Here is a 56499-nt window from a genome sequence, read left to right on the forward strand (position 1 = left end):
ACATGGCCTCCCCAGCAACGGCTCCCCCGGCACCCGCGCACCTGCGGCGCATCGTCGCCGCCAGTCTCATCGGCACCACCATCGAGTGGTACGACTTCTTCCTCTACGGTTCGGCTGCCGCCCTGGTCTTCAACAAGCTGTTCTTCCCCGGCTCCGACCCGCTCGTCGGCACGCTCCTGTCCTTCCTCACCTACGCCGTCGGGTTCGCGGCCCGGCCCCTGGGAGCGCTCGTCTTCGGGCACTACGGCGACCGGCTCGGCCGCAAGAAACTGCTGGTGCTGAGCCTGCTGTTGATGGGCGGGGCGACCTTCGCGATCGGTCTGCTGCCCACCCACGCGACCGTCGGCTCGGCGGCCCCCGTACTGCTGACCTCGCTGCGCCTGGTGCAGGGATTCGCGCTGGGCGGCGAATGGGGCGGCGCCGTCCTGCTGGTGTCCGAGCACGGCGACGCCAAGCGACGGGGATTCTGGGCCTCGTGGCCGCAGACCGGCGCGCCCGCCGGCCAACTCCTGGCGACCGGCGTCCTGTCGTTGCTCACCGCCACCCTGTCGGACGACGCCTTCACCTCCTGGGGCTGGCGCGTCCCGTTCCTGCTCTCCGGCGTCCTGGTCGTCGTCGGTTTGTGGATACGTCTGTCTGTCGACGAATCGCCCGTGTTCAAGCAGGCGCTGGCCCGGGCGGAGGCCCGCCGGACGGCCGGGACGGACAAGCCGGAGAAGCTTCCGCTGGTCTCCGTCCTGACCCACCACTGGCGTGACGTGCTCGTCGCGATGGGCGCGCGCATGGCCGAGAACATCAGCTACTACGTGATCACCGCCTTCATCCTCGTCTACGCCACCACCTCCGCCGGCGTCTCCAAGCAGACCGCGCTCAACGCCGTCCTCATCGCCTCGGCCGTGCACTTCGCCGTCATCCCCGCCTGGGGCGCCCTCTCCGACCGCGTGGGCCGCCGTCCGGTCTACCTGCTCGGCGCCGCGGGCGTCGGCCTCTGGATGTTCCCGTTCTTCTCCCTGATCGACACCGGCGGCTTCGGGAACCTGGTCCTCGCCGTCACCGTCGGCCTGGTCCTGCACGGCGCCATGTACGCACCCCAGGCGGCCTTCTTCTCCGAGATGTTCGCGACCCGGATGCGCTACTCGGGTGCCTCGATCGGCGCCCAGTTCGCCTCCGTCGCGGCGGGCGCTCCCGCGCCGCTCATCGCGACGGCGCTGCTCTCCTCCTACGGCAGCTCGACTCCCATCTCCCTGTACGTGATCGGGGCGGTCGTCCTGACCCTGATCGCCGTGGGCTTCGCGAAGGAGACCCGCGAACGGGACCTGTCCGATGTCGAGGCCACGACCGACGAGCGGCCCGCTGCCGCTGCGCCGGTCGACGCCCGTTCCCGCTGAGCGACCGCACCTTCCGGTCCCCGCACGCGTTGCCGCGTGCGGGGATCAGCGCTGTCCGTCCGACGACAACCGGTGCAGTCTCAGAGCGAGTTGGATCTCCAGCGCGCGAGCCGGACTCTGCCAGTCGTCGCCCAGCAGGCGGCCCACCCGCTCCAGTCGCTGCGCGACGGTGTTCACGTGCACGTGCAGGGCGTCCTTCGTGCGCGCCGGGCTCATACCGCTCGCGAAGTAGGCGTCGAGGGTGTGCAGCAGTTCGGTCCCGCGCCGTTCGTCGTAGGTGACGACTCCGCCGATCGTGCGGTCGACGAACCCGGAGATGTCCCGGTCCCCCGCGAGCAGCAGTCCCAGGAACCCGAAGTCCTCGGCGGCCGCGCCGTCGCCGGTCCGGCCGAGCAGGCGCAGCGCCTCCAGGCAGCGCCGCCCCTCCCCGTACGCCCGCACCACCTCCTCGGGGCGGGCCGCCAGCCGGTCGACGGGCGAGGAGGCACCGACGCTGACGTCCTCGTGGACGGCGGTGCCGAGTTGCCTGGCCGTCCGGCGGGCCAGCGCCGTCGCCGTGTCGCCGGGGCCGAGCGGGAGCAGCAGGACGGTGCCGCCGTCGCGGGCGACCGCCAGTCCGTGGCGGGTGGTGGCGAGATGCGACGCGGCCGACCACAAGCGTCGGCGCGCGCCCGCCGCCTCGTCGGTTTCCCCGGCCGTCGTGTCGAGTCGGGCCGCCAACACCACATGCGGGCCGTCGAGGTCGGCGTGCAGTCGGGCCGCCCGCTCGCGCAGCAGCGTCGGATCGCGGTCCCGGGCGTCGAGCAGATCGTCCAACAGCTCGCCGCGCACCCGCTGTTCGGCCTCGGAGGCCGATCGTCTGGCGAGCAGGAGCAACGACGTGACCATGGCGGCGCGTTCCAGGGTGCGCTGGTCGACGGGATCGAGGCCCGGATGCCCGCGCAGCACCAGCGCGCCGAGCAGTTCACCCCCGGCCGCCACCGCGGTGACCCAGTCGTCCCCGTGCCGTACCGCGTGGCCGTCGGCACGGGCCGCCTCCACGGCGATGGCCGGTGTGGCCTCGGGTTCCGTGAACTCGACCGTTCCGTCGAGGACTTCGGACACGGCGGCGGCCACGTCCTGGACGCCGCCGCCGTGCAGCACCAGTTCGGCGAGGCGGTCGTGGACGTCCGAGGCCCGCTCGATCACTCCGCTGCGGTCCCGGATGATCTCGTTGGCGCGGCCCAGGCGGTCGAGGGCGGACCGGGTCTCCGCCAGTGAGTTCGCCGTGTCGATGGCCGCCGCGGCCAGGGCCGCGAAGGAGCCGAGCAACGCGATCTGTTCCCGCTCGAAGACCCGCGCCCTGCGGTCCGCCGCGAACAGCACGCCGATGACCTGGGGCCCGATCATCAACGGCACGCCGAGAATCGCGACGAGTCCCTCGTCATGGACGCCCGCGTCGATGGTCCGGGTGTGCTGGAAACGCTCGTCCTTGAAGTAGTCGTCGGTGACGTACGGACGGGCGGTCTGCGCGACGAGGCCGCCCAGCCCCTCGCCCATGCCCAGGCGCAGTTGCTGGAAGCGCGCCGCGACCGAGCCTTCGGTGACCCGCATGTACGTGTCGCCCCTGGCCGCGTCGTGCAGGCTGAGGTACGCGACGTCCGTGCTCAGCAGGGACCGGGCCCGCTGCACGATCGCCCGCAGCACGGCGTCGAGGTCGCGCAGTCCCGCGAGGTCGTGCGCGGTCTCGAAGAGCGCGGAGAGCTCGGCCTCACGGCGGCGCCGGCCCTCTATCTCCGTGCGCACGCGCAGGGCGAGCAGTTTGGCCTGTTCGAGCGCGGCGACGCGCCCGTCGGGCAGGCCCTCGGCGCGGGCGAGCAGCACCGGCCGCTCGTACGCCTCGGCGGTCGCTCCTCTGGCCAGGAGTTCCAGGAACGGCGCTTCCACGCTGTCGGTGGAGCGGTCGGCTGATGGCAGGTGATCGCGGGACATGGCAACAGGATCGCGCATCCGCGGTGCGGCGCCGCGGCCCTGTGGACAACTCACGACGGGCCCGACGCGACGGGAGGCGAGCGGGGCGGGCCCCGGCTCAGTGCGCGGTCCAGCCCCCGTCCAGCAGCAGTGACGTTCCGGTCATGAAGGCCGCGTGCGGACCGCAGAGGTAGGCCACCGCCTCGGCCACCTCCTCGGGCTCGACGAGCCGCTTGACCGCGCTGTCCCGCAGCAGGACCTCGGTGAGGACCCGCTCCCGCGGGATCCCGTGCGACCGGGCCTGGCCGGCCAGTTGTCCCTCGACCAGCGCGGTGCGCACATAGCCGGGGTTCACGCAGTTCGAGGTGACACCGTGCGGCGCGCCCTCGAGGGCCGCCGTCTTCGAGAGACCCTCCAGACCGTGTTTCGCGGCGACGTAGGCCGACTTGAAGGGCGAGGCCCGCAGCCCGTGGACGGAGGAGATGTTGACGACCCGGCCCCAGCCCTGCCCGTACATGTGGGGCAGGGCGCCGCGGATCAACCGGAACGGCGCCTCCAGCATCACGGCCAGCACCGTGCGGAAGACGTCGGGCGGGAAGTCCTCGATGGGGCTCACCAACTGCAGCCCGGCGTTGTTCACGAGGACGTCGGTGCCCGCGGCGGCCCGCTCCGCCGCGTCGAGGTCGGTGAGGTCGAGGACGTGCGGCTCGACGGTCCCGGCGAGGCCGTACGCCTCCCCGGCCAGGGTGTCCAGGCCCCCGGCGTCCCGGTCGACCGCTCTCACCTCGGCTCCGGCGGCGGCGAGCCGCAGCGCGCAGGCGCGGCCGATGCCGCCGGCGGCGCCGGTGACGAGGGCGGTGCGGCCGGCGAGGTCGAGTGCGGGAGCTTGGGGGCCCCGGAGGGCGCTGAGCGCGGTCATGCCTCGACCCTAGGCAGCACCCACGCCCCGACCGATGTGGTCAGCGCACACACTTCGCCCCGCTGTCATGGGCTCGAACCATGTGGGTTCGTCAAGCAGTGCCTGCTTGATCCGGAAGAGGGCGTGCTCGCTCATCTCCGGCAGCGCGTCCACGTCGAACCAGCCCACCTGGAGCGACTCGTCGTCGTTGACCCGGGCCTCGCCGCCGACGGCACGGCACCGGAGCGTCGTGTCCATGAACTGGCAGACGTCCCCGTTGGCGAAGGTCACCTGCCCCCCGGCCCGGACCAGGACGACGCGCTCGACCTCGATGTGCACGGCGGTCTCCTCGTACACCTCGCGCACCGCGCAGGCCGCCGGTTGCTCGCCCGGTTCCGGAATGCCGGAGATGAGAGCCCACTCGTGGTTGTCCGAACGCTGTCCGAGCAGAATCCTGCCCTCGTCGTCGAAGACCACGGCGCTCACACCGGGGAGCCAGAGGAGCTGGTGGCCCGCTGCGGCACGGATCGCCTGGATGAATTCGGGGGTAGCCATTCCCCGACCCTAGCCGCGGGATCCGGCCGCCCCGACGCGGCCCCGGGGCGACGTCCGACCGCGTACTGGGCGTACTCGGGCGAACCCGGCGACGCGGCGTGGGGCACCTCCTGCTCGCAGAGCTCGGGGGAGCGCGCAGGGCGTCGCAGGGCAGGCGGGAACGTGACGACAGGGCCTAGGCGTCGGTGTTCCGCCGCGTCCGCACGGCGGTCGTCACGGCCCAGCCGAGGCCGCCCGCCGCGACCAGCACGAGGATGATCTCCGGGATGACGCCGAGCCTGGTCGCCGGGGTCTCGGAGGAGCGCAGCGGCACCTTCTGGACCAGCGAGTCCGCGACGAACATCCCGGTCTTCTGGGTGATCCTTCCGTCCGGCATGATCACGGCGCTGACACCGCTCGTGACGGGCACGGTGACGGTGCGGCTGTGCTCGACGGCCCGGACGCGCGACATGGCGAGCTGCTGGTAGGTCATCTCGCTGCGGTCGAAGGTCGCGTTGTTGCTGGGCACCGAGATGATCTGCGCGCCATCGGTGACGGTGCTGCGCACGGCCCAGTCGAACGCGGCCTCGTAGCACGTGGCGAGGCCGACCTCGGTGCCGTTCATGGTGAAGACACCCGGCTGGGTGCCGCGGCTGAAGTCCTGGCGCACCATCGACGTCCAGTCCCCGTTGATGGCCCCGAGCAGCGAGCGCAGCGGGAGGTACTCGCCGAACGGCTGGACCTGCCTCTTGTCGTACGTGTCCACCGGGCCCTTCTCCGGGTCCCACAGGATCTGCTCGTTGAAGAGCTTGCCGTCGCGCTCGACGACTCCGCCGACCGAGACGGGGGCGCCGATGGCCTTGGCCGCCCCGCCGATCACGAAGCGCGCGTCGGCGTTGGCGAACGGGTCGATGTCCGAGGAGTTCTCCGGCCACAGCACCAGGTCGGGCTGGGCGACCTTGCCCGCCTTGACCTCGGCGGCCAGTCGCTCGGTCTCCTTCACGTGGTGGTCGAGTACGGCACGGCGCTGGGCGTTGAAGTCGAGTCCCGCACGCGGGACGTTGCCCTGGATGAGCGCGACGGTCGCGGTGCCTTCCTCGGCCTTGTCGCTGACCAGGGTCCGCGAGGCCAGCGCACCCGCGACCGGGACACCGACGGCGAGCAGCGCCACCGCGGCCGCGCCCCGGCGGAGGACACCGGTACCGCGCGCCTCGACGGCCAGCCGGACGATCTCGTAGAGACCGAAGCCGCACAGCACGACCGCGAAGCCGAGCACCGGAGTGCCTCCGAGCGCGGCGAGCGGCAGGAAGACGCCGTCTGCCTGTCCGAACGCGATCTTCCCCCAGGGGAAGCCCCCGAAGGGCGTGCGCGCGCGTGCCGCCTCTCCCGCGATCCAGATCGCCGCCGCCCAGAGCGGCCACCCGGGCAGTCGGGAGACGACCGTGACGCCCGCGCCGACGAGCGCGACGCAGAGTGCCTCCACCGCGACGAGCGCGAGCCAGGGTCCCGGACCGACCTCGACGCCGGTCCACACCAGCAGCGGCAGCAGGAACCCGAGGCCGAAGAGATAGCCGAGGCCGAGACCCGCCTTCCAGGTGCGACCGCGCAGGGTCCAGCCGAAGACCGCGAAGGCGGGCAGCGCCAGCCACCACAAGGTCCGTGGCGGGAAACTGATGTACAGCAGCACTCCGGAGAGCGCCGCGGCGGCGGCCGGAACGAGGCGACGTACCAGGGCTGACCAGCGCGGAGCCGGCCTGGCCTGGGGTTCGAGCTGTTCCGGCTCGTCTACGGTTGTTGCGGTGGCGGTCACTCGGGGAGTGTACGGCGCCTGACCTGGGCGCCGACAGGTCGGCCCGGGCCGTCCCGGTGGCTGGACCACCCCTCGGCCGCCGTTCTCCGTACGCGCGTGCCGCAACGTTCCTGCACAAGCTGTCCCCAAACCGGCGCATCTCCCGTTACCGTGTGCCCGAGCCTCTGACGTGCGGCCTGATGCGGTGACGGCGCCCGGGGTCCGGCGAAGTCGGGGGCGACGGGGTGGGTTGTACGGGGATGGTGTCCACGGTCGACACGGCGGCCACGGGCGAGAGACGCAGCGCCGCGGATGCCGTGGGCGTGATCGTGCTCACGGCCTGCGCCGCCTGGTCGCTGATCACGGCGGCCGCGCACGACGGCAGGCCCGAGGGCATGCTGCTGGCGGCGCTCGCCGTGGCGGCGGGCTACGCCTCGGGCCGGATCCTCGGAACACTCCTGCCGGTGGCCGCCCCCTGTGCCGGCGCGCTGGCCGGACTCGGCCTCGCGATCGCCACACCCGGCCCGCAGATCAGCCTGCAGCTCGGCCACACCGGCGCCACCGCCGCCCTCCTGACCCTCTCCTCCGGCGCCGCGTGCGTCGCGGCCTGGGCCGCCCGCCCACCCGCGCTGCGGCTCGCGCTGCACCTGCTGGCCGCCGGGATCGCCGTGACGGCCGCGTTCCTGGGGTCGACCACCGGGTTCGTGACCTGTGTGGGGGTCCTGCTGTGTTCGCTCGCCGCCGCCCGCGTGCGACGCCGCGCCCTCGGCCTCACCTGTCTCGCGTCCGCCGCGCTGCTGGTGACCGGGGCGACCTGGGCGATCGCCGAGGACGCGCTGCCGGGCGGGCTGACCGCTTCGCTGGAGGGCCAGCTGACCGAGCACCGGATGCTGTTGTGGCACGACGCCCTGCGGATGGCGGGCACCCATCCGGCTCTGGGTGTCGGCCCCGGACGCTACGGGGACCTCAGTCCGACGGTGGCCCAGTCGGTGCTGCCCGACGGCAAGCCCCATTCCGCGCCGCTTCAGCAGGCCGCCGAGCAGGGTCTGACGGGGGTGGCCCTGCTCGCGGCGGCGTTCTGCTGGGTCCTGTACGCGCTGTCGCGCTCACCGCGTTCCACGCCGATCGTGCTCACGGCGGGCGCGGCCCTGACGGCGTTGGCCGCGATCGCCTCGATCGGCAACGCGCTGAGCTTCATGACGGTGACCGCGGGCGCGGGGCTGCTGGCGGGGCTGGCGACCGCACGCCCCTTCGCCACGGGCGATCCGCACGAGGTCCCGGCGGCGCCCCGGCTCCGCGACGGTCACCCGGAGTCGTGAGCGACGGCCGGGACGGAGGTCAGCGCACCACGCCGGACGCCTTCGGGTCCAGGTGACCGCGGATGACCCGTACCGCCGCCTCGGCGTTGTCCACGGTGATGGTGAACGTATGGCCGTCGCCCAGCCGCAGCACCATGCCCTCGCCTCGCCGGACGATGACGGCGGTGCCCTGCTCGGGCCGCCAGCGGTACCCCCAGCCGCCCCACTGACGCGGAGTGACCTGGGGTGCGAAATCGGCTCCGACGACCGTCGAGAGGGGAATGCGGCGGCGGGGCAGTCCCATGTGACCGCAGCGCACCTCGAGACACTCCTCGTCCACCCGCACGGCGACGTTCACGAACGCGAGCGTGCCGAAGAGGATGAGCAGTCCGGCCGCGATGCAGCCGACGACGGACATGATCAGCGGAGCCGTTCCCGACGTCCAGCCGGAGTCGACGGCCAGCTCGATGCCGAGAGCCATACAGGCCAGGCCGCCTATGGCGGGAAGCAGTTGAACCCGGTTCCGCGCGCGCCCGGTCCAGAGATCCGGGCGCGGGGCGGTTTCGCCGTGGGGGTGGTCCCTCATGCTCATGAGACTACTCAGGTTCCGCTGTGCGGGCACCGGGTCGCGGAGCGTCACTCCGCCGGGTGGAGGAGCATTCCCCGCGGGCGCCGGGACCGTGAGCGCCATGACAGACGGCGGGTGTCCGCTCGGTGACCACCGGTGTCCGCGGGCGGACGTCCGTGATGCCGGGCGGGGTGGGGCCAGCCAAGAGCGTACGGCGGCGGTCGTTCAGCGCGCGGGGCTGACGGCCGACAGGATGCGGCCTTCCTCATAGGTGAGGGCGGGATCGGGCAGTGTTCCCTCGAGCCCGCCCAGCAGCACGGTGACCTTGGAGTCGGCGGGGGCCCCCGGCTCCGGACGCTCCCCGATCCGGCGCAGCGCCTGAGCGGCGACGGCCTCGGCCGATCCGTGCAGGACGATCGCCGGGCCGCCGGGGCGCTGCACGGCCGCGCGAATGCGTTCGGCGACCAGCTCGTAATGGGTGCAGCCCAGGACGACGGCCCTTACGTCTTCGGGGGTGCGGGCCGCGGCGGCGGCGATCGCGGCGTCGATGGCCGCCTGGTCCGCGTGCTCCACGGCGTCCGCGAGCCCGGGGCAGGCCACCTCGGTGACCTCCACTCCGCCGGCGAATTCCTCGATGAGTCCCCGCTGGTAGGGGCTTCCAGTCGTGGCGGGTGTGGCCCAGATCGCGACCGGTCCGCCGCCCGCGGCGGCCGGCTTGATCGCCGGGACGGTGCCGATGACGGGCACCTGCGGCTCCAGGCGGGCCCGCAGGGCGGGCAGGGCGCGTACGGAGGCGGTGTTGCAGGCCACGATCAGGGCGGCGGGCCCGTGCAGTGCGGCGGCTTCGGCGACGGCGAGGGCGCGCGCCGTGACGTCCTCGGGCGTACGCGGCCCCCACGGCATGCTGCCGGGGTCGGAGGAGAGGACGAGATCGGCGTCGGGCCGCAGTCGGCGTACCACGGCGGCGGCGGCGAGCAGTCCGATTCCGGAGTCCATGAGCGCGATCTTCACCCGATCACCTTAGACGATGCCTCTCGGCCGACGACCGTGGTGGGGCAGACTTCGGCAGGTGAGCGCCCTCGTGTGGATCGCTGTCGTATCGCTGGCCGCCTGGCTGTGGCTGCTGCTCGGCCAGGGCTTTTTCTGGCGTACGGACGTGCGGCTGCCCGTGCGTCACGAACCTGCGGAGTGGCCTTCGGTCGGCGTCGTCGTACCGGCTCGGGACGAGGCCGCCGTCCTTCCGGAGAGCCTGCCCTCGCTCCTCGCCCAGGACTATCCGGGGCGGGCCGAGATCTTCCTCGTCGACGACGGCAGTTCGGACGGCACCGGGGAACTGGCCCGCGAGCTGGCGCGGCTGCACGGCGGGCTGCCGCTCACCGTCGGCTCACCGGGAGAACCTCCGGCGGGCTGGACGGGCAAGCTGTGGGCCGTGCGCCACGGCATCGGCCTCACCCGCGCGCAGGATCCCGAGTACCTGCTGCTGACCGACGCCGACATCGCGCACGCGCCGGACAGCCTGCGGGAACTGGTGGCGGCGGCCCGCACGGGTGATTTCGACCTCGTCTCGCTGATGGCACGGCTGCGGGTCGAGAGCCGGTGGGAGCGGCTCGTCGTGCCGGCGTTCGTCTACTTCTTCGCGCAGCTCTACCCCTTCCGCCGGATCGCGGTGCCGGGCTCACGGACGGCGGCCGCCGCGGGGGGCTGTGTCCTGCTGCGCGCGGACACCGCCGAGCGGGCGCGGATCCCCGACGCGATCCGGCACGCCGTCATCGACGACGTGGCGCTCGCCCGTGCGGTCAAGCGGACCGGTGGCCGCGTCTGGCTCGGTCTGGCCGAGCGGGTCGACAGCGTGCGCCCGTATCCCCGGCTCCACGATCTGTGGAGCATGGTCGCGCGCAGCGCGTACGCCCAGCTGCGGCACAGCCCGGTGCTGCTCGCCGGAACGGTCACCGGGCTCGTGGTCGTGTACCTGGTGCCGCCGGTCGCCCTCCTGGCCGGCCTCGCCACGGGAAGTACGGGAGCGGCGGCGGCCGGAGGGCTCGCGTGGCTGGTGATGGCGGCGACGTACGCGCCGATGCTCCGCTACTACCGGCAGCCCCTGTGGCTCGCCCCCCTCCTGCCGGTGACGGCGTTCCTCTATCTCCTCATGACGGTCGACTCCGCGGTGCAGCACTACCGGGGGCGCGGTGCGTCCTGGAAGGGCCGCACCTACGCGCGCCCGGACACCGCTCTCGACGAGAACTGAGGGACGGGAGCGCGGCGGTCACTTCCTGCCGGGTGTCCAGTTCATGCCCCAGCCATAGGCGTAGTCGACCGTGCGCTGCGGACTCACTCCGCGCTCGGGGATCAGGTAGCGGGCCTCGCGCTGGACCATGAGGTCGCCGCCGTTGCCGGTGATGAGGGCGAGTGCGCAGACCGTCGAGGGAACCGTGCACTCGTCGAGCGAGAAGTCGATCGGCGCGCCGTTCAACGGCTGGAGGGTGACCGTGGCGTGCAGGTCGGCGAAGGAACGCGCGCCTTCGTAGATGGTCACGAAGATGAGAACGCGCCGGAAGCTCTGCTTGTGGTCCAGGTTGATGGTGAGGTTCTCGCCGGAGGCCGAGGCTCCGGTGCGGTCGTCCCCGTCGAGGTGGATGAACGGCGGCTGGTGCAGCGCCCCGAAGGCGTTGCCGAGCGCCTGGACGACTCCCTTGCGGCCGTCGGACAGCTCGTACAGCGCGCACAGGTCGAGGTCGAGGTCGGCGTGCATGGCGACGGCCCGGCCGCGCTTGCTGCCCCATCCCTTGAACTGTTTGCGCACCTCCCAGTTCAGGTTCACGCGCATCGCGCCGGAGGTGCCGCCCTGTTTGCTGAGCGAGACGGAGGGCGCCTCCTTGGTGAGCGTCACCTTGGTCAGCCGGACCGGCTGCGGCGGTGCGGCGGGCGGAAGCGGAGCCACGGGAGGAGCGACCGGCGGCATGGTGACCGGCGGAGCCACGGGCGGTGGCGGCCCCTGCACGAGCGTGGCGGGTCCCTGGGGGGCGGGAGCGGCCGGGGTCGCCGCTCCCTGCGGCTCGTCCACCGTGATTCCGTAGTCGGTGGCCAGCCCTTCGAGACCGCTTCCGTAGCCCTGCCCGACGGCCCGGAACTTCCAGGAACCCTGACGCCGGTAGAACTCGCCCAGCACGAAGGCGGTCTCCACGGTCGCGTCGGCGCTGTCGAACCGGGCGATCTCCGTACCGCTTCCCGGGTCGAGCACACGTATGTACAGACCGGGGACGCGTCCGAAGGAGCCGCCGTCCGAGGAGGCGGCCAGGACGACGGTCTCGATCACGGGCTCCACGCGCGCGAGGTCGACGAGCAGCGCGTCGCCCACCTGGCCGCCTTCGTTCCGCTTCCCCTCGTGCCGTACGGCGCCCGAGGAGTGCGCCGGCTGGTTGTAGAAGACGAAGTCGGCGTCCGAACGGACCTTCCCCGACACCAGCAGCAGGGCGGAGGCGTCCACGTCGGGGACCCCCGGTCCTGAACGCCACCCCAATTCCACCCGCAGCGCGGTCGTCGGGACAGGAACATTCGATCCCTTAGGCATTGACATGTACGCCCCCATCGCGTGTCTTCGTACCGATGCGCGGTCCGAGCGGACCGCCTGCTCCGTTCTTCGCCAAACCTAATCCCCCGGCCCATCGAACTCCCATGACTCTCACCGGAAGATCCTGGTCAACCGCCGGTAACCCGTCCGCAGCTCGGCCTTTACACGATCTCAACCATCTTCGACGTCCCTTTTTGCCGAGTTCGCTCGTATTGAGGATCCCGCGTCACCCCCGACACGGAAAACAACCCTCTTATCGGTCTCCCCAACCAGCACATCGTGGGCTTAACTTATGTGCCATGACCTCCCCCCGCTCCACCTATGGCGGCGGTTACTACTCCGCCTTCCAGGACACCCCGATCTACGACTCCCTCGTCGCCGAACGGGGTACACCGCAGATCGCTCCGATCCGGGTCCCTTCCGCCTACGACTCGGGCAGCAACCTCCCCGCCCTGCCGTCCGCGCTCCCCGCGCTGCCGGCCGGCCCTTCCTCCTACGGCTACCAGCAGGCCCAGCAGCCCTCGCCGCTGCAACAGGCCCCCGCGCCGTACATCCCGCAGCAGGCCGCCGCGCCTCGGGGCTATCCCGGCCCCCAGCCGCAGCAGCCCCGCCCCATGTCGAGCGGCACGGGCTTCGAGGCGATGCGCCCCGCGGCGCCCCGCCCCGCCCCGGCTCCCTACCAGGACCCCTACAACGGGCAGCAGTACCGCGGGTACTGACCCCTTCGAACCGGATTGTCGGTGCTTCCTGGCACCATGGCGGTCATGGGGAACGCGCAGCTGCACTCGATCCACGTCCATCCGGTCAAGGCGTTCAGGGGTCACTCACCCCGGGAGGCCGAGGTCGAGCCCTGGGGGCTGGCCGGAGACCGACGCTGGGTCCTGATCGACGACGGGGGAAAGGTCGTCACGCAACGCGAGCAGCCGCGTCTGGCGCTGGCCGCCGCCGGGACACTCCCCGGTGGCGGCCTTCGTCTGTCCGCCGAGGGCCACGAGCCGGTGACCGTCCCCGTGCCCGAGCCCATCGGCACGGCGATCGTGGAGATCTTCGGCGACAAGGTGGAAGCGGTCCTCGCCGGACCGGCCGCGCACCGCTGGTGCAGCGCGTACCTGGGCGCCGATGTGCGCCTCGTCCACATGGACGACCCCGCCACGCGCCGACCGGTCGACCCGGACTTCGCCCTGCCGGGCGAGACGGTCAGCTTCGCCGACGGCTATCCCCTGCTCGTCACCACACTCGGCTCACTGGACGCGCTCAACGCCCTGATCGCCGAGGGCGACCGCGCCGACGAGGGGCCCCTGCCGATGAACCGCTTCCGGCCGAACGTCGTCGTCTCCGGCACCGACGCCTGGGCCGAGGACGGCTGGTCGCGGATCGCCATCGGAGAGGTCACCTTCCGGGTGGCCAAGATGTCGGGACGGTGCGTCGTCACCACGACCGACCAGGAAACCGCCGGGCGCGGCAAGGAGCCGCTGCGCACGCTGGCCCGCCACCGACGCTTCGCCGGCAAGCTGGTCTTCGGCCAGAACCTGGTGCCCGAGTCCCGCGGCACGCTACGCGTCGGCGACCCCGTCACGGTCCTCGCCTAGCCCGCGGGCGGGCTCCTCGACAACTCTCGTCGCACGGTCCCCGCGGAGGCCGCGCGCTCACATTCCGCCATGGTCCGGTCCGGGGGAACCCTCGCCCCCGGCAGGATCGTTGAGTCGGTGTGAGCTGTCCAGAAGGGCCCGGGGAGGGGGTTCGCCCTCCTCCGTCCGGCTCCTGGCGTGAACGGCTCCGCTGCGGGGTGCGACGGACGCGGAAGGGGGTGCGGGACGGTGCGCGCGATCATCGGGCTCTGGCGCTGGCGGCACAATCCACTGCGCCGTACGACGGATCTCGTGGAGGCCTGGCTCGCGCTGGCCGTTCTTCTGCTGGTCCTCGTCGCCGCGCCCCTCGTCGGAGCGGCCGTCGGGGTCTCGGCGCAGGACGCCCTCCAGCGGTCCGTACGGGATCAGCGCAAGTACCGGCACCAGGTGACGGCCACCGTCGTCAGGAAGCTGCACCGCGGCCCGTTGGCACCCGACCCCGAGACCCCCTCGTCCGAGGACACCCGAAGTCGCGTCCTGGCCGACTGGACGGCGCCGGACGGCACCCCGCGGCACGGCAGGGTGCTCGCCGCCCTCAAGTCCCCTCACCCGGGGGACCACTTCTCGATATGGACCGACCGGCACGGCCGCATGGTCGGCCGCCCCCTGGACAGCGCCACCGCGACCACCCACGCCGTTCTGGCCGGCTTCGGCGCGGCCGTTCTGTCGGCGGGACTCCTGGAGAGCGTCAGACGACTGATCGTGTGGCACCTGGTCCGCCGCCGTCACGCCCGTTGGGACCGGGCGTGGGACAAGGCGGGTCCCGACTGGGGCAAGGCAGGCACCGGCATCTGACGGCCTTCCGGCTCCGGTCAACCGGGCGCCCCCGCGCACGCTACGGTGGACCGGCCGAACTCTTCGGCACCGACGTGAGAGGCTGTCCGGCAGGGACCGGATCCCGACCGACGGGACATCAGCACGACCTCGCAGGACCCGCGTACGACGAGGTGGGGGCACGACAGCGCCATGGCACAGGGCACGGTCCAGGTGACGCACACCGGAACCTCGCGGTGGCGGCGCCGCACAGGTGAGTACGCATCGCTGGCCGCCGCCCTGGAGGCCGCGGCGGAAGGCGACGTCCTCACCGTCGCCCCGGGTACCTACCGGGAGAACCTGGTGGTGGACCGCGCGGTGACACTCCGCGGACCCGAGGGTTCCCCCGGGTCCGTGCGCATCGCACCGGTCGACGGCGTGCCGTTGACCGTGCGCGCCTCCGCCGTGATCCAGGACCTGCATCTGGAGGGCCAGGACTCCGCCGCACCCGCGCTGCTCGTCGAGGACGGCACACCGGAGCTGCTGGACGTGCGGATCGTCACCCGGTCCGCCGCCGGGATAGAGGTGCGCGGCGGCGCCCGTCCCACCGTGCGCCGTTGCACCGTCGACAACCCGGCGGGCGTCGGCATCGCCGTACTGGACGGCGGCGGCGGGGTGTTCGAGGAGTGCGAGGTCGTCGCGGCCGGCCAGTCGGGCGTCGTGGTCCGGGGGGGCGCCCATCCGCGTCTCGAGCGCTGCCGGGTGCACCACACCTCCGGTGCGGGCCTCTCGGCGACCGGCGAGAACTCGTCGCTGGAGGCGGTGGGTTGCGAGGTGTACGAGGTGAAGGGCTCCGGGGTGCAGATCACCGGCCGGGCCACGGCTCAGCTCACCGACTGCGACGTCCACCGGACGACCGCCGACGGCGTCACCCTCGACACGGACGCGGTGCTCACGCTCGCCGACTGCCGCATCCACGACATCCCGGAGAACGCGTTCGACCTGCGCTCGCGCTCGGTGCTGACACTGACACGTACCACCGTGCGGCAGTTCGGCCGCAACGGCCTCTCGGTCTGGGACCCGGGCACGCGCGTGGACGCCAATCAGTGCGAGATCTTCGACAGCACGGGCGACTACCCGGCCGTGTGGGTGAGCGACGGCGCGACCGTGGTGCTGGACTCGTGCAGGGTGCACGACGTACCGGACGCGCTCTTCGTCCTCGACCGGGGTTCGCGCGCGGACGTCGTCGACTGCGACATCTCCCAGGTGCGCAACACCGCGGTGTCGGTGAGCGACGGCGCCACCGTGCAACTCGACGACTGCCGTATCCGGGACGCCGCGACGGGTGCCTGGTTCCGTGACCACGGCAGCGGCGGCAACCTGTCCGGCTGCATCGTGGACGGCACGCAGACCGGCATGATCGTCACCAAGGGCGCCGATCCCACCATCGAGCGCTGCACGGTCACCTCGCCCGCCGAGGCGGGCTTCTACGTGTCGGCAGACGGCCGCGGCAGTTTCCTGAACTGCCGGGTGGCGGACAGCGGGGGCTACGGCTTCCATGTCATCGACGGCTGTCGGGCGACGCTGCGCAAGTGCCGCACCGAGCGGTGCGCGCGCGGGGGTTACGAATTCGCCGACGCGGGCGGCGCGCCCGGCGGGGGCCCTGTCGTCGAGGACTGCGCGAGCGACGAGAGCACCGGCCTGCGCGCTCCGGCGCACGAGACGGCGGCCGAGACGGCGGGGTCGTCCACGAGTCTGCTGGGCGCGATCCCCGGTCAGCGCAGCACCGAGCGGGAGCCGCTCGTCGCCGGGGTGGAGACCGAGCCGCCGGCCCGTGGCTCGAAGGTCGTCCTCGGTGAACTCGACACGCTGGTGGGCCTGGAGAGCGTCAAGCGTGAGGTCCGGGCGCTCACCGACATGATCGAGGTGGGCCGCCGCAGGCAGCAGGCGGGCCTCAAGGCGGCGTCCGCCCGGCGCCATCTCGTCTTCACCGGCTCCCCCGGCACCGGAAAGACGACCGTCGCCCGGCTGTACGGCGAGATCCTCGCCTCGCTGGGTGTCCTGGAGAAGGGGCACCTGGTCGAGGTGTCCCGGGTGGACCTGGTCGGTGAGCACATCGGGTCGACAGCGATCCGCACCCAGGAGGCCTTCGACCGGGCGCGCGGCGGCGTCCTGTTCATCGACGAGGCGTACGCGCTGTCGCCGGAGGACTCGGGCCGCGACTTCGGGCGCGAGGCCATCGACACCCTGGTGAAGCTGATGGAGGACCACCGGGAGGCGGTGGTGGTGATCGTCGCCGGGTACACCGCCGAGATGGAGCGGTTCCTGACGGTCAACCCCGGTGTGGCCTCCCGTTTCTCACGGACCATCACCTTCGACGACTACCTCCCCGACGAACTGTTGCGGATCGTGGAACAGCAGGCCGAGGAACACGAGTACCGCTTGGGCCCCGGCGCGGCCGAGGCGCTCCTGAAGTACTTCACGGCGATCCCCAAGGGGCCGGCGTTCGGCAACGGCCGCACGGCGCGGCAGACGTTCGAGGCGATGGTGGAGCGGCACGCGGGCCGGGTGGCCCAGTTGGACGAGCCGAGCAAGGACGATCTGACCCTGCTCTACTCGGAGGACCTGCCGGACCTGCCGTGAGCCTCCCGCCGCGGGCGCTGGTCCGGCACCTCGGGGAGCAGCCGCGCCAGCAGCCGTTCCCGCTCGTCGGCGAAGGCCGGGTCGGCCTGGTAGTCGGAGTGGCCGAGGACCGGTGCCGGCAGGGGCTGCCGCTCGGTGCGGCCGTAGGCGAGCGGGTCCTTCAGGGGTTCGTGGTCGACGTCGGGACCGCAGTCGCCGGGCAGCCTGACGGGTCCGCCGATGGGGTCGGTCGGGCGGTACAGATTGCGCCAGCAGGCGACCTCCCGGTGCAGCGCGGCCAGGGCGGCCGGGCCGAAGTGCGCCGGGAACCAGCGTCCGTACAGCCGCTCGAGCGGTGAGCCGTAGGTGAGCAGCGCGATCCGCCTGCGTTCCGAGGGTTTGAGCTGCCAGGCCGCGGCGGCCGCCAGCACACTGCCCTGGGAGTGGCCCGAGAGGACGAGCCGTCCCCCGGTGGCCTGGGTCCAGGTGGCCATGCGCCAGGTGAGGTCGGGAACGGCGCGCTCGGCGTAGCAGGGCGGCGCGAAGGGGTGGGCCGCGCGCGGCCAGAACGTGCCGACGTCCCAGAGGATGCCGATGGTGCGGCGGGCGGCCGGGTCCTTGTAGGCGCGGCGGCCCCAGGTGACGAACAGGATGAAGCCGAGCCCTATCAGCCAGGAGCCGAGTGCCTGCGCGGTCTCCGCCGCGCCCCGGACGACGCCGTACGTCCCCCGCGCGGCCTCGCTCGGGACGTCACCGGTGGCGAAGGACCCGGCCAGGGCGGCGGCCCCGAGGAGCAGCGTCACGGAGGAGAGGACGCCGACCATGAGGGGCGCCCGGTCCGTGAGGGAAGCCATGGCGCGGGTGCTCGCGACGCGGCGGGTCCGGGTGATGTCCTTGGCCTCGCCCGGGTAGTCGCTGTCGACGGCGTCCATCTCGCGGCGGCGCAGGTGCCAGGTGCGCCGCGCGAGCCAGCCGACGAGGATGAGCAGGACGACGAGCAGCGGCGGGATCGCGGAGGCCTGCCAGGTCAGCAGGACGGGCGGGCCGGGGATCGAGTGGCGGGTGCCGTCGAGCCAGTCGGCGACCCGCTGGGACACTCCCCCGGACATCACGCTGCCGAGCGCGCAGGCGAGCATGGCGACGGCGGGACCCGCGAGACCACGCATCGCGGTGCGCGAGCCGACGGTGCCGTCCGCACTCCCGGCGGCGCCCGTGACCCGGGCGTTCGTGCGGTACAGGAGGCCGGCGACCGCACCGAGCGCGATCACGAGCAGGCCCTGCGCGAGGGCGAGGCCGCCGAACGTGGCGTCGCCGGGCAGGCGCCCCGTCGCGTGCCACCGGGGGCGTGACCAGCCGGCGTACACCAGGGTGAGGGCGAGGAGGGCGACGGAGCCCAGCGGCAGTCCGCGGACGAGCATCCGGTCGCGTCCGTGGTCGATCCGGTTCTCGCTGCGGCCGCGACGGCCGACCACCCAGAGCACAACGGCCCCGCCCGCCACGAGTGTTGCGTTCAGCAGGGTGCCCAGCGCTTCCAGTGCGGCGGGTCCACCGCTCCCGCGGTCGTAGCGGGCGGCCGAGGAACCGACGGCCGCGGCGACGGTCAGCAGGCCCGCGGCGGTGTGCGCGGCGCGCAGCCGGGCCACCAGACGGCGCCCGTACCAGAAGCCGGGGCGGCCGAGTCCGGTGCCGTCGGTGTCCTCGTCGGGCTCGGCCGCGCGGGACATGGGCTGCTGCGACTCGTAGGCGCTCCAGGTGCGGTGCGACAGGTACCACAGGAGGGTGGTGAGTGCGGTGGGCACCAGAGCGGCCAGGGCGAGGCGGCGGCCCGGCTGGCTCCACCAGCCGGCGTCGGGCCGGGTCGGGGAGAGGAAGCCGAGCCAGGAGTGGTTGCGCACGCACGCGCGGGTGCCCGCGCACTGCCAGGCGGCCAGGTCGAGCGCCACCTCGCAGGCGGCGGCGACCAGCAGCACCGTGAGGGTGAGCCCGGCGAGCCGGACCAGCAGGCCGTAGAGGCGCACGGCCCGCCCACGACCGTGCGAGGCGGGGCGCATCCAGTGCGCGAGGTTGACCACCATGAAGGGCAGTAAGAGGAGCCAGAGGGCGCGGGCGCCGTTCCCGGACGTGAGGTTGCACCATACGTACGCCTCGCGCACCGGCCCGCCGCGGTGCTCGCCCGGGCGGTCCTCGGCGTCGACGTCGTCGGCGCGCCGGAAGACGGCCGCCGTCGCGTCACCGGTGATCCGGACGGTCCGCGGATCGGCCAGCATGTCCTCCGGTGTGGCGCCCCCGACCCCGTGGACCAGGAGTTCCAGCGCCGCTCCGGCCGCTTCGGACCGCTGTCCGGGGCTGCCGGACCGCCTGTCGGCGGCCTGTTCCGCTGCACGTTCCACTGTTCCGCACTTTCCCGTGCCCCGCGTGTCACATGTGTCATGTCCCGACACAAGGATCGCGCGCGCCGGGGAACGCGCACACCCGAACTCACGGAATCTCCCCGATACGTGTGAAAGTGGCGGCACGGAAGGGACACCGCGGGCGTGCGGGCAGTGGCGCGACTGTGGGTGCGCCGTGCGAGGATGGGTCGTCCTCCAGACCTCGGACAAGGAGAATGTCCACGTGGGAGTGGGTTCGGACGGAGTGTCGGGCAGGCAGCGACGAAAGGACCGATGCGGTCGTGAGTGAGAATCAGAACCTCCTCGCGGAGCAGCGTCGCGCTCTGATCCTCGACGAGGTGCGTCGCCGCGGTGGTGTCCGCGTGAACGAGCTGACGCGAAGACTCGGCGTCTCCGACATGACGGTCCGCCGTGACCTCGACGCGCTGGCCCGTCAGGGTGTCGTCGAGAAGGTGCACGGCGGCGCGGTGCCGGTGGTCGAGGCGAGTACGCACGAGCCCGGTTTCGAGGCCAAGTCGGGTCTGGAGCTGACAGCCAAGGAGGACATCGCGCGGGCCGCCGCGGAGCTGGTCTCGCCGGGTTCGGCGATCGCCCTCTCCGGTGGTACGACGACGTACGCGCTGGCCCAGCACCTCCTGGACGTCCCGGACCTGACCGTGGTGACCAACTCGGTGCGGGTGGCGGACGTGTTCCACTCGGCGCAGCGCACCTCCGGCCAGCGGCCGGGTGCCGCGACCGTCGTCCTCACCGGCGGTGTGCGCACGCCGTCCGACTCCCTGGTCGGGCCGGTGGCCGATCAGGCCATCGCGGCCCTGCACTTCGACGTCCTCTTCCTCGGTGTGCACGGCATATCGGCGGAGGCGGGGCTGTCGACGCCGAACCTCGCGGAGGCGGAGACCAACCGGCGCCTCGTGCAGTCCGCGCGCCGCGTCATCGTGGTCGCCGACCACACCAAGTGGGGGACGGTGGGCCTCAGTTCGTTCGCCGCGCTGGAGCAGGTCGACACGCTGGTGACCGACGGGGGGATGCCCGCCGGGGCTCGCGCCGAGATCACGGAGCATCTGCGGCGTCTGGTCGTGGCCGGTGAACCCGAGGACGACACAGACATCTGACGGTCCGCCAGGTAGGGTGACGCTGCCTCGCCGGCGGCGGCACCGTCCTCGGCGCGGGTACGCCCGGGTCGCCGTCGGCCGCCGGACCGGGTATGGCTCCGCGAGGCGGCCGGGGGCCCGGTAGGGCTCTCCGCACACGCACGGGAGCCGGACTCCGGTTCCCCGCAAGGGGGTTCGGTGATGGCACGTCGCCTGCGTCCGGTGGGACCCGAGTTCGTCGAGACGGCTCCGGTGCGGCTGGTGTTCGCGCGGGAGGTGAGCGCCCCTCCCGAGGCGGTCTTCGCCGCGCTCGCCGAGGACGTGTCCGGCTGGAGCGAGTGGTTCTCGGCGGTGACCCTCGCCCGGCCCTCCGCGGACGGCACCGGACGCGAGGTGCGGCTCCGCGGCGGGACCCGTTTCGAGGAGACCGTCCTGCTCCGCGAGGCCCCCGAGGTGTACGCCTACCGGGTGGACGTCACGAACGCGCCGGGGATCCGCGCCCTGGCCGAGGAGTGGCGGCTGACGCCCGCGGGCGAGGGGACGCTCATCCGATGGACGTTCGCCACCGACGGAACAGCCTTCCTCCGGGCGGCACTCACCGTGGGGCGCGGCGGTCTGGGCCGCGCCTTCCGCGGCGCGACCCTGGCACTGGACCGGCGCCTGACGTCGGCACCCGCCTGATCCACCGATCCCCCACGCGCGGCCTCAGGCCTGACCGACACACCTGGTCCGACACCCGCCTGAGTCGAGACCCGGGCCTGCCCCATCGGGCCACCACCTCGGAACTCCGGTGCCAGGCTTCCGACTTCCGGCTCCCGGCGGAAGGTGTCCCGCGCCGGCATCCGGCACGGGATGCCGGGACAACCGGCCTCCTCCGGGCGTCAGTCGGGCAGCCCCGCGCACTCCTGCCCGACCTGGCACCGCCGTCGGGTCAGGCGGACCAGACGCCCGTCTCCAGGAGGGAGTCGATGGCCGTCGTGTACGGCGCGATGTCCAGCCCCTGTTCGGCCAGCCACGCGTCCGAGTAGTACTTGTCGAGATAACGGTCCCCCGGGTCGCACAGCAGCGTCACCACGCTCCCCGTACGCCCCTCGGCCACCATCTCGGCGACGATCTTCAAAGCGCTCCACAGGCCGGTGCCGGTCGAGCCGCCCGCCTTGCGGCCGATGGCCTGCTCCAGGGCGCGTACGGCCGCGACGCTCGCCGCGTCCGGCACCTTCATCATGCGGTCGATCGCACCCGGCACGAAGCTCGGTTCCATGCGCGGTCTGCCGATGCCCTCGATGCGGGAGCCGCAGTCACGGGTGACGTCCGGATCACCGGTGGTCCAGCCCTCGAAGAAGCAGGAGTTCTCCGGGTCGGCGACACAGATCCGGGTGTCGGCCTGCGTGTAGTGGACGTAGCGCGCCAGGGTCGCCGAGGTACCGCCGGTGCCGGCCGTGGCGACGATCCAGGCGGGTTCCGGGAATCGCTCCAACGCCAGCTGACGGAAGATGGATTCGGCGATGTTGTTGTTCCCGCGCCAGTCCGTGGCCCGTTCCGCGTAAGTGAATTGGTCCATGTAATGGCCGCCGGTCTCGACGGCGAGAGCCGCGGACTCCTCATAGATCTTGCGGGCGTCGTCCACGAAATGGCATTGCCCGCCGTGGAATTCGATCAGCCGGCATTTCTCGGCGCTCGTGGTGCGGGGCATGACCGCGATGAAAGGCACGCCGATCAGCGCCGCGAAATAGGCCTCGGACACGGCGGTCGAACCGCTGGACGCCTCGATCACCGGACGGCCCGGCCGGACCCAGCCGTTGCACAGCCCGTACAGGAAGAGGGAGCGGGCGAGACGGTGCTTGAGGCTGCCGGTGGGGTGGGTCGACTCGTCCTTGAGGTACAGGTCGATGCCCCACTCCTCGGGCAGCGGGAAGCGCAGGAGATGGGTGTCGGCCGAGCGGTTGGCGTCGGCCTGGACCTTGCGGACGGCTTCTTTCAGCCACCTCCGGTACTCCGCGTCACTGTGGTCGACATCGAGGGTCTCACCGGTCCGGATCTGCTGGGGAGTGTTCACGGGAAGGCTCCTTACGCATGGCGCCGACACCGCTTCGACTGGTCGGACACCTCGATCATAGGCACCTTCCACACGCTTCTCACCTGCATAAACACACCTTTGAGCAGCCCAAAGGCACCCCTGGGGCGGGCACCGGAAGCCATGCGCGAGGGGGCGCATCCGGCCTTTGCTCCCGTCGCCCGCACCACCTCGTCATACGTACTGGTGCTCGACGTCGCCTGCGGGCAGACTGCACCGCAGGGGGGCGATCGCCCCCAGCGGGGAAGCACACTGGGTCACGACAGGACACGGCCGGAGCGCACGAGGGGCGGGGCATCATGGCGGAGCCGGAGTTCACGGCCACAGGCGTCCGGATCGGGAAGCGGCTGCGCTCGCTCACCCGGGCCGGACAGATCCGCATCAGCGACGGCAGGCTGGAACTGCTCACCAGCTACGGCAGCGAGATCGACAGCGCGCCGGTGCAGGCGGTACGCGCGTCGAGGCCCTGGTTCGCGCACGAGGACCGGGCGTTGGCGGACGTCAACGGCACGCGCTACTCCCTGACGCTCGGCGAGCACGATCCGGCGCCCGGCAGGCCGGGACCGCCGTCGGCGCGCGGCTTCATCGAGGCGGTCCGCAGGGCGGCGGGACGCAAGGGCTGAGGCGCGCCCGCCGGCCCGCTACGGGTCGCGGGGCGCCGCGAGTTGCGGGACCGCGCCCCCTGCGTCACTCTGATGTCACATCACTCTGGGTTTACCGGCGATAACGCTGCGAACCAGCCCGCCGGCCATCACAGCAGGCGGCCGTCCCACTCAGCCACTCTGCTGGATCCGATCTCCGCCTTCTTCCGGACCTCAATTCGGGGAGTCGCAGCCGTGATCAGCCAGCCAAGCAGGCATTGCACGGTGGAGCTCCAAGCCCTGCCGTCGCGGATCGGCCAGGTCCGCAGAATCGTCTCTGCGCAGTTGCGCTACTGGCATCTGGACCCCTTGATAGACCGGGCCGCACTCGGAGTGACCGAGCTGCTGAGCAACGTCCACCGGCACGCCCAGCCGGACAAACTCTGCACCGTGAAGATCGAGCTGCTGCTCGACCGGCTCACGGTCTCGGTGCACGACCACGACCCCCGGCTTCCCGTGATCCGGGAGGCGGACCCCGGCTCCACCTGCGGACGCGGCCTCGCCATGGTCGCGGCGGTGAGCGAGAGCTGGGGCGTCCGGCCCGACGGCGAGTCGGGCAAGGTCGTGTGGTTCACGCTTCCGGCGTCGTCACCCGTGGTGGCGGCCACCCTCCGCTCGCCGTACGAGGTCGCCTGCGAGGCCACTCTGAGGCACACCGTCGACGTGCGCAGGCCGGAACACGCTCCCGCCCGGTCAGCCGTTGTCGGCTGACCGGGCGGTGACCGTTCCCGGGCGGTGCGCGGGAACGGAGCCGTGGCCGTACGCCGCTCGTTCTCGGGCGTCGCACGTCCCCGGGCGCCCCGGGTGGTTCACTCGGTGGCGATGGCCCGCAGCACGTCCAGACGGGCCGCCCGGCGAGCCGGGCGCAGACCCGCTAGGGCTCCCGCGGCGAGGCCCACCAGTGCCACCACCGCGAGCCGCAACGGCGGCACGGCGAAGGCGAAGGCACTGTCCGACGCTCCGTCGGAGGCCTCGACCAGCACCCAGCCGAGGAAGGCACCGAGGGCGAGCCCGCCCGCCGTGCCGAAGGCCGCGACGAGGATCGACTCCCAGCGGACCATGGCGCGCAGTTGCGCCCGTGTCTGTCCGACGGCCCGCAGCAGACCCAGTTCCCGGGTGCGCTCGTGGATCGCCAGCGTCAGGGTGTTGGCGATGCCGAGCAGGGCGATCAGCACGGCGAGCGCGAGCAGGGCGTAGACCAGGGTCAGCATCATGTCGATGCCGCCCGCCGAGGACTGCGCGTACTCGTCGCGGGTCTGCACCTCGGGACCGCCGTACCGCTCGGCCACCTTCTGCACCGCGGCCTTGCCCTCCGCCGTGCTCACGCCGTCCTTGAAGGAGACGGCCACGACCGTGTCGGAGTCCTGGGCGCGGTGCGGGGCCCAGGCGGCGCGGGTGATGACGTAGTCGCCCGCGAGTTCCGACCGGCCGTAGACGGCGCGGACGGTGAAGTCGGCCTTCCGTCCGTCGGCGAAGGCGAGCCGGGCGGTGTCCCCCGTGGCCAGGTGCTGCTTGTCGGCCTCCGTACGGGTGATGGCGATGCCGTCGGCGCCGAGGCCGCTCAGCGAGCCGTGGACGTCGCCGAGGTCGAAGACCTTGCCGAGCGCGACCGGGTCGGTGACCGTCAACGCGCGCCCCTTTCCGTTGACTTCGGCCACCCCCTTGCCCAGTCCGACGGCGTTCTCGACCAGCGGCTGACGTGCGATGGCCGGGGCGAGTCGCGGGCTGAGTCCGCTGCCTCCCGCGCCGAACGACGGGGTGCTGACGGCGACGTCACCCGCGAAGGAGCGGGAGACCGTCTGGTCCATCGTGGCCTTCAGCGAGGCGCCGAAGACCGTGAACAGCGAGACGACGGCGACGCCGATCATGAGGGCGCCGGCGGTGGCGGCGGTCCGCTTGGGACTGCGCAGCGCGTTGCGCCGGGCCAGTCCGCCGGTGACGCCGCGCAGTCCGGCGACCGGTGCGCCGAGGACGCGTACGGCGGTCGAGGACGCGACCGGACCGAGGACCACGAACGCGGCGAGGGCCAGTACGGCGCCGAGGCCCGCGAGCCACAGCGACGGGGTCAGCAGGACACCGGTCAGGGTGACGGCGAGCGCCAGCGCGGCCAGCGACCAGCCGACGGCCGCCCGTGGGCGCGAGGCACCGGACTCGTCGACCGCCGTCTCCCGCAGCGCGGCGAGCGGAGCGGTGCGTCCGGCCCGCGCGGCGGGAAGCAGCGCGGAACCGAGGCAGACCACGACGCCGACGGCGAGCGGCAGCAGCATGGACAGACCGCCGATGACCAGGTCGCCCTCGGGGAACGGGAATCCGATGGCCGGGAACAGCTCCTGGAGCCCGGCCGCGATACCGACGCCGCCGAGGAGGCCCGCGGCGGAGGCGGTCACGGCGACGACGCTCGCCTCGGCCAGGGTCGAGGCGGTGACCTGCCGACGCGAGGCGCCCAGGGCGCGCAGAAGGGCGTTCTCACGGGTCCGCTGGGCGACCACGATCGCGAAGGTGTTGTGGATGGAGAAGGTCGCGACGAGGAGCGCGATGCCGGAGAAGACGAGCAGCAGCGTGGTGAACACGGTCAGGAACTGGCTGGAGATCATGTCGGTGTTCTCCTGCGCGGACGCCTGGCCGGTGATGGCCTCGACCCCTTCGGGGAGTGCGGGAGCCAGGGCGGAGACGAGCTCGTGCTGGCCGACTCCCGGGCCCGCGCGCACGCGGATGCTCGCCGCCTCGCCGGGCTTGGCGGTCAGGTACTTCTCCGCGTCGGCCTGGGTCATGCCGGTGAACGTCACCTGGGCCATGCCGTCGCCGCCGCCGAAGGTCGCGAGACCCACGATCGTCACGTGGACGGGGTCGGGCGTGCGCAGGACCGTGGTGTCGCCGATCCGCAGGCCGCCCTTCTCCGCGGCGCCCCGGTTGACCACGACCTCGCCGGACTTCTCCGGGGCGCGGCCTTCGGCGATCCGGTACGCGTTGAGCTTCGGGTCGCCGATCCAGTTGCCCGCGAGGGTGGGCGGGCCCTGGCCGCCGATGGGTTCGCCGTCGGAGCCGACGAGCTGGCCGGCGCCCTGGATGTCGGGCGCCGCGGCCGCGACGCCGGGGATCCGTTCGATCGTCCGCACCAGGTCGGTGCCGACCGGCCGGCGGACGCCCTGGCTCTCCCCCGGCGTGGTGATGGTGTCGGCGCTGCGGACGACCGCGTCGGTGCCCTGGGTCGCGTTGCCGAACATCGTGTCGAACCCGGCGCGCAGGGTGTCGCCCATGACGAGCGTGCCGGCCAGGAAGGCGACCCCGAGGAAGACCGCGAAGAACGTACCGGCGAAGCGGCGCTTGTGGGCCCGCAGGGACGAGACGCTCAGGCGCAGGGCGGCGTTCATACCCGTGCCCCCTTGCTGTCGAAGGCCTTCATGCGGTCGAGGACCTTGTCGGCCGTCGGGTCCTCCATCCGGTCCACGAGGCGGCCGTCGGCGAGGAAGACCACCTCGTCGGCGTGGGCCGCGGCGACCGGGTCGTGGGTGACCATGACGACCGTCCGGTCCATCCGGCGCACCGCCCGTCCGAGCAGGTTCAGGACCTCCTCGCCGGAACGGGAGTCGAGGTTGCCGGTGGGTTCGTCGGCGAAGACGACGTCGGGCTGTCCGGCGAACGCCCTTGCCACGGCGACGCGTTGCTGCTGTCCGCCGGACAGTTCACTGGGCCGGTGGTGCAGCCGGTCGCGCAGACCGACGACGTCGACGAGGGCGTCCGTCCACCCGCGGTCGCCCTTGGTGCCCGCGAGGTCCATGGGCAGGGCGATGTTCTCGGCGACGGTGAGCGTCGGGATCAGGTTGAACGCCTGGAAGACGAAGCCGATCCGGTCGCGGCGCAGCAGGGTCAGACGCCGGTCGTCGAGGGTGCCGAGTTCGGTGTCGCCGAGGTACGCGGCCCCCGAGGTGAGGGTGTCCAGGCCGGCGGCGCAGTGCATGAGGGTGGACTTGCCGGAGCCCGAGGGCCCCATGATGGCGGTGAAGCGGCCGGCCGGGAAGCCGACGCTCACCCCGTCCAGGGCCCTCACCGCGGTGTCGCCGGAGCCGTACACCTTCACGGCCTCGGTGACGCGGGCCGCGTCCGGGCGTCGGGTGGGGGTCGTCATGCCGCACCGCCCTTGCCCGTACGGCCGAACTGCTCGTCGAGCACGGAGAGCCGGCGCCAGTACTCGTCCTCGTCGATCTCCCCGGAGGCGAAACGGCGGCCGAGCACGGCGATCGGCGAGTCGCCCGCGGGGAGGGAGCCGCCGGGTCCGAAGGCTCCCGTCGCACGCCACGGGCCACGGCGGCCGCGCCCGACGGTGCGCCGCAGCACCGTCACGACGCCGATCACCACGGCCGCCCAGATCAGCGGAAGGAACAGGATCCACGGGCCGGGGCCGCCGTCCCAGTTCGCCAGGGTCTGCATCTCGAGTCATCTCCTCGGTGGGGATCCCGCGTCGCCGCGGGATCTCTTCGGATGCTTCGAGACTCGCCCCTGCGGGGGGTCCGAGTCGTCGTACGGCCAGCGGCAGTGCGGGTACCTCCGGGGGAGTACTCCGGGCGCCGCGGGCTGCTTCGCACGACGGCTCCCGGGGCGCGCGCGGGGATCCGGACTCGGCGCCTGGGACGGCCTCGGGTCCTCGCCCTCGACGGCCCTTCCCGCGCCCACCACGCCACGGACTGGCGCATGCCGGACGCCGTGCGGGCCCTCGCCGACGCCGGGTTCGGCCACCGGCTGCTCCTCGGCGGCGACACGACGACGGCGTACGCGCGCTCGGTCAACGGCGGCCCGGGGATGCCGTATCTGCTGCGCCGGGTCCGCCCGAGGCTCGAACTCGCCCTGGGCAAGGACCTGGTGGACCGGATCCTGACCGAGAACCCCGGGCTGGCCTTCGCCGTCGCCTGGCGCTCGTAGGGGTCAGACGGGCAGTGCCGTCAACGGGTCGTCCAGCACCGGCTGCCATGCCAGTTCGGCCGCCCCGACGAGGCTGTTGTGGTCCAGGGTGCAGGCCAGGATGGGTACGCCGCCACTGCGGCCCCACAGGCTGCGGTCGGCGACGACGGCGCGCAGCCGGTCCGGGTCGGCGTCCAGCAGGGCGCGGTGCAGTCCGCCGAGGATGATGCGGTCCGGGTTGAGGATGTTGACGAGGCCCGCGAGGCCGAGGCCGAGGCGGTCGATCAGCGCCTCGATGGCCATGCGGACGGACGGATCGGCGTGCTCGTCGCGGATCAGCTCGTTGGCCTGCTGGAGCAGCGACATCTCGGGACCCGGGGCTCGGCCCGCCGCGGTGAGGAAGGCCAGCGGGTCCGCCTCGACGTCGAGGCAGCCGCGGCTTCCGCAGTGGCAGGGGCGGCCCTCGGGATTGACGGTGAGGTGACCCACTTCGAGGGCGAGCCCCGAACTGCCCGTGTGCAGGCGCCCGTCGAGCACCAGGGCACCGCCGACGCCACGGTGACCGGTGGCCACGCAGAGCAGGTCACGGGCGCCGCGGCCCGCGCCGTGCCGGTGTTCGGCCAGAGCGGCGAGGTTGACGTCGTTGCCGGCGAACGCGGGCCCCCCGATCCCGGCCGCGCGCACCCGCTCGGCGAAGATCTGCTGGACGGCGGCACCCGCGGGCCACGCCAGGTGCAGCGGGTTGAGGGCGAGCCCCTCGGGTTCGGCCACGGCGGAGGGTACGGCGAGTCCGGCGCCCACACAGCGGCGCCCGGTCGCGCGGAGCAGTTCGGCGCCGGCGTCGACGACGGAGCCGAGCACCTTCGCCGGATCGGCGTCGACGGTCTCGCAGCCGGGCGCGGTCGCGACGATCCGGCCGCCGATGCCGACCAGCGCGGCCCGGAAACCATCGGCGTGCACCTGCGCGGCCAGCGCGACGGGCCCGTCCTCGGCGACCTCCAGCCGGTGCGAGGGCCGCCCCTGGGAACCGGCGGCCGATCCCGGCCGCGCGTCGACCCGGATCAGCCCGAGCGCCTCCAGCTCGGCCGCCACCGCGCCCGCGGTCGCGCGGGTGACCCCCAACTCGGCGGTGAGCACGGCACGCGTCGGGGCGCGCCCGGTGTGCACGAGCTCCAACGCCGGTCCGAGCGCTCCGCGCCCCCGGTCGAGCCGTGTCCGCGTGTTCCCATCCCCCGCCGTCCGGGGGCCCGCCTTGCCGTTCATGAGGGCGAGTCTCCCATGATCCGCTCCCGCCGGGCCCGTCCGGTCGGGGCCGCTCCCGCCGGGAGAACCGGCAGGCTCCGGGCCCGTGCTCCCCTTGGCGCGTCAGCCGGGCGGTACCGGCGCGCTCCGGTCAGAAGCCGCTGACCCGCAAGGTGACGTTCAGCCGCCCCGTCAGCCCCAACTCGGGGGGCGCCGTGCCCGCGTACACCCTCGGCACGCCGTGGTACGCGAGCCGCGACGCGCCGCCGAACACGAAGAGGTCGCCGCTGCGCAGCTCGATGTCGGTGTACGGCCGTGCCCGGGTCCGGGTGTTCCCGAAGCGGAAGACGCAGGTGTCACCCAGGCTCAGCGACACGACCGGGGCGTCGGACGCTTCGTCGCTGTCCCGGTGCATGCCCATATGGGCTTCGGCGTCGTAGAAATTGATCAGGGCGATGTCGTACGCGACGGGCTCGTCCGTGCCGAGCGCCTCGGCGCCGAGGGCGTCCGTGACCGCCTCGCGGGCCAATGTGCCGAGCCCGGCGGGGAAGGGCTTCACCGGAGAGCCGTCGCCGTCGACCACCGTGCGGGCGTATCCGTACGGGTACCAGTGGCGGCCCAGACAGACCTGGCGGGAGGTCATCGTGCCGCCGCCGGGTGTACGGACCGTGCGCAGCCCCGCCGGCGGGCGTGCCCAGCCCCGGCAGGCCTCCAGGAGCCGGCGCTGCCGATCCGCCTCCAGCCAGTCCGGAAGGTGCGCCGCGCCGGGCGCGATCTCCGTCCGGCCGCGCGGGAACAGTTCCGCTTCCCTCGACATACCCCCATCCTCGCGCACTCGGGCCGCCTCGCGTCGCATAGCCTTGCCCCACGATGAACGACCGTATGACCACACCCTGGGGCGATTACGAGCTCGCCCGTTTTCCCGAGGACTCCCGCGACCGACTGCGCGCCTGGGACGCGGCCGACACCTATCTGCTGCGGCACCTCGCGGAGAGCGGTACCCCGCTGACGGGTTCGATCGTGATCGTCGGCGACCGCTGGGGGGCGCTCACCACGGCGCTCTCGTCGCGACGGCCGACGCAGATCACCGACTCGCTCCTGGCGCAGGAGGCGACGCGCGCGAATCTGGCGCGGGCCGATGCCGGGGAGTCGGCGGTCCGGCTGCTCACGACCCAGGACCCACCGCCCGAGCGGATCGACGTGCTGCTCGTGCGGGTGCCGAAGAGCCTCGCCCTCCTGGAGGACCAGCTGCACCGGCTGGCTCCCGGCGTGCACGAGGGGACGGTCGTGGTCGGCACCGGGATGGTCAAGGAGATCCACACCTCGACGCTGCACCTCTTCGAGCGGATCCTCGGTCCGACCCGCACCTCGCTGGCCGAGAAGAAGGCCCGGCTGATCTTCTGCACCCCGCTCCAGGGGATCGCCCGCAAGGCGAACCCCTGGCCGTACAGCTACGTGCTTCCCGACGACATCGGCCCGGTCTCCGGCCGTACCGTCGTCAACCACGCGGGGGTCTTCTGTGCCGACCGCCTGGACATCGGCACGCGCTTCTTCCTCCAGCACCTGCCGCGCAGCCGGGGCGCCGAGCGCGTCGTGGACCTGGGCTGCGGCAACGGCGTGGTCGGCACGGCGATCGCGCTGGCCAATCCCGACGCCGAGGTGCTGTTCGCCGACGAGTCGTACCAGGCGGTCGCCTCCGCGGAGGCGACCTACCGGGCGAACGCCGGCGGAAGTGCCGAGTTCCGGGTCGCGGACGGGCTCGAGGGCGTCCCCGCCGGGAGCGTCGACCTCGTCCTGAACAATCCGCCCTTCCACTCCCACCAGGCGACGACGGACACGACCGCCTGGCGGATGTTCTCGGACGCCCGGCGGGCCCTGCGGCCGGGCGGCGAGCTGTGGGTGATCGGGAACCGCCATCTGGGCTACCACCTGAAGCTGCGCCGGCTCTTCGGCAACAGTGAGCTGGTGGCGGGCGACGCCAAGTTCGTGATCCTGCGCGCCGTTCGCAAGGACGCCGACCAGTAGCCCCGAGCGGCACACGGGCCGCCCCCGCCCCGGCGGGGGCGGCGGACGCTCTGTTCGTCGTCGGCGGACGGAATCGGCTCACTTTCCGATCTTCCGTATGCGTGAATGTGTTCGAACATAGAGTGTGGGCGCCTGCCCATGACACCTGGGAGAACCATGTCGCGCCGTGCTGTCGTCATCGGTGGAAGCGTGGCCGGCCTGCTCGCCGCCTCGGCCCTGTCCCGGTACGTGGACGAGGTGACCGTCCTGGAGCGCGACGAGCTCCGCGACGGGCCGTGGGCTCGCAGGCGGCTTCCGCAGGCCCGGCACGCTCACGTCCTCCTGCCCAGCGGACGCGACGCCATCCAGGAACTGGTTTCGGGGGTCGACCTCCGCGAACGCCTGCTCGCGTCGGGAGCTCTCGAACAGTCCCTCTCCGACGTACTGGATCTCGGCCCGCAGGGCTGGTTCCGGCGTTGGCCGCCCGTGACCGACGAGCTGCTGCTCACCCTCTGCAGCCGCGACCTGCTCGACTGGACCGTCCGTGACGCCGTCCTCGGGACCACCTCGGTCACGGTCCACCGTGCCGAGGCGGTGGCCCTGCTGGGAACGGCCGGGCGCGTCACCGGTGTACGGGTCCTCGCCGACGGCGTCGAGCAGGACCTGACGGCCGATCTCGTCGTCGACGCCGGCGGACGGGGATCGCGCGTCGAGCACTGGCTCGAAGCGCTCGGGGTGCCGGAGATACCCACCGCCGAGGTCGACACGGGGCTCGTCTGCGCCAGCCGCCTGTTCCGCGTCCCGGTCGGCGCGGAGAACTTCCCGCTGACGCGGGTCGAGGCGGACCCCGCCGACTCCCTGCCGGGGCGGTCCGGAGTCCTGGTGCCGATCGAGGGCGGCCGCTGGATGGTCAGCCTCGCGGGCTCCCACGACGGCGAGCCCGGCACCGACCCGGAGGGCTTCACCCGCTTCGCCCTCGGCCTGCGCGACCCGATCATCGGCCGGCTCGTCTCCGGTGCCGAGCCACTGAGCGAGGTGTTCCTCAGCCGGAGCACCCGGAACAGGCGCCGCGACTTCGAGAAGGCAGCCGTGCCCGAGGGGCTGGTGGTGCTCGGCGACGCCGTCGCGACCTACAACCCCGTCCACGGGCAGGGTGTGTCCGTCGCGGCCCAGGGGGCTCTGGCCCTGCGCCGGCGGTTGCGGCAGGAGGACGTCACCACACCCGGATTCGCCCGCGCGGTCCAGCGCGCGGTCGCACAGTCGGTCTCGGCCGCGTACACGCTGAGCACTGCCCGGGACCAGTGGTTCCCCGAGGTCATCGGCAGGGCTCCGACGCTCGTGGACCGGCTGCTCAGGCGCTACACGAGCCGGATGGAACGCGTGGCCACCACGTCCTACCCCGTGTTCGCGGCCAGGTGCGCGGTCAGCACCCTCCAGGCCGAACCGCGCCGGCTCGCGCATCCCAGGCTGCTGATGGCCACGCTGCGGGGGCCCGTCATGGAACCCCTCTCCGGTCCGCCCCTGACCCCCGTGGAGAGCGCCTACCTCGACGCCGTGAGCCCGGTTTTTGTCTGACGACGCCCACGAACGGGCGCGGGCCTGACGGTCCGCGCCCGGGGAGTCCCGTCGCTCCGTACGAGACCCGAGGTCCGAGTCCGACGCCCGAGCGGGAGACGTGCGCCGCCGTGGACCGGTGGCGCCCCCGGTGTACACGCTTCGGGGTGCCGTCGGCAGGGCGTGCGGCCCGCACCGGTCGCCGAGGTCGTACCGGCGCGTCAGGAGAGCTGCCGTACCACGCTTCCCCCCGACTGGATCGCGGCGTCCACGATGGGGGTCCGCACCGCCCGGGACAGGCTCAGCAGGGACGGCTGGCCCGTGTCCAGCGAGCGCGGACCGGCGACGGGGCGGCGGACCCGCGCGCTGACGGAGACGACCACGTCGACGTCCCCGACCGACAGGCCGATGGTGCCGGTCCGCGCGACGGGGGACGGAGCCTCGGCGAGAGCGGCGACGGCGACCATGGCGGCCAGCCCGATCACCTCGGCGTCCGCGGCCGAGGACCCGGCGGCCAGCGCCTCCCGGGCGGCACGCTGCCGGACCTGGTCGTCGAGTTGTCCGGCCAGCCGCTTGAGGCCGTCGCGAATGGCCGTCTCCCGCGTGGTGAGCCGCAGTTCGACGTCGCCGATCGTCCGCCACGAGAGCGCCGCGACCCCGCGACGCCGGCCGCTCTGTCCCGACAGCAGGCAGAACAGCGGACGCAGGCGGACGAACGTGATGGCGGAATCGACGCGTGGACCGACGAGGGGCAGGATGTATCCGGCCGAGGCGAGGCAGGAGCCGACGGCCACGAGCGGTGCGACGCTGGTGCTGAGGCCGTCCCATTGGTGACCGAGCCAGTGGGCGGTCAGCGCGACGGACTTGACGACGCCATAGGCGCTGGTGAACAGCCAGCCCACCACGAGCAGCGCCAACGACCCACGGGTCCAGCGCTTCACCTTCCGGGTCCAGCGCCAGCACAGCAGCGTCGTCGTCACCGCGGCCACCGTGTGCGCCGTCAGGTACAGCACGATCATCTCGCGGATGAACGGGGTCGAGGCGTAGTAGGTGTCGAAGTCGGACCGGCGCTCGACCGGAGCGTCCCCCAGGGTGAACAGGACGCCTTCGGCGACGATCACTCCCAGATAGCTGAACAGCCAAGCCCGGGCCGTGCGCCGCACCTTGGTGGGATCACTGCCCCGCCAGTGCACGATGAGGATCAGGGAGGCCGCGCCGAAGGCGGTCACCGCGCCGTAGGTCAGCGGCGCGGCGACGTTCGGGATGCCCGTGAGGTCGTTGACCAGCGCGACGGTGGGGGGTGCGCCGAGCACGAAGCAGAGTCCCGCGATGAGGATGACGGCGCAGAAGGACCGCTTGAGCGGATCTCTCCGGTGGCGGCGCAGGTCGGGCAACTGGGCGGCGAGGCCCATCCAGAGGATGACGGCGGCCAGGTAGTAGATCAGTCCGTTCACATCGGGCTCGAGGACGTCGGCCGACGGACTTCCCGGCGGGTGCCGGGCCGCGGAGCGGCGCGGGGCGGCACGATGTTCACCCGGGCGCATGTCTTCCCGTCATGCGCCAACGTGCTATTACCAGCCAGAAGTTGACCGCTCAAGGCCGCCTCCGTCTCCCCGCTCGGCCCGGCGTCGGTTCCGCCCCGAAAACACGCCAACCCCTGCTCCCCGCCTTATCGGGGCATACGGGCGCCCGCCCGAGCGGACTTCGGGCCGGTGTCCCGTCCGCCGGTCCGCCGTACCCTTTCGGCCTTCTCATACTTGTTCACAGTAGCCACCTTGTCACCCGGTCGAACGGCGGTCGGTGCAAAAGCACATGGGCCGGGAGCGGTCCGGCCCTGCCGGGCAGCGCCGACGTGACCGCTTTGGCCCCCATGTCAGGCTGTGGGAACCCTCGTCGGTGGCGCAGGGACCCGCGTCGGTGGCGCGGACGAGCCCGGCAGCCGCGGCCACTGCCGCGACTGCCGGACCGAAGCGGGGCTCACCCCCGCAGCACGGCGATGAGCCGCGCCACCGTCTGTGCCATCGCCTCCCGTCCCACGCTGAGGTACTTCCGTGAGTCCACGGCCTCGGGGCGGGCCGCGAGGAACTCCCGGATGGCGCCCGTCATCGCGATGTTCAGCGCCGTGCCGACGTTGACCTTGGCGATACCGCCCTCGACGGCGGCGCGGAGCTCGTCGTCCGGCACGCCGGAGGAGCCGTGCAGGACGAGAGGGACGCCGAGCGTGGCGGCCAGGCGTTTGAGCAGGGCGTGGTCGAGGGTGGCGGTGCGGGTGGTCATCGCGTGCGAGCTGCCGATCGCCACGGCCAGCGCGTCCACTCCGGAGTCGGCCACGAAGGCGCGGGCCCCGGCGGGGTCGGTGCGGGCGCCGGGCGCGTGCGCGTCCCTCGGCGGCTCACCGTCCTTGCCGCCGATCTCGCCCAACTCGGCCTCGATCCAGAGGCCTTGGGAATGAGCCCAGTCGGCGGCCGCCCGGGTGGCGGTGAGGTTCTCCTCGTAGGGCAGGCGCGAGGCGTCGTACATGACGGAGCTGAATCCGGCACCGGCCGCCTGCCGGAGCAGGTCGTCGCTCTGGACGTGGTCGAGGTGCAACGCGACGGGCACCGAGGCGCGTTCGGCGGCGGCGATGGCGGCGCGGGCCAGCGGGAGCAGCCGCCCGTAGCGGAACTTGACCACGTTCTCGCTGACTTGGAGCACCACGGGCGCTCGGGCGGCCTCCGCCCCCGCGACGACGGCCTCGACGTGCTCCAGGGTGACGACGTTGAACGCGGCGACGGCGGTCCGCTCCTCCGCCGCTCGGGCGACCAGCTCGCCGGTTGCCGTGAGGGGCACAACTCCTCCTTCTCCGTGGGTGGTCGGGATGGTCGTGATGGTCGGGCCGGTTTCAGTCGCCGAGGATCACCGAGCGGGTGAGGTGGCGGGGCCGGTCGGGGTCCAGGCCGCGCGCCGCGGCGACGGCGACGGCGAGCCGCTGGGCGCGGACGAGTTCGGCGAGCGGGTCGAGGCCGCCGCCCACCCAGAGTCCACCGGTCCCCCGGACCTGTTCGGCCAGTCCCTCGGGCGCCTCGCCGAGCATCCAGGTCGCGGTGCCGCGGGTGGTGACGCTGATGGGGCCGTGCCGGTACTCCATCGCCGGGTAGGACTCGGTCCAGGCGAGGGACGCCTCCCGCATCTTGAGTGCGGCCTCGTTGGCGAGCCCGACGGTCCAGCCGCGGCCGAGGAAGGTGAACTGCGCGCAGCCGACGAGCCCTTCGGGCAGCGGGGTGTCGAGCGCGGTGCGCGCGTCGGCCACGACGGCGTCGCCGTGGAGACCGAGGTGGGCCCGGAGCAGGGTGAGCGCGGTGGTCGCGAACCGGGTCTGCACGACGGAGCGCTCGTCGGCGAAGTCGAGCACGACGACCTCGTCCGCCGACCGCATCACGGGGGTGCGCGGATCGGCGGTGACGGCGGTCGTACGGGTGTGTCCGCGCAGCCGGCCGAGGAGTTCCAGCACTTCGGTGGTCGTCCCCGAGCGCGTCAGGGCGACCACCCGGTCGTAGGAGCGGCCCGCCGGGAACTCGGAGGCGGCGAAGGCGTCCGTCTCGCCCTGCCCGGACCGTTCGCGCAGTACGGCCGCGGCCTGCGCCATGAAGAACGAGGTGCCGCACCCCACGATCGCGACCCGTTCCCCCGCGGCGGGCAGCGCGTCCGCGTGCACCGCCGCCCGCTGGGCCGCGCGGATCCAGCACTCGGGCTGGCTGCTCAGTTCGTCCTCGACATGGGTCATGCCCCACCCCTCCCAGCGATGCTCGTTCTTGCAAGATATAGCCAGCTTTCGAGCACAATCAAGCATTCGAGCAGGAGTGGGGTGCGCTAGGGTCGCGGAAGATCGAGGACTGGAGGGTGCGGATGTCCCGCGACGCCCGTTGGAACGCTCTGCTGGAGCTGCTCGTGGAGCGGGGCCGCCTCGAGGTCGAGGAGGCCGCCACACGGCTGGACGTCTCGGCGGCCACGATCAGGCGCGACTTCGACCAGCTCGCCGAGCAGCAGATGCTCGTGCGCACCCGGGGCGGCGCGGTCGTGCACGGCGTCTCCTACGAACTGCCCCTGCGCTACAAGACCGCCCGGCACGCCTCGGAGAAGCAGCGCATCGCGAAGGCGGTGGCCGACCTCATCGCCCCCGGCGAGGCGGTGGGCCTGACGGGCGGCACCACGACGACCGAAGTGGCCCGCGCCCTGGCGGTGCGCCCCGACCTGGCCTCGGGCTCGCCGGCGCTGACCGTCGTCACGAACGCCCTGAACATCGCGAACGAGCTCGCGGTGCGCCCCCAGTTCAAGATCGTGGTGACCGGCGGGGTCGCCCGGCCCCAGTCCTACGAGCTCGTCGGCCCTCTCGCGGACGGCGTGCTCGGGCAGATCACGATGGATGTCGCGGTGCTCGGCGTGGTCGCGTTCGACGCCACGCACGGCGCCGCCGCCCACGACGAGGCGGAGGCTGCTATCAACCGCCTCCTGTGCGAGCGCGCCGAACGCGTCGTCGTCGCCGCCGACTCCAGCAAACTGGGGCAGCGCGCGTTCGCCCGCATCTGCGCGGCCGGTTCGGTGAGGACGCTCGTCACGGACGCGGCGGCGGACCCGGAGACGATCGGACGGTTCGAGGAGACGGGGATCGAGGTCATCGCCGTATGACATCTCCCACCCACCCGCCCGCCTTCGACGTGGCGCCCCGGATCCGAAGCCGCCGCCGGGCGTCGAGGTGATCGCCGTACGCCGATAAGCCCTCGGTTCCGGGACGAGCCGAACGCGGTGGGCCGTACGAGCGGCCCACCGTTCGACCGGTCGACCCGCCGGGCACCGCTCGCCCCCTCGCCGGGCGCCCGGGCGCTCCGGTCGACGTGACGCCGGTCGGGCGAGGTGCCGGCGGGCATGCCGAGGAGGCGGGCGGGAGTCCGGGGGACCGCGGACGGTCCGCGCGGACGGCGCGACCGGGCCCCTCCACCGCGGCGACTCCCGCCCGGTCGCGCACCCGGAGTTCCGCTCCGTCTCAGTCCAGGTGGCGGGGCGGGCGCAGGGTGCCCACGGTCTTGAGGAGCCGGTCGGCCGGGTCGCGCAGCGTGGGATGCGCGAGGACGGTGTTCCGCAGACCGCGCACGGGCCGGCGCCACATCCGGTGCGCCGCCGCCACCGGATGGGGGCGGGCCACGAACCCTTCGCTGACGCGCAGTTCACGGGTCTTGAGCCAGTCCTTGTACTCCTTGTCGCCGCGCCCCAGGTCGAGCAGGCTCACGCCGTGACGGCCGGCCGCCTCCGCGGTCCGCAGATGCATCAGGAGCCCGGGCGAGTACCGGTGCAGTTCGGGGTCGTACGCGGTGAACCAGGCCGCGAGCACGGTGCGCGAGCGTGGCCCGAAGTGGGCGGCGACCGGCCGGTCCCCGGCGTAGAGCACGGACAGCACCCCGGTGAAGTGCTCCTCCCGGACGTCGAACAGGTGGTCCACCAGATCGACGATCCAGGGCCGGGCGAACCGGTCCATGCGCCCTGTCCTGCGGTACTGGGCGGACTTCCACCGCATGAGCGTGCGCAGCATCCGCGGGTCCCGCTCGTCGAAGACGAACCGCACCTCCCCCACGTCGCGCCCGAGGCGTCTCTCCTTCTTCAGCGTCGTCTTCGCCTGGCCCGGATAGGCGCTGCGCAGCCACTCCGGGTAACCGCTGTCCCCCGGCTTCAGATCGACGACCGGGGAGGCGAAGGCCCCCGTCACGTATCTGCCGAACGGTTTCTGTTCCTCGACGAGATGGTCGAACTCGAAGATGGACATCCCGCAGGCGCGCAGCACCTCCGGCGCGTCCCAGGTGACCCCGGGCCTGTGCACCAGCGCCTGGCAGTCGGAGAGTCCCAGGCCGATGGCTCTGCCGACGCCGAAGACGTTGCGTTCATAGGGCAGGAAACCGACGGGCTCCCCGCCCTCGCGGAGGACCGCGAGGTGCGTGCCGCTCCGGTATCGGGCGACCCCCGTCGCGAACTCCGGCGCCAGGAACGGATTGGCGTACTCGGGTGATTCGTCCATCGCCTGGTGCCAGGCCTCGCGCAGCGGGACGCTCAGGCCGTCGAGTCCGTGGATCGTGATCTCCACCTCAGATCAACCGCCCTTCCATGGGTGCCGCGAGGGATGTACCGGTCACAGCACGGGCCAGTGGGGCGTGTGGATCTTCGGAGGCCGATAGGGCGTGTGGATCTCTCTTGCTGGATCGCATGGGCGACAGCTCCCCCCATGACGCGCTGTCCGCGTCCTGCCACTTTTCTGATTCTTGCCGACCCTCACCGCACAAGGATCCGTCTCCCGGTCGAGACCGGAGATCCGAAGCAAGCGGCAGGGGCTCAAACGTCGCGAAACAGTACGCACGCTGTCAAGGGTGCCTACCGCAACGAAAGGGTCCAGGATGGAAGACGGACGGTTTGCCGTACTGCTGGACGACGCTCCCCCGCGTCGCACGACAGGCCGCGCGGAGGCCGAAGCCCCAGGCCCCGAACGCCTTTGCGGACTCCGGCCGCCACCCAAGTGGACACCACGTGAACGACCGGAAATGGGCTCCGGTTAGCATATGAGCGCCACCTAGCTCGAAAGATGATTCTGTGACTGTCAACGACGACGCGTTCACCAACTGGAAGACCCGCGAAGAGATCGCGGAGTCGATGATCCCGATCATCGGGAGGCTGCACCGGGAGCAGGACGTCACCATCCTTCTGCACAGCCGCTCCCTGGTGAACAAGTCGGTGGTCAGCATCCTCAAGACCCACCGCTTCGCCCGTCAGATCGCCGGCGAGGAGCTGTCGGTGACCGACACCCTGCCGTTCCTGCGGGCGCTCACCACGCTCGACCTCGGCCCGTCCCAGATCGACATCGGCATGCTCGCCGCGACGTACCGGGCCGACGACCGCGGCCTGTCGGTCGAGGAGTTCACCGCCGGCGCGGTCTCCGGCGCCACCGGCGACAACAAGATCGAGCGCCGCGAGGGCCGTGACGTCGTCCTGTACGGCTTCGGCCGCATCGGCCGTCTCATCGCCCGCCTGCTCATCGAGAAGACGGGTTCCGGCAACGGCCTGCGGCTGCGCGCCATCGTCGTGCGCCAGGGCGGCGACCAGGACATCGTCAAGCGTGCCTCGCTGCTGCGCCGCGACTCCATCCACGGCCAGTTCCAGGGCACGATCACCGTCGACGAGGCGAACAGCACGATCATCGCCAACGGCAACGAGATCAAGGTCATCTACGCGAGCGACCCGTCCGAGGTCGACTACACGACGTACGGGATCAAGAACGCCATCCTCGTCGACAACACCGGCAAGTGGCGCGATCGCGCGGGTCTGTCGAACCACCTGCGCCCCGGCATCGACAAGGTCGTCCTGACCGCGCCGGGCAAGGGCGACGTCCCGAACATCGTGCACGGCGTCAACCACGACACGATCAAGCCGGACGAGCAGATCCTGTCCTGCGCCTCCTGCACCACCAATGCGATCGTGCCGCCGCTGAAGGCGATGGCGGAGGAGTACGGCGTCCTGCGCGGCCACGTGGAGACCGTCCACTCGTTCACCAACGACCAGAACCTGCTGGACAATTACCACAGCTCCGACCGCCGGGGCCGCTCCGCGCCGTTGAACATGGTCATCACCGAGACGGGTGCCGCCTCCGCCGTCGCGAAGGCGCTGCCCGACCTCAACGCGCCGATCACCGGCAGTTCGATCCGGGTCCCGGTGCCGGACGTCTCGATCGCGATCCTCAGCCTCCGCCTGGGCCGCGAGACCACCCGCGAAGACGTCCTGGACTACCTCCGCAAGGTGTCGCTGACCTCGCCGCTCAAGCGCCAGATCGACTTCATCAGCGCCCCGGACGCGGTGTCGAGCGACTTCATCGGCTCGCGCCACGCCTCGATCGTCGACGCGGGCGCCACCAAGGTGGACGGCGACAACGCGATCCTCTACCTCTGGTACGACAACGAGTTCGGCTACTCCTGCCAGGTGATCCGCGTCGTGCAGCACGTCTCCGGCGTGGAGTACCCGACGTACCCGGCTCCGGCCGTCTGAGCCGTCGGCGGCACGTGCCGCCGTCCGGACGGACGGGACGGCGGCACGCGGCGTCGTGGGGCGACGCGGCACACAGAGAGTCGCGGGGCGACCAGGAATCCCGTCTTCGGGATTCCTGGTCGCCCCGTTCGTGTCCGCCCGTCGCAGCCAGCCCGACGCGCGCCGGCACCCGCCGATCGGCGCACCTCGACGTCACCTCCTCGCCTCCCCCGCCAGGCTTTCCCCCGCCCCGCTTTCCGACGCCCCGCCTCCCTTGCTCCGAGCAGGGCACCCGTCTAACGTGAGTTTGTGCCGCAAATAAACAAAATCAGCCCGCACAACGTCGTGCCGGACCGCTCCCTCACCCCGCTCCGCGTCGTCCTGACCGCGTTCTTCGCCCTGGACGGCTTCGTCTTCGCCGGCTGGGTCGTACGCATCCCCGCCATCAAGAGTCAGACCGGTGCCTCCGCCGGCGCCCTCGGTCTCGCCCTCCTCGGGGTCTCCGCCGGCGCCGTGATCACGATGATGCTGACGGGACGGCTCTGCCGACGGTTCGGCAGTCACCTGGTGACCGTCGTCTGCGGCGTGCTGCTGTCGCTGAGCGTCGTCCTGCCCCCGCTCACCCACTCGGTACCGGCCCTGGGCCTCGTCCTGCTGGTCTTCGGCGCCGCGTACGGCGGCATGAACGTCGCCATGAACAGCGCGGCCGTCGACCTCGTGGCCGCACTGCGGCGCCCGGTGATGCCGGGGTTCCACGCGGCGTACAGCCTGGGCGGGATGCTCGGGGCGGGACTCGGGGGACTGGTCGCCGGACAGCTGTCCCCGACGCGCCACCTCCTCGGGATCGCGGCCTTCGCGCTGGTCGTGACCGCCGTCGCGGGACGCGTACTGCTCAGGCAGGACGTCCCGGCGTCACCGGACCACCCGGAGGAGGCCCACAACGAGGTACGACCGCTTCCCGACGGGCGCGTCCGCGGCCTGGTCGCCGTCTTCGGGCTGATCGCCCTGTGCACGGCGTACGGCGAGGGCGCGCTCGCCGACTGGGGCGCGCTCCATCTGGAGCAGGACCTGGACGCGCACCCGGGTGTCGCCGCCGCCGGTTACTCGTGCTTCGCCCTCGCCATGACGATCGGCCGGCTGAGCGGGACGGCACTGCTCGAACGACTGGGCCGGACCCGCACCTTGGTCGGTGGCGGCACCACCGCCGCGCTCGGCATGCTCCTCGGTTCCCTCGCGCCCTCCACCTGGGCGGCGCTGCTCGGTTTCGCCGTCACCGGACTCGGCCTCGCCAACATCTTCCCCGTCGCCATCGAACGGGCCGGCGCGCTCGCGGGCGCGAGCGGGGTGGCCGTGGCCTCCACCCTCGGTTACGGGGGCCTGCTGCTCGGGCCGCCCGCGATCGGGTTCATGACCGACTGGTACTCGTTGCCTGCCGCTCTCACGAGCGTCGCCGCGCTGGCCGCGCTGGCCGCCGTGATCGGATTCGCGACCCGCCGGGCCGCCGTGGCGTGAGGGGCCGGGGCCCGACCGCCGCGGCCTGCGCCTCCCACGGGTCCGAGACGACCGTCCCGTGCTCCCGCCTCCCGACTCCCACCTCCTGCCGCCCGACTCCCGTCTCCTGTCACCCCTCAGCCCTCACGTCCGCGACGGTGACCTTCACGGACGCGCCCCCCAGGGTCGGCGACCGGCCGCCGTCAACGACCATCACCGGCACGACTCCCGTGATGTCAGGGGGCTTTCGAGACAGCGGGAGCCGGCGGCGAGGGGAGACGGCGGGAAGCCATCGATGAGAGACGATCACGACGGCCTCCGGCGGCAGCGGCTCCCGATCGCGGTCCACCGGCGCCGAGGACCGTGCCGCCCCGTGTCGGCCTCGGCTCAAGGACGGGCCGGCAGCCAGCCCTGCTGGACGGCGCGCACGCCCGCCTCGAAACGACTGCGGGCGTCGAGGCGGTCCATGAGTTCGGAGGCTATCCGCCGGGCCGTGCGGTGCGACACCCCGAGCCGCTTGGCGATCGCTTCGTCGGTGTGGCCCTCGGCCAGGAGACGGAGGGCGGTCGCCTGCTGACCGTTGAGCCCGTTCGGGTCCGTGGAGACGACCTCGCCGAGCGGCTGCGCGGCTTCCCAGGTGGTCTCGAACAGCGCGCACAGCGCGGTGAGCATGCCCTGGCCGGTCAGCAGGACGGCGCCCGCGGCGGTGTCGTCGCTGCTGACCGAGATCATGGCGGTCTGCCGGTCCATGAGGATCATCCGGGTCGGCAGGGACGGAGCCGTTCGGATCTGGCCTCCCAACCGGGCCAGCCAGGTGGCGTGTTCGACGGTGGGCCGGTTGGCACGGACGCTGTCGAGATAGATCGTGCGCATGCGCACCCCTCGCCCGAGCAGATCCTGGTTGAGCGGCCGTGAAGCGGCCATGTTCTCCGCGGTCTGCGGCCCGCCCGGGGCGAAGGTCAGGAACTCCTCGCGCACATCGCGGGTCAGCACGGCCAGCCGGTCCCTGATCTGGTCGAGGCCGACCAGCTGCTCCACCCCGGGATGGCTGGTGGCCGGACGGAGTTCGGCGTACTCGGAGATGAGCTGGGCCGCGGCCGCGCGGGAAGCCTCCAGACGCTGCTGATGGGCCGCCAACCGGGCCTGCTGGCGGCCCATCAGGATCTCCATGCCGATGTCCGGGGAAACCGCCCGGAGCCGGCCCGCGTCCCCTGCGGCGGGACGCACCAGAGCCAGTCCGCTCAGCGTGTCGAGGGCATCGCCCACCGCTTCCCGGGACAGCCCCGCAGCGTCGGCGAGCGCCGCGACACCCGCACCCGGGTGTCTGAGCATCGCGCGGTACACCGTCTCCGCGACAGCATCGAGCCCGAGACCGGTCAGCATCTGGATTCCCCCCAGTTCCCTGCGTACGACATCCCCTGTCCGAGGATGATCTTCGCAGAGGGCCAAAGGTTGTACACAGAGGCAGGACTAAAGCGGCCATGGCCCCAATTGGCCAACGCTTAGGGCGACTTGCTCCCAAATCTCACTGCGACTCTGAACGCATGTACCTGATCCACGCACATCTGGAGCTGCCCTCCGGAGAAGAACCACCGGTGAACATCAAAGTGCTGGTGCGATCGGCGATCGTTCCCCGTGACCGTGTCGAGCACATCTCGGTGCACCCCCTCCCTCCCTCCGAACTCATCCTCGGCTTCTACCTGTTGGCGGCGAGGCTCGAGGAAGCGGAGGAACGGACCGTTCGGGTCTGCCACCGACTGCTCCGCGACGTACCGCAGTTGGCCCTGGCCCGACTGACGGGCGCGGGGGTTCCGTTGATGCCGCTCGCCTTCGAACCGTCGAGAGTGGACTGAGCCGGGCCTGGCGTGGACGCATCCGTCCAAGGCCCTTTCCGTCCATCCATGAACTCTTCTCACGGCCCTGAGCTGCGACGAAGCTACTGAGCACCGGCCGAACGGAGCGTCACCGCGGGACGCGACGGCAGACCGGACACCGCATCTCAGCCCGGAAGAAACGGAAACAGCCATGCTTCGCACCCGAATCGCCAAGGTCGCCGCGGTCTCCTCCCTCGTCGTCGCATCGGCTCTCGCCGCCCCGGTCGTCACGCTCTGGTCCGCCGGGGACGCGGCACCGGCCTCTTCCGTCCTCAGGGCCGACGCCGGCTGGCAGACCACCCCGGCGGACGCCGGCTGGCAGGTCACGCCTGCGGACGCCGGGTGGCAGGCCGCCCCCGCGGACGCCGGCTGGCAGTAGGCCGCCGATACGACCGCTTGCTGCGGCAGCCCTTCCCCCCCCACCGGCCCCAAGGCCACCGTCCGACGCCCGCATGACCGACCGCAACCGCCCCAGGGGGACCGAAAAGTGACGAAGATCCGTGTGAACGGCCGCGGAATCGCGGGCCTGCTGGCGGCCGGTGCGCTCAGCGCCGGGCTCCTCACCGTGACCGCCTCCACCGCCGTGGCGGCCACCACCTGCTCCGGCGGGGTGAACGTCTACGGTCTGCTCGACGACGGCAGATTGACGTTCAGTCAGATCAACCCGGCCACCGGAGATCTCGCCAAGGTTCTCGTCGGGCCCGACCTCGGCTTCGAGCCGAAGGCCATGGCGACCCTCAACTTCAACACAATCCTGGTGACTTCGACCTCCGGCGCCCTCTATCGCGTCGACGTCAAGACCAACAACACCAGCCTGGCGCTGCTGAACGCGCCGGTGAAGATCGTCGACGGCGGCTGGACCCACGACAAGCTGACCTACGACGGCCACGGCCACCTCTACGGCACCACCGCCGCGGGCCTGTTGCTGCGCTACAACGTGACCGAGGACAAGCCCGCCGGCTCCCAGCACATCGGGGCGCGCACCGAGATCGACACGGGGTTCGTCCTCAAGACCCTCACCGCCACCGGCGACGACCGTCTCGGCGCCACGACCGACGACGGACGACTGATCGACTACTCCATATCGGGCGCGGGCTCCTGGAAGGGCAACACCCTCAAGTCCTCCGGCTGGTCCGGCTTCAACCAGCTCGTCTCGCCCGGTGCGGGCCTCTACTACGGCCGCCTGTCCTCCAGCGCCATGTACTGGTACAAGGACGCCGACCCGACCGACGGTTCCGGCTCCGACATCACGTACCACCTCGACGACCCGGTGAACACCAGCGGCTGGACACAGAGCCTGCTGTCCGCCCAGCCGGGCACCTATACCTGCACCACCACCACGGACACGGTCGACCGTACCGACATCGCCGCGGTGAAGGCCGCCGGCCGGCAGCTGATGAACAAGAAGGACGCCTCCTGGGCCACTTCCGCGCAGTGGGCCTGCCTGGACACGCTCTGGGACCATGAGAGCGGCTGGCGCTGGAACGCGACCAACTCCTCCTCCGGCGCGTACGGCATCCCTCAGGCGCTGCCCGGAACGAAGATGGACGTCGCGGGCGACGACTGGAGGGACAACCCCCTCACCCAGATCAAGTGGGGTCTGAGCTACATCGACGGCCGTTACGGCTCCCCCTGCGACGCCTGGAACTTCTGGCAGGCGAACTCCTGGTACTGACACCGACGGACGTGAAAAGGGCGGTGCCCCCTCTGGCCGAGGGGGCACCGCCCTTTTCACGTCCGTCGGACAAGGCCCTCCAGGACAGGGGTAGGGGCACGGACGGTGCTCGGCGAATCCACCGATTCGGCCACGTCGTACACCGTGAGCCGGAAGGTTCCGCCGATGACCGGACGGTTCCGCTGGCTGTACGTTCGCGCGCCGTCCTCGGTACGGCGGCACGGTGCTCACGCGTCCGGGACCTGCGCGGTCTTGCCGGGCAGCCCCACCGGGGCAACCCGGGCCTCCCGCCCCTTTCCCCCCTCCCGGCCCGCACCTCTTCGGCCGACGGGCGGTGGGTCGAGCGGCTTCCGTCGGCGGCGAAGCCGGAAGCGGCGGTCCCCGAAGTAGCCGTGGCCGAGGAGGGAAGAGCTCACGCCGACCGGGTCGCCCTGCACGTCGTCATCGGCGCGGCGCACGAGGCCGACCACAGGCCGACCGCGCCCTCGGCAGTGGCGACAAGCGGGAGCGCAGCTCCAGTTGCAGTCGATGGGGACCGTACGCCCGGTACCGCGTGACTCCGACCGACCGGTGACCGGAGCGCGCCACCGACGCGGTCGGCCGCGGTGGGCGCACGCTGCCGCTGCCGCAGCGCCTTGCGGGCTAGGGGCTGCGGGCTGCGGACAGTCCGCCGGCCGTTCCGGGCCGGGAACGCCTCGAAGGCCCCGCCGAGGATCGGCGGGGCCTTCGAGGCGTCGGGTGGGCGGGGGCGTCAGGCGATCTTCTTGTAGCGCAGGGCGACGTAGTCGGAGGCCGGGTGGCCGCTGATGTCACCGCTGTTGATGTTCGCGGTCGAGTAGTTCATGTCCGTGGCCTGGCTGCTCTCGGAGTAGTAGTAGAAGGTTCCCGCGTCCTGGTTCTTCCAGCCCGCGAAGATGACGGCGTGCTCGGAGTAGTCGTTCAGCGCGTCGCCGGGCATGAGGTCGTCCTTGGCGATCTGCGTGCTCGCGCTGGGCAGGGTCTCCGTCGTCAGCGAGGTGGTGAGGTGCCAGGCCATGGAGACGAAGCCGGAGCAGTCGGTGCGGTAGGAGTGGTCGCCGTCGACGTCGGAGGCGGAGGCGCCCTGGTCGTACTGGACGTTGCGGTTGTACCAGTTCTTGGCCCGGTCCATGACCTCGCTGCGGTAGATGGTGCCGCCCTGCACGGACTTCGGCGGGGCCGCCGGCACGTAGGCGCAGTTGTTCGCGTAGGCCGACAGCAGGCTCTGGGTCCAGCCGGAGGCGTCCACCGGGTCGTTGGTGTGGTAGGTGATGTCGTTGCCGTTGCCGTCGGTCGGGTCCGCGTCGTTGTACCAGTACATGCCGCCGTTGGTACGGCCGTAGTAGAGGCCGCCGCCCGGCGAGGTGAGCGAGTCCACCGCCGACCAGCCGCTCGACTTCAGGACCGAGCCGTCCCAGTCGTCCACTCCGTTGATCTTGTAGCTGAGCAGTCGGCCGTCCGCGGTCGAGGCGACGATCCGGTCGTCGCCCGCGGCGGCCAGCGTCTTGAGGACGAAGCCCGTGTCGATCACGACGTGCTGGCCTATGTGGGCCGACCCGGCGGGCTTGGCCTGCGAGACCAGGTACTGGTGGAGCTGTCCGTCGACGGTTCCGTAGAGGTGGCCTGCGCCGTCGTAGACCAACTTGTCGAAGGTCCAGCCGCCGTCCCAGATCTTGACGACGCCCGCGAGAGTGAGGGACGTGTTGTTCGTCTGGACGTCGACCCGGTAGAGGTCACCGGTGGTCGAAGTGACCAGGACCGTGTTGAAGTTGAGAGTCGCCATCGCCTTGGGCGTGAAGCCGAGGTTCGGGCCGGTGAGCGTCTTGACGCGGTTGCCGGTGTCCGGAGCGATCTGCGTGTACGTCAGCCGGCCGTCGGACAGCGTTCCGTAGACCGACACGTCACCGGAGCACGAGGCGGCGGCCTGTGCGGTTCCGGCGGTGGTCGCGACCATGCCGAGGGACATCGCGCCGACGGCGACGACGGCGGCGGTGGTACGGCGGACGGCAAGGCTCAGCTTCATGACTTCTCCTGCGGTGTGAAGTTCGAGCGGGCTGGACACATCCCTGGCCCAGACAGCTGCCCTGCAGGTGCAGCTGTGAAGGTTGTCTCGGGTGTGGCGCCCGGTGGCAAGAACTACTTTCGCCGCAGGTCACCAGGGGTGGAAGAGAGATCGACTGGACGCAAACGTCCCTGGCCGGTTGCGTCCTGACGGAGCGTCGGCGACACCCCGTACGCCGGGACCCCGCCCCTCCCCCTTTCTCCTCCCCCTCCCCTTCCGCCGCCCCGCGCTGCCCCGACCGCCCGTCATCGGGCACACTCTCGGCATGGAGATTCCGGAGTTCGTGGAAACGCTGGACCGTGAGGGCCGGTCGCTGCTCACGGCCGCGCGGGAGGCGGGGGTCGACGCCAAGGTCGCGACCTGTCCTGACTGGCAGGTCAGGGATCTCGTACGGCACACGGGCATGGTCCATCGCTGGGCCACCGCGTTCGTCGCCGAGGGGCACACCTCGTACCACCCGGACGGCGGACTGCCGGATCTGGACCACGACGAGCTGCTGACCTGGTTCGCCGAGGGGCACCACCGCCTCGTGGACACGCTGGCCGACGCCGCGCCGGACGTTCAGTGCTGGACCTTCCTGCCCACGCCCTCACCGCTCGCGTTCTGGGCACGCAGGCAGGCGCACGAGACCACCGTGCACCGGGTCGACGCCGAGTCGGCGCTCGGCGGGGAACCGTCCGCCGTCCGGGCGGAGTTCGCGGTCGACGGGATCGACGAGTTGCTGCGCGGTTTCCACGTCCGCCCGAAGAGCAGGCTGCGCACCGAGGAGCCGCGGGTGCTGCGGCTGCGCGCCACCGACCGGCCGGACGCCGTGTGGACCGTCCGGCTCTCACCTCAGCCACCACTCGTCGAACGCGGCGGACCCGTGGACGCGGGCGTCGGCATCGACGCGGCTGCGCACGCGGCTGCGGACTGCGAGGTGACGGGACCGGCCGCGCAGCTCTACCTGGCCCTGTGGAACCGCGGTCCGTTCCCGAAGGTGACCGGCGACGCCTCGCTCACCACCCTGTGGCGGGAGAAGTCCGCCGTCACCTGGAGCTGACGCCCCGAGCCGCGACGCGGGCCGCCCGGAGGCGGCCCGCGACCGCCCCGCGCGCCCGAAACGCCCGCTCCGGACAGGCACACCCGCTCCGGACGGCCCGGCCCCCGCGCGGCACCGCCAGCACGACCCGTGCCGCACCGGCGGATCCGAACAGCCTTGCGTCACCGCCGACTTGGGCAGCACCCCTGACAACCCCGCGACCCCGCGACCCCGCGACCCCGCGACCCCGCGACCCCGCGACCAGCCTGTGCACCCGGCCCCCGCTCGTCACCCGCCCGACATCGCCTGACCGCCCGCCAGCATCCGTGCGAGAACGGCGCGTTGCAGCGGAAGCACCTCGCCGTGCAGTCGGCGCCCCTCCGGTGTGATGCACACGCGCACACCCCGTCGGTCCTCGGCACACATCCCGCGCGTCACCAGGCCGTCCTTGTCCAGGCGCCCGATCAGGCGTGACAGCGCGCTCTGACTGAGGTGGACCCGCTCGGCGATCTCCTGGACCCGGAAGGAAGGGCCGCCGTCGGCCGCGGCGCCCTCCGCCAGAACGTCCAGCACCTCGAAGTCACTGGCGCCCAGGCCGTGTCGATGCAGCTCACGGTCGAGCTCGCACACGGTGCGGGCATGCACCGTGAGGATGTCGCGCCACTGGTCCACGAGCCCTTGCTCGGCACTCTCCGCCGCCATACGCGCACCGTAGCAAAGAGCCGGTTTCATTGCATCAGAATTAAATGCGTTTGCATTGAATGCATGTGCATGTACTGTCGTCGCATGACCTCTCCGCTCACCCACCCCGCGCGATCGGAACGCTGGACCCCCCGCCTGTGGGGCACCCTGCTCGTCCTCTGCGCCGCGATGTTCCTCGACGCGCTGGACGTGTCGATGGTCGGCGTCGCCCTGCCGTCCATCGGCTCCGAACTCGACCTCTCCACCTCGACGCTCCAATGGATCGTCAGCGGCTACATCCTGGGATACGGCGGACTCCTCCTGCTCGGCGGACGGGCCGCCGACCTGCTGGGCCGCCGCCAGGTCTTCCTGGTGGCCCTCGGAGTCTTCGCGCTCGCCTCGGTGCTCGGCGGACTCGTCGACTCGGGCCCCCTGTTGATCGCCAGCCGCTTCGTCAAGGGACTGAGCGCCGCGTTCACCGCCCCCGCCGGCCTGTCGATCATCACCACCACGTTCGCCGAGGGTCCGCTGCGCAACCGCGCGCTCTCGATCTACACCACCTGCGCGGCCACCGGGTTCTCCATGGGCCTGGTCCTGTCCGGGCTGCTCACCGAGGCGAGTTGGCGGCTGACCATGCTGCTTCCGGCCCCCATCGCCGTCGTCGCGCTGTTCGCGGGCCTGAAACTCATCCCACGCAGCGAGCGCGAGAAGGACCACCGCGGCTACGACATCCCGGGCGCCGTCCTCGGCACCGCCTCGATGCTGCTGCTCGTCTTCACCGTCGTCCAAGCCCCCGAGGCCGGCTGGGGATCGGCCCGCACCCTGCTGTCCTTCCTCGCCGTCGCCCTGCTGCTCACCGTCTTCGTCGGCGTCGAGCGACGCAGTCCGAGCCCGCTGATCCGGCTCGGAGTGCTGCGTTCCGGCAGTCAGATCCGGGCCCAGCTCGGCGCGATGGCGTTCTTCGGCTCGTACGTCGGATTCCAGTTCCTGGTGACGCTGTACATGCAGTCGCTGCTGGGCTGGTCGGCCCTGCACACCGCGCTCGCCTTCCTGCCGGCCGGCGCACTGGTGGCGCTGTCCTCCACGAAGGTGGGGGCCGTCGTCGACCGGTTCGGCACACCGCGGCTCATCGCCACGGGCTTCGCCCTCATGGTCGCCGGGTACGCCCTCTTCCTTCGCGTCGACCTCGACCCGGTCTACGCGACGGTCATCCTGCCGACCATGCTGCTGATCGGCGCCGCGTGCGCCCTGGTCTTCCCGTCCCTCAACATCCAGGCGACCAACGGCGTCGACGACCACGAGCAGGGCATGGTCTCGGGCCTGCTCAACACCTCCGTACAGGTGGGCGGCGCGATCTTCCTCGCCGTCGTGACGGCGGTCGTCACCGCGAACTCGTCGGAGGGCTCCTCACCCCAGGACGTCCTCGACAGCTACCGGCCCGGCCTGATGGTCGTGACCGGCATCGCCCTCGCGGGCCTGCTGATCACCCTGCCCGGACTGCGCACTCGACGGCCCCGGGAATCCGTCCTCGTCGCCCGGTCGCCCCGGACGGGGGCCGAGCCCGAGCCGGAGGTGACGCCGGGGTCCGAGGTGAAGTCGGGGTCGGGGTCGGAGCGTGTCGCCGTCCGCGACTAGCGGGCACCCGCGCCGACCACCATGGCCGACGTCTCCAGGTCCGCGCCCGACGGGGTCCTTGTCCCGCCGGGCGCGGACCTGTTGAATCGACGGATGAGCAACAAGGGGGAGAATGCGGACAGTCGTCGCGAACGCCGGGTGGGGACACGGTCACCACGCACGCAGGCGCAGCGGGACGCGGTCACCGTCGAGATCGGATACGCCCTGGCGAGCGCCGCGTTCGTCGCGGCGGTCGCCTTCGGGGTCGTCGCCGGACCCGCCCTGTTCCTGGAGCTGTCGCACGGAACGGTACGGGCACTCGTCACCTCGGGCGGCGGCCTGGCCACCGCGCTCTTCGCCCTGCGGGTGGCCACCGTGCTGTACCGCTTCCACCACGAGGCCGCGCCTCAGCCCAGCCAGCCGGGTCGCACCAGCCCCGACTCGTAGGCGAGCACGACCAGTTGGGCCCGGTCGCGAGCCCCCAGCTTCACCATCGTCCGGCTGACGTGGGTCTTGGCGGTGAGCGGGCTGACGACCAGGCGGCGGGCGATCTCGTCGTTCGAGAGGCCGATGCCGACCAGCGCCATCACCTCCCGCTCCCGCTCGGTGAGTTCGGCGAGGGCGGCGACCGGCTCGGGTTCCTTGGAACGGGCCGCGAACTCGGAGATCAGCCGCCGGGTGACCCCGGGCGAGAGCAGGGCGTCGCCGTCGACCACCGCCCGTACCGCCCGCAGCAGTTCCTCGGGCTCGGTGTCCTTGACGAGAAAGCCGGAGGCGCCGGAACGGATGGCCTCGAAGACGTACTCGTCGAGCTCGAAGGTGGTGAGCATGACCACCTTGACGTCCTTCAGGTCCGGATCCCCGGTGATCCGGCGCGTGGCGGCGAGGCCGTCCAGCAGAGGCATCCGGATGTCCATCAGGACGACGGCGGGACGCAGTTCACGGACGCCGCGCAGCGCCTCCTCACCGTCGGCGGCCTCTCCGGCCACCTCGATGTCGGGCTGCGCGTCGAGCAACGCCTTGAAGCCGGCCCTGACCAGTGACTGGTCGTCGGCGAGCAGTACGCGGATCACCGGTTCTCCTTGACCTTCCACGGCAGCACGGCCAGCACACGGAAGCCGCCGTCCGCACGCGGACCCGCCTCGATCGTGCCACCCAGCGCGGCCGCCCGCTCCCTCATACCGGCGAGCCCGTTGCCGCTCCCGCCGGCGTCCGCGCCGGTGGCAGGCCCGTCGTCGTCGACCCGCAGGCGCAACGCGCCCTCCGCGTGCTCGAGCCGCACCCGCGCCCGGCGCGACCCCGAATGCCGTACGACGTTGGTGAGCGCCTCCTGGACGATGCGGAACGCGGCGAGATCCGTGCCGGGCCCCGGTGTCGGGACCTCGCCCTCGATCTCGACCGTGAGACCGGCACGAGCGGCCTGCTCGACCAGTTCGGGGAGCCGGTCGAGCCCGGGGGCGGGCGCGCGCGGCGCCTCGCCCGGGGCGCGCAGGGTGTCGAGCACCTGGCGGACCTCGCCGAGCGCCTCCTTGCTGGCCGCCTTGATGGTGGTGAGGGCGGTGCGCGCCTGTTCGGGATCAATGTCCAGGAGCGCCAGGCCGACGCCCGCCTGGACATTGATCACCGAGATGCTGTGCGCCAGGACGTCGTGCAGTTCGCGGGCGATCCGCAGCCGCTCCTCGTCGGCGCGCCGCCGGGCGGCCTGCGCGCGCTCCGCACGGTCCCGGGCCAGCTGCTCACGGCGCACGCGAACCAGTTCCGACAGCGCCAGGACCGCCACGACCCAGGTGGCGATGCCGATCTCCTGCATCCAGGAAGGAGGACCGTCGCCCGCCGGGGGAAGCCGGCGGTAGAGCCAGTGGGCGACCAGGAGGTGCCCCGCCCAGAGCAGGCCGACCGCCGTCCAGGCGGCCCTGCGATGCCCGGCCACCACGGCGCTGAAGCAGCCCACGGCGACGGGGAGGAAGACCGGACCGTACGGATATCCGGCGGCCACGTAGACCAGGGCGACCGCGGCCGTTCCGAACGCGACGAACACCGGGTACCGCTGCCGCCAGAGCAGCAGCCCGGAGCCCGTCACGAGGAGGGCCCGGGCGAAGAAGTCCAGGGCGAGGCGGTCATCGTGCTGGGCGTGGGCCGCGAAGGTGGAGCCGAGGAGCACGAAGGCGGTCAGCAGCAGCGTGGAGCGCCACGGCCGGCGCGCGCGGTGTTCCTCGTCGTTCCGGCGGTTCCACCCGGGCGGCGCGTGCCACCGCCGCGGCGGACCGTCCCCCGCCGGGGACGCGGGCGCTTCCTGCTCTTCCATGACCGTCACGCTAGACGCCGGACCGCGGCGGAAGCGTCCGCCGGGCGAGGTGATCACCCGTACTCCCCTCGGAGTACGGGCGCGGTCGCACCGGTCCTACGAGGAGGCGGACCGTTCGGCGGTCCCGCCCGGTTCGGGATGCACGAGCCCCACGTCGTGGGCGAGCCGCTCCACGGCATGGCGGAAGAACGGCTCGCGGTCCTCCACCACCCGGTTGAACTGCCCGAACAGCTCGAAGCCGATCAATCCGTAGAGCTGCGCCCACGCGGCCACCAGCACCACCATCACCTCGGGAGGCAGATCGGGCGCGAGGTCGTCGGACATCCGCCGCGCCTCGGCCTTCAGCCCGGCGGGCAGCGGCGTACGGGCGACGCCCTTGCCCCGATACGCGTCCCGGACGACGCCGATCAGGAGGACGCCGACGCGGGAGGCCGCCGGCACGGTCTCCTGCGGGGCGGTGTACCCGGGGACGGGGGAACCGTAGATGAGCGCGTACTCGTGCGGGTGCGCCAGCGCCCAGCGCCGTGCCGCCGTACACACGGTGATCCAGCGTTCGCGGGGGCCGGCCGCGGCCGCTTCCGCGTGCGCGGACTCGGCCGCCTCGCCGAGGGAGTCGTAGGCGTCGATGATGAGCGCGGTCAACAGGTCGTCCCGGCTGGGGAAGTACCGGTAGAGCGCGGAGGAGACCATCCCGAGCTCACGGGCCACGGCCCGCAGCGAGAGCTTCGCGGCGCCCTCCGCCGCGAGCTGTCTGCGCGCCTCGTCCTTGATGGCCGCGGTGACCTCGATCCTGGCTCGGGCGCGTGCTCCTCGTGCGGTACTCATGCGGAGCAGTGTCCCACGTTTCCAGAGCAGTGCACACAAAGATGAGCAGTGATCCGAAAAGAGATCAGTGCTCCATGACGCGTTCCGCGATCTCCCGCGAGATCGGCGCACAAAAACGAGAGCACTGCTCTTGCACGGGATCGCCGACCTGGTGCAGACTCTTCTCAAGAGAGAGCGGTGCTCACAAAAGAGATCGGCGCTCTCATCGAGCAGACATCCTGAGGGGTCACCATGTCCACACACGTCCAGAAGCCGGGCTGGTTCACCGTCAACGTCTTCAACCGCGCGGTGGCCTGGATGACCAGGCGCGGCATCAGCGTATGGGGTTCACGGGTCCTCGCCGTCCGGGGCCGCAAGAGCGGCCAGTGGCGTACAACCCCGGTCAACCTGCTGACGGTGGAGGGCGAGCAGTACCTCGTGGCCCCTCGGGGGCATGTCCAGTGGACGCACAACATGCGGGCGGCCGGCGCCGGGGAGCTGCGCCTCGGCAAGAAGGTCGACGCCTTCACCGCCGTGGAGGTCGGCGACGACGACAAGGTCGCGCTGCTGCGCGCCTACCTCAAGCGCTGGAAGGCCGAGGTCGGTGTGTTCTTCAAAGGCGTCGGCCCCGACTCCTCGGACGAGGAGCTGCGGCGCATCGCGCCCGACCACCCGGTCTTCCGCATCACGGTCACGAGCTGAAGACAGCCACGCGCCACCCGAGGCTCCCGTGACCGCGCGGGCCCGACAGGCGGCACGGAACACGGCCGTCGGCCGTTTCCGGCCGACGGAGCCCGTCCCCCTACCGCTCCCCCTCCGTCGCCCCCGCCACCTCGGCAGCCTCAGCAGCCTCAGCCGCCTCCGCCCCCTCCGGACGGCGATCGAGGGTGGTCAGGGCGCGCCCGACCATGGGGTGGGAGCGGATGATCTCGCCGAGCGTGGTGGAGCCGCGGGTGATCCCGGTGAAGGCCTTCCACACCGGGCGGAAGCCGGTGAGCCCCGCGTGGAACATGCCGGGGCGGCGCTCGAAGGCCCCGAGCAGGCGCTTGCCGACGCTCATCTCGACGCCGAGGCCCGCCTTGATCGCGAAGGCGTAGTTCAGCGCCTGCCGCCGGGCGTCCACCGCGTCGTGCGCCTCGGAGATCCGGACCGCCCACTCGCCCGCGAGCCGGCCGGAGCGCAACGCGAACGAGATGCCCTCCCGGGTCCACGGTTCGAGCAGACCGGCCGCGTCGCCGCAGACGAGGACCCGGCCGCGCGACAGCGGTGAGTCGTCGGCGCGGCAGCGCGTCAAGTGCCCCGAGGAGATGGCCGGTTCGAAGCCGGCGAGGCCGAGCCGGGCGATGAAGTCCTCCAAGTACCGCTTGGTGGCGACGCCTTCGCCCCGTGCGGAGATCACGCCGACGGTGAGCGTGTCCCCCTTCGGGAAGACCCAGCCGTAACTGCCGGGCATGGGGCCCCAGTCGATCAGGACGCGCCCCTTCCAGTCCTCGGCGACCGTCTCCGGCACCGGGATCTCGGCCTCCAGACCGAGATCGACCTGGTCGAGCTTCACCCCGACGTGTGCTCCTATGCGGCTGGCGCTGCCGTCCGCGCCGACCACCGATCGCGCCAGCACCGTCTCACCGCCCTGCAGGACCACGGCGACGGTGCGCCGGTCCGGCACCGCAGACCCGTGCTGCTCGACGCGCGAGACCGCGGCGCCCGTACGGAGCTCGGCGCCCGCCTTCTGCGCGAACTCGACCAGCTGGTGGTCGAACTCCGGCCGGTTGATGAGCCCGAACAACATGTTCCGGGACCGCCGGGTACGGGCGAACTTGCCGTCCATCGAGAAGGTGACCGCGTGCACCCGGTCTCTGAAGGGAAGTTCGAAGCCGGGTGGCAGGGCGTCACGCGACGGGCCGATGATGCCGCCGCCGCAGGTCTTGTAGCGGGGCAGTTCCGCTTTCTCCAGCAGCAGGACGCTGCGCCCCGCGACCGCCGCCGCATACGCGGCCGAGGCGCCCGCCGGTCCCGCGCCGACGACTACGAC

General features: G+C 72.1%; 48 protein-coding genes and 1 pseudogene (1 of these 49 only partly in view). 24 read left to right on the forward strand and 25 right to left on the reverse strand.

Annotation, left to right across the window (positions count from 1 at the left end; genetic code table 11):
- The first annotated feature begins 2 nt into the window (after positions 1-2).
- Positions 3-1388, forward strand: a complete 1386-nt coding sequence (locus ACFYW7_RS28075; RefSeq protein WP_389507258.1) for an MFS transporter — start codon at positions 3-5, stop codon at positions 1386-1388.
- 45 nt (positions 1389-1433) lie between these two features.
- Here ACFYW7_RS28075 and ACFYW7_RS28080 read toward each other — a convergent pair whose 3' ends face one another.
- From ACFYW7_RS28080 to lnt, 4 genes are all read right to left on the reverse strand, one after another.
- Positions 1434-3359: a helix-turn-helix domain-containing protein gene (locus tag ACFYW7_RS28080; protein ID WP_389507260.1), complete on the reverse strand. Its 1926-nt coding sequence runs from the start codon at positions 3357-3359 to the stop codon at positions 1434-1436.
- Positions 3360-3456: 97 nt separating this feature from the next.
- On the reverse strand, positions 3457-4257 hold the full coding sequence (locus ACFYW7_RS28085) for a 3-hydroxybutyrate dehydrogenase (RefSeq protein ID WP_389507262.1): 801 nt from the start codon (positions 4255-4257) through the stop codon (positions 3457-3459).
- Positions 4258-4266: 9 nt separating this feature from the next.
- On the reverse strand, positions 4267-4791 hold the full coding sequence (locus ACFYW7_RS28090; protein WP_389507264.1) for an NUDIX domain-containing protein: 525 nt from the start codon (positions 4789-4791) through the stop codon (positions 4267-4269).
- 175 nt (positions 4792-4966) lie between these two features.
- Positions 4967-6580 (reverse strand): apolipoprotein N-acyltransferase, encoded by a 1614-nt coding sequence (gene lnt / locus ACFYW7_RS28095; RefSeq protein ID WP_389507266.1) that lies wholly within the window; start codon positions 6578-6580, stop codon positions 4967-4969.
- A gap of 239 nt (positions 6581-6819) precedes the next feature.
- Here lnt and ACFYW7_RS28100 point away from each other — a divergent pair, with 239 nt between their 5' ends.
- Entirely contained in the window at positions 6820-7878 is a 1059-nt protein-coding gene (locus ACFYW7_RS28100; protein ID WP_389507268.1) for an O-antigen ligase family protein, read from the forward strand.
- A 19-nt stretch (positions 7879-7897) separates the two neighbouring features.
- On the opposite strand, the gene ACFYW7_RS28105 is transcribed toward ACFYW7_RS28100, so the two are convergent.
- Both ACFYW7_RS28105 and ACFYW7_RS28110 read right to left on the reverse strand, forming a co-directional pair.
- On the reverse strand, positions 7898-8443 hold the full coding sequence (locus tag ACFYW7_RS28105) for a hypothetical protein (RefSeq protein WP_389507270.1): 546 nt from the start codon (positions 8441-8443) through the stop codon (positions 7898-7900).
- Between the two features lie 207 nt (positions 8444-8650).
- Positions 8651-9436, reverse strand: coding sequence for a glutamate racemase (locus tag ACFYW7_RS28110; protein WP_389507272.1), 786 nt, complete (start codon positions 9434-9436; stop codon positions 8651-8653).
- A gap of 16 nt (positions 9437-9452) precedes the next feature.
- On the opposite strand from ACFYW7_RS28110, the gene ACFYW7_RS28115 reads away from it, so the two are divergent.
- On the forward strand, positions 9453-10670 hold the full coding sequence (locus ACFYW7_RS28115) for a glycosyltransferase (protein ID WP_389507274.1): 1218 nt from the start codon (positions 9453-9455) through the stop codon (positions 10668-10670).
- Positions 10671-10688: 18 nt separating this feature from the next.
- On the opposite strand, the gene ACFYW7_RS28120 is transcribed toward ACFYW7_RS28115, so the two are convergent.
- Positions 10689-11993 (reverse strand): TerD family protein, encoded by a 1305-nt coding sequence (locus ACFYW7_RS28120; protein WP_389507961.1) that lies wholly within the window; start codon positions 11991-11993, stop codon positions 10689-10691.
- A 299-nt stretch (positions 11994-12292) separates the two neighbouring features.
- On the opposite strand from ACFYW7_RS28120, the gene ACFYW7_RS28125 reads away from it, so the two are divergent.
- The 4 genes from ACFYW7_RS28125 (at position 12293) to ACFYW7_RS28140 (ending at position 17017) form a co-directional block, all read left to right on the forward strand.
- A complete protein-coding gene (locus ACFYW7_RS28125) occupies positions 12293-12712 on the forward strand; it encodes a DUF6643 family protein (protein WP_389507276.1) in 420 nt (139 codons plus the stop codon).
- 45 nt (positions 12713-12757) lie between these two features.
- The gene (locus tag ACFYW7_RS28130) at positions 12758-13582 is read left to right on the forward strand and encodes an MOSC domain-containing protein (protein ID WP_389507278.1); all 825 of its coding nucleotides are present in this window, start codon (positions 12758-12760) and stop codon (positions 13580-13582) included.
- A gap of 228 nt (positions 13583-13810) precedes the next feature.
- On the forward strand, positions 13811-14416 hold the full coding sequence (locus ACFYW7_RS28135) for a hypothetical protein (protein WP_389507280.1): 606 nt from the start codon (positions 13811-13813) through the stop codon (positions 14414-14416).
- Between the two features lie 171 nt (positions 14417-14587).
- Positions 14588-17017 carry a right-handed parallel beta-helix repeat-containing protein gene (locus ACFYW7_RS28140; protein WP_389507282.1) on the forward strand — a complete coding sequence of 810 codons (2430 nt, stop codon included), beginning with the start codon at positions 14588-14590 and terminating at the stop codon, positions 17015-17017.
- Here the strand turns inward: ACFYW7_RS28140 and ACFYW7_RS28145 are convergent.
- Entirely contained in the window at positions 16987-19386 is a 2400-nt protein-coding gene (locus ACFYW7_RS28145; protein ID WP_389507284.1) for a hypothetical protein, read from the reverse strand. The two genes, ACFYW7_RS28140 and ACFYW7_RS28145, sit on opposite strands and share 31 nt — an antisense overlap.
- Before the next feature lie 281 nt (positions 19387-19667).
- Between ACFYW7_RS28145 and ACFYW7_RS28150 the strand changes: the two genes are divergently transcribed.
- A complete protein-coding gene (locus ACFYW7_RS28150) occupies positions 19668-20498 on the forward strand; it encodes a DeoR/GlpR family DNA-binding transcription regulator (RefSeq protein WP_389507286.1) in 831 nt (276 codons plus the stop codon).
- A gap of 180 nt (positions 20499-20678) precedes the next feature.
- Positions 20679-21158 (forward strand): SRPBCC family protein, encoded by a 480-nt coding sequence (locus ACFYW7_RS28155; protein WP_389507288.1) that lies wholly within the window; start codon positions 20679-20681, stop codon positions 21156-21158.
- Positions 21159-21408: 250 nt separating this feature from the next.
- On the opposite strand, the gene ACFYW7_RS28160 is transcribed toward ACFYW7_RS28155, so the two are convergent.
- On the reverse strand, positions 21409-22533 hold the full coding sequence (locus ACFYW7_RS28160; RefSeq protein WP_389507290.1) for a PLP-dependent cysteine synthase family protein: 1125 nt from the start codon (positions 22531-22533) through the stop codon (positions 21409-21411).
- 317 nt (positions 22534-22850) lie between these two features.
- On the opposite strand from ACFYW7_RS28160, the gene ACFYW7_RS28165 reads away from it, so the two are divergent.
- Both ACFYW7_RS28165 and ACFYW7_RS28170 read left to right on the forward strand, forming a co-directional pair.
- Complete coding sequence (locus tag ACFYW7_RS28165) at positions 22851-23174, forward strand: hypothetical protein (protein ID WP_389507292.1); 324 nt, start codon at positions 22851-22853, stop codon at positions 23172-23174.
- Between the two features lie 213 nt (positions 23175-23387).
- On the forward strand, positions 23388-23903 hold the full coding sequence (locus tag ACFYW7_RS28170) for an ATP-binding protein (RefSeq protein WP_389507294.1): 516 nt from the start codon (positions 23388-23390) through the stop codon (positions 23901-23903).
- Positions 23904-24001: 98 nt separating this feature from the next.
- Here the strand turns inward: ACFYW7_RS28170 and ACFYW7_RS28175 are convergent, their stop codons facing one another.
- The 3 genes from ACFYW7_RS28175 to ACFYW7_RS28185 are packed head-to-tail and all read right to left on the reverse strand — an operon-like array spanning position 24002 to position 27620.
- Positions 24002-26563 carry an ABC transporter permease gene (locus ACFYW7_RS28175; protein WP_389507296.1) on the reverse strand — a complete coding sequence of 854 codons (2562 nt, stop codon included), beginning with the start codon at positions 26561-26563 and terminating at the stop codon, positions 24002-24004.
- Complete coding sequence (locus ACFYW7_RS28180) at positions 26560-27318, reverse strand: ABC transporter ATP-binding protein (RefSeq protein ID WP_389507298.1); 759 nt, start codon at positions 27316-27318, stop codon at positions 26560-26562. The genes ACFYW7_RS28175 and ACFYW7_RS28180 overlap by 4 nt, the downstream gene beginning before the upstream one ends.
- The gene (locus tag ACFYW7_RS28185; protein ID WP_389507301.1) at positions 27315-27620 is read right to left on the reverse strand and encodes an SHOCT domain-containing protein; all 306 of its coding nucleotides are present in this window, start codon (positions 27618-27620) and stop codon (positions 27315-27317) included. The genes ACFYW7_RS28180 and ACFYW7_RS28185 overlap by 4 nt, the downstream gene beginning before the upstream one ends.
- Positions 27621-27833: 213 nt before the next feature.
- Here ACFYW7_RS28185 and ACFYW7_RS28190 point away from each other — a divergent pair.
- A pseudogene (locus tag ACFYW7_RS28190) lies at positions 27834-28109 on the forward strand (phosphotriesterase); the annotation flags it as partial.
- 3 nt (positions 28110-28112) lie between these two features.
- Here ACFYW7_RS28190 and ACFYW7_RS28195 read toward each other — a convergent pair.
- Both ACFYW7_RS28195 and ACFYW7_RS28200 read right to left on the reverse strand, forming a co-directional pair.
- Entirely contained in the window at positions 28113-29351 is a 1239-nt protein-coding gene (locus ACFYW7_RS28195) for an ROK family protein (protein ID WP_389507303.1), read from the reverse strand.
- 130 nt (positions 29352-29481) lie between these two features.
- Positions 29482-30147, reverse strand: a complete 666-nt coding sequence (locus ACFYW7_RS28200; protein ID WP_389507305.1) for an alpha-ketoglutarate-dependent dioxygenase AlkB family protein — start codon at positions 30145-30147, stop codon at positions 29482-29484.
- 53 nt (positions 30148-30200) lie between these two features.
- On the opposite strand from ACFYW7_RS28200, the gene ACFYW7_RS28205 reads away from it, so the two are divergent.
- The gene (locus ACFYW7_RS28205; RefSeq protein ID WP_389507307.1) at positions 30201-31355 is read left to right on the forward strand and encodes a methyltransferase; all 1155 of its coding nucleotides are present in this window, start codon (positions 30201-30203) and stop codon (positions 31353-31355) included.
- A gap of 156 nt (positions 31356-31511) precedes the next feature.
- Entirely contained in the window at positions 31512-32909 is a 1398-nt protein-coding gene (locus tag ACFYW7_RS28210; RefSeq protein WP_389507309.1) for an FAD-dependent oxidoreductase, read from the forward strand.
- Between the two features lie 200 nt (positions 32910-33109).
- Here the strand turns inward: ACFYW7_RS28210 and ACFYW7_RS28215 are convergent, their stop codons facing one another.
- From ACFYW7_RS28215 to ACFYW7_RS28225, 3 genes are all read right to left on the reverse strand, one after another.
- Positions 33110-34342 carry an MAB_1171c family putative transporter gene (locus ACFYW7_RS28215; RefSeq protein WP_389507312.1) on the reverse strand — a complete coding sequence of 411 codons (1233 nt, stop codon included), beginning with the start codon at positions 34340-34342 and terminating at the stop codon, positions 33110-33112.
- A 523-nt stretch (positions 34343-34865) separates the two neighbouring features.
- Positions 34866-35717, reverse strand: coding sequence for a class II fructose-bisphosphate aldolase (locus tag ACFYW7_RS28220; RefSeq protein ID WP_389507314.1), 852 nt, complete (start codon positions 35715-35717; stop codon positions 34866-34868).
- A 52-nt stretch (positions 35718-35769) separates the two neighbouring features.
- On the reverse strand, positions 35770-36651 hold the full coding sequence (locus tag ACFYW7_RS28225) for an SIS domain-containing protein (RefSeq protein WP_389507317.1): 882 nt from the start codon (positions 36649-36651) through the stop codon (positions 35770-35772).
- A gap of 122 nt (positions 36652-36773) precedes the next feature.
- On the opposite strand from ACFYW7_RS28225, the gene ACFYW7_RS28230 reads away from it, so the two are divergent.
- A complete protein-coding gene (locus tag ACFYW7_RS28230; RefSeq protein ID WP_389507319.1) occupies positions 36774-37553 on the forward strand; it encodes a DeoR/GlpR family DNA-binding transcription regulator in 780 nt (259 codons plus the stop codon).
- Between the two features lie 355 nt (positions 37554-37908).
- Here ACFYW7_RS28230 and ACFYW7_RS28235 read toward each other — a convergent pair whose 3' ends face one another.
- On the reverse strand, positions 37909-38997 hold the full coding sequence (locus ACFYW7_RS28235) for a GNAT family N-acetyltransferase (RefSeq protein WP_389507321.1): 1089 nt from the start codon (positions 38995-38997) through the stop codon (positions 37909-37911).
- A gap of 500 nt (positions 38998-39497) precedes the next feature.
- Here ACFYW7_RS28235 and ACFYW7_RS28240 point away from each other — a divergent pair, with 500 nt between their 5' ends.
- Together ACFYW7_RS28240 and ACFYW7_RS28245 are read left to right on the forward strand one after the other, a co-directional pair.
- On the forward strand, positions 39498-40943 hold the full coding sequence (locus ACFYW7_RS28240) for a glyceraldehyde-3-phosphate dehydrogenase (RefSeq protein ID WP_389507323.1): 1446 nt from the start codon (positions 39498-39500) through the stop codon (positions 40941-40943).
- 288 nt (positions 40944-41231) lie between these two features.
- Positions 41232-42434 carry an MFS transporter gene (locus ACFYW7_RS28245; protein WP_389507325.1) on the forward strand — a complete coding sequence of 401 codons (1203 nt, stop codon included), beginning with the start codon at positions 41232-41234 and terminating at the stop codon, positions 42432-42434.
- Between the two features lie 366 nt (positions 42435-42800).
- On the opposite strand, the gene ACFYW7_RS28250 is transcribed toward ACFYW7_RS28245, so the two are convergent.
- The gene (locus ACFYW7_RS28250; protein WP_389507328.1) at positions 42801-43796 is read right to left on the reverse strand and encodes a helix-turn-helix domain-containing protein; all 996 of its coding nucleotides are present in this window, start codon (positions 43794-43796) and stop codon (positions 42801-42803) included.
- A 161-nt stretch (positions 43797-43957) separates the two neighbouring features.
- Here ACFYW7_RS28250 and ACFYW7_RS28255 point away from each other — a divergent pair, with 161 nt between their 5' ends.
- The 3 genes from ACFYW7_RS28255 (at position 43958) to ACFYW7_RS28265 (ending at position 45962) form a co-directional block, all read left to right on the forward strand.
- The gene (locus ACFYW7_RS28255) at positions 43958-44266 is read left to right on the forward strand and encodes a hypothetical protein (protein WP_389507330.1); all 309 of its coding nucleotides are present in this window, start codon (positions 43958-43960) and stop codon (positions 44264-44266) included.
- A gap of 172 nt (positions 44267-44438) precedes the next feature.
- A complete protein-coding gene (locus ACFYW7_RS28260) occupies positions 44439-44666 on the forward strand; it encodes a hypothetical protein (protein ID WP_389507332.1) in 228 nt (75 codons plus the stop codon).
- A gap of 108 nt (positions 44667-44774) precedes the next feature.
- Positions 44775-45962 carry a tachylectin-related carbohydrate-binding protein gene (locus tag ACFYW7_RS28265; protein ID WP_389507334.1) on the forward strand — a complete coding sequence of 396 codons (1188 nt, stop codon included), beginning with the start codon at positions 44775-44777 and terminating at the stop codon, positions 45960-45962.
- A 751-nt stretch (positions 45963-46713) separates the two neighbouring features.
- On the opposite strand, the gene ACFYW7_RS28270 is transcribed toward ACFYW7_RS28265, so the two are convergent.
- On the reverse strand, positions 46714-48003 hold the full coding sequence (locus ACFYW7_RS28270) for a hypothetical protein (RefSeq protein WP_389507336.1): 1290 nt from the start codon (positions 48001-48003) through the stop codon (positions 46714-46716).
- 304 nt (positions 48004-48307) lie between these two features.
- On the opposite strand from ACFYW7_RS28270, the gene ACFYW7_RS28275 reads away from it, so the two are divergent.
- Positions 48308-49084: a maleylpyruvate isomerase family mycothiol-dependent enzyme gene (locus tag ACFYW7_RS28275; RefSeq protein ID WP_389507338.1), complete on the forward strand. Its 777-nt coding sequence runs from the start codon at positions 48308-48310 to the stop codon at positions 49082-49084.
- A gap of 267 nt (positions 49085-49351) precedes the next feature.
- On the opposite strand, the gene ACFYW7_RS28280 is transcribed toward ACFYW7_RS28275, so the two are convergent.
- Complete coding sequence (locus ACFYW7_RS28280) at positions 49352-49765, reverse strand: MarR family winged helix-turn-helix transcriptional regulator (protein WP_389507340.1); 414 nt, start codon at positions 49763-49765, stop codon at positions 49352-49354.
- An 84-nt stretch (positions 49766-49849) separates the two neighbouring features.
- On the opposite strand from ACFYW7_RS28280, the gene ACFYW7_RS28285 reads away from it, so the two are divergent.
- Together ACFYW7_RS28285 and ACFYW7_RS28290 are read left to right on the forward strand one after the other, a co-directional pair.
- Positions 49850-51379: an MFS transporter gene (locus ACFYW7_RS28285; protein WP_389507342.1), complete on the forward strand. Its 1530-nt coding sequence runs from the start codon at positions 49850-49852 to the stop codon at positions 51377-51379.
- A 93-nt stretch (positions 51380-51472) separates the two neighbouring features.
- Positions 51473-51805 carry a DUF6332 family protein gene (locus tag ACFYW7_RS28290; RefSeq protein WP_389507344.1) on the forward strand — a complete coding sequence of 111 codons (333 nt, stop codon included), beginning with the start codon at positions 51473-51475 and terminating at the stop codon, positions 51803-51805.
- Here ACFYW7_RS28290 and ACFYW7_RS28295 read toward each other — a convergent pair.
- The 3 genes from ACFYW7_RS28295 to ACFYW7_RS28305 form a co-directional block, all read right to left on the reverse strand.
- Positions 51766-52431 carry a response regulator gene (locus tag ACFYW7_RS28295; protein ID WP_389507346.1) on the reverse strand — a complete coding sequence of 222 codons (666 nt, stop codon included), beginning with the start codon at positions 52429-52431 and terminating at the stop codon, positions 51766-51768. The genes ACFYW7_RS28290 and ACFYW7_RS28295 overlap by 40 nt on opposite strands.
- Complete coding sequence (locus tag ACFYW7_RS28300; protein WP_389507349.1) at positions 52428-53663, reverse strand: sensor histidine kinase; 1236 nt, start codon at positions 53661-53663, stop codon at positions 52428-52430. The genes ACFYW7_RS28295 and ACFYW7_RS28300 overlap by 4 nt, the downstream gene beginning before the upstream one ends.
- Before the next feature lie 96 nt (positions 53664-53759).
- Positions 53760-54488: a TetR/AcrR family transcriptional regulator gene (locus ACFYW7_RS28305; RefSeq protein WP_389507351.1), complete on the reverse strand. Its 729-nt coding sequence runs from the start codon at positions 54486-54488 to the stop codon at positions 53760-53762.
- Between the two features lie 231 nt (positions 54489-54719).
- Between ACFYW7_RS28305 and ACFYW7_RS28310 the strand changes: the two genes are divergently transcribed.
- Positions 54720-55169, forward strand: a complete 450-nt coding sequence (locus tag ACFYW7_RS28310) for a nitroreductase family deazaflavin-dependent oxidoreductase (RefSeq protein WP_389507353.1) — start codon at positions 54720-54722, stop codon at positions 55167-55169.
- Between the two features lie 100 nt (positions 55170-55269).
- On the opposite strand, the gene ACFYW7_RS28315 is transcribed toward ACFYW7_RS28310, so the two are convergent.
- A protein-coding gene (locus ACFYW7_RS28315) for a geranylgeranyl reductase family protein (protein ID WP_389507355.1) crosses the window boundary here: on the reverse strand, positions 55270-56499 show its 3' portion. The gene runs 69 nt beyond the window's last position; the window shows 1230 of its 1299 coding nt (coding positions 70-1299); its start codon lies beyond the right edge, outside the window; the stop codon is at positions 55270-55272.

This window comes from Streptomyces sp. NPDC002580 (assembly GCF_042889485.1).
GTDB lineage: Bacteria > Actinomycetota > Actinomycetes > Streptomycetales > Streptomycetaceae > Streptomyces.

What these genes read in the sequence shown, in the direction of transcription:
- ACFYW7_RS28075 (WP_389507258.1), top strand. Translation starts at nt 3, where the DNA reads ATGGCCTCCCCAGCAACGGCTCCCCCGGCACCCGCGCACCTGCGGCGC.
- ACFYW7_RS28080 (WP_389507260.1), bottom strand. Translation starts at nt 3,359, where the DNA reads ATGTCCCGCGATCACCTGCCATCAGCCGACCGCTCCACCGACAGCGTG.
- ACFYW7_RS28085 (WP_389507262.1), bottom strand. Translation starts at nt 4,257, where the DNA reads ATGACCGCGCTCAGCGCCCTCCGGGGCCCCCAAGCTCCCGCACTCGAC.
- ACFYW7_RS28090 (WP_389507264.1), bottom strand. Translation starts at nt 4,791, where the DNA reads ATGGCTACCCCCGAATTCATCCAGGCGATCCGTGCCGCAGCGGGCCAC.
- ACFYW7_RS28100 (WP_389507268.1), top strand. Translation starts at nt 6,820, where the DNA reads ATGGTGTCCACGGTCGACACGGCGGCCACGGGCGAGAGACGCAGCGCC.
- ACFYW7_RS28105 (WP_389507270.1), bottom strand. Translation starts at nt 8,443, where the DNA reads ATGAGGGACCACCCCCACGGCGAAACCGCCCCGCGCCCGGATCTCTGG.
- ACFYW7_RS28115 (WP_389507274.1), top strand. Translation starts at nt 9,453, where the DNA reads ATGCCTCTCGGCCGACGACCGTGGTGGGGCAGACTTCGGCAGGTGAGC.
- ACFYW7_RS28120 (WP_389507961.1), bottom strand. Translation starts at nt 11,993, where the DNA reads ATGCCTAAGGGATCGAATGTTCCTGTCCCGACGACCGCGCTGCGGGTG.
- ACFYW7_RS28125 (WP_389507276.1), top strand. Translation starts at nt 12,293, where the DNA reads ATGACCTCCCCCCGCTCCACCTATGGCGGCGGTTACTACTCCGCCTTC.
- ACFYW7_RS28130 (WP_389507278.1), top strand. Translation starts at nt 12,758, where the DNA reads ATGGGGAACGCGCAGCTGCACTCGATCCACGTCCATCCGGTCAAGGCG.
- ACFYW7_RS28140 (WP_389507282.1), top strand. Translation starts at nt 14,588, where the DNA reads ATGGCACAGGGCACGGTCCAGGTGACGCACACCGGAACCTCGCGGTGG.
- ACFYW7_RS28155 (WP_389507288.1), top strand. Translation starts at nt 20,679, where the DNA reads ATGGCACGTCGCCTGCGTCCGGTGGGACCCGAGTTCGTCGAGACGGCT.
- ACFYW7_RS28165 (WP_389507292.1), top strand. Translation starts at nt 22,851, where the DNA reads ATGGCGGAGCCGGAGTTCACGGCCACAGGCGTCCGGATCGGGAAGCGG.
- ACFYW7_RS28175 (WP_389507296.1), bottom strand. Translation starts at nt 26,563, where the DNA reads ATGAACGCCGCCCTGCGCCTGAGCGTCTCGTCCCTGCGGGCCCACAAG.
- ACFYW7_RS28180 (WP_389507298.1), bottom strand. Translation starts at nt 27,318, where the DNA reads ATGACGACCCCCACCCGACGCCCGGACGCGGCCCGCGTCACCGAGGCC.
- ACFYW7_RS28185 (WP_389507301.1), bottom strand. Translation starts at nt 27,620, where the DNA reads ATGCAGACCCTGGCGAACTGGGACGGCGGCCCCGGCCCGTGGATCCTG.
- ACFYW7_RS28195 (WP_389507303.1), bottom strand. Translation starts at nt 29,351, where the DNA reads ATGAACGGCAAGGCGGGCCCCCGGACGGCGGGGGATGGGAACACGCGG.
- ACFYW7_RS28200 (WP_389507305.1), bottom strand. Translation starts at nt 30,147, where the DNA reads ATGTCGAGGGAAGCGGAACTGTTCCCGCGCGGCCGGACGGAGATCGCG.
- ACFYW7_RS28205 (WP_389507307.1), top strand. Translation starts at nt 30,201, where the DNA reads ATGAACGACCGTATGACCACACCCTGGGGCGATTACGAGCTCGCCCGT.
- ACFYW7_RS28210 (WP_389507309.1), top strand. Translation starts at nt 31,512, where the DNA reads ATGTCGCGCCGTGCTGTCGTCATCGGTGGAAGCGTGGCCGGCCTGCTC.
- ACFYW7_RS28225 (WP_389507317.1), bottom strand. Translation starts at nt 36,651, where the DNA reads ATGACCCATGTCGAGGACGAACTGAGCAGCCAGCCCGAGTGCTGGATC.
- ACFYW7_RS28230 (WP_389507319.1), top strand. Translation starts at nt 36,774, where the DNA reads ATGTCCCGCGACGCCCGTTGGAACGCTCTGCTGGAGCTGCTCGTGGAG.
- ACFYW7_RS28250 (WP_389507328.1), bottom strand. Translation starts at nt 43,796, where the DNA reads ATGCTGACCGGTCTCGGGCTCGATGCTGTCGCGGAGACGGTGTACCGC.
- ACFYW7_RS28255 (WP_389507330.1), top strand. Translation starts at nt 43,958, where the DNA reads ATGTACCTGATCCACGCACATCTGGAGCTGCCCTCCGGAGAAGAACCA.
- ACFYW7_RS28260 (WP_389507332.1), top strand. Translation starts at nt 44,439, where the DNA reads ATGCTTCGCACCCGAATCGCCAAGGTCGCCGCGGTCTCCTCCCTCGTC.
- ACFYW7_RS28270 (WP_389507336.1), bottom strand. Translation starts at nt 48,003, where the DNA reads ATGAAGCTGAGCCTTGCCGTCCGCCGTACCACCGCCGCCGTCGTCGCC.
- ACFYW7_RS28275 (WP_389507338.1), top strand. Translation starts at nt 48,308, where the DNA reads ATGGAGATTCCGGAGTTCGTGGAAACGCTGGACCGTGAGGGCCGGTCG.
- ACFYW7_RS28280 (WP_389507340.1), bottom strand. Translation starts at nt 49,765, where the DNA reads ATGGCGGCGGAGAGTGCCGAGCAAGGGCTCGTGGACCAGTGGCGCGAC.
- ACFYW7_RS28285 (WP_389507342.1), top strand. Translation starts at nt 49,850, where the DNA reads ATGACCTCTCCGCTCACCCACCCCGCGCGATCGGAACGCTGGACCCCC.
- ACFYW7_RS28290 (WP_389507344.1), top strand. Translation starts at nt 51,473, where the DNA reads ATGAGCAACAAGGGGGAGAATGCGGACAGTCGTCGCGAACGCCGGGTG.
- ACFYW7_RS28300 (WP_389507349.1), bottom strand. Translation starts at nt 53,663, where the DNA reads ATGGAAGAGCAGGAAGCGCCCGCGTCCCCGGCGGGGGACGGTCCGCCG.
- ACFYW7_RS28305 (WP_389507351.1), bottom strand. Translation starts at nt 54,488, where the DNA reads ATGAGTACCGCACGAGGAGCACGCGCCCGAGCCAGGATCGAGGTCACC.
- ACFYW7_RS28310 (WP_389507353.1), top strand. Translation starts at nt 54,720, where the DNA reads ATGTCCACACACGTCCAGAAGCCGGGCTGGTTCACCGTCAACGTCTTC.